Raw genomic sequence first — 56223 nt, forward strand, 5'->3', positions numbered from 1 at the left:
CGGCGCAGCTCGGTGCCGTCGGCCTCGATGGGGTTGTCGAAGTTCACGACCTTCGTCGCGTCCGAGTCGACGCCCCGCGCGTCCGGGTCGGCCACGAGGTAGACCAGGTCGTACCGGCCGAAGTCGACGCTGGGATCCGCCGCGGCCACGGCGTCCCTCAGGTAGGCGGTGCGCTGCCGCTCGTTCCAGTCGCGCTTTATCCCGTACGAGCTGGAACTGGAGGGCATCCGGATCCAGCGCTTGCCGAATGTGGTGTGGAGCCGGAACTTTCCGTAGGAGGCGCGTCTGTAGAAGTCGGACGTCGCCGGGAAGTGGTCGGCGGCAAGCTCCCGTGGTGTGGTCTGCGGCCGGGAGTCGGGGAACGACAAAAAGATCATGGCGGCGTCTATGCGATGCCGCGGACGCGGATAGGCCGGGTCCCAGCTGTCCACACCCAGGGAGTGGTGGGCATCGGTCCGCGGCAGGGCGCACGGGGCGGCGACGGCGACGGCGCTGATCGGCCCGGCGAAGAGACCCATTCCGATGAAGGCGGTCAGCGCGACGAGGACCGCTGCGGCGCGGCGCCATCCGCGCATCACGGAGGAAGGTCTCCGGAAGCCGTGCCTGGTCGAACGCGCCACGTGTGGACCTCACTGGGACGGGAGCAAGGACCCTTCAACCGTTGCCCGGAATGCCCGTTAAGTCCTGTTCCGTTAGACCATGCGCGTGAGCGGCAATATGGCTACTGTGTGTGATGCGCTGCCTTACGCGGACAACCCCGTTCCCGCACGCCTGCCGGAACGGTCACCCTCGCGTTCACACTTACGTCCCACGCGCACCAACGCCCCTGTGGGACGCCGTGGTTGCTGGCTCCGCTCACGCCCGAACCTCTATGATCGGCACATTTCCAGCGCGGATCGCCACACGGCATCCCGGGCCCGACCGCCCGGCCGGTCCGCACGCGACGAGCCCCCCGGCGGGAGCGATTGGTGAACGGACCCAGCGAAGGACCGGGCAGGAACTCCGGCGAAAGCACCGGGACTTCACCGCAGAAAATCACGCAACGTAGCCGCGCCCGGAGTGGATGGCACGCCAGGGCGGAATGGCGGAGCCGGAAGCGGGAGAGTGACTTCCGGGCCGCGTTCAACGCCGCGCGCCTCGCCATGGCCATCGTCGACCGCGACGGCAGAGTGGTCAGCGCCAACGACGCGCTCGGCACGCTGCTGGGCACCGCGCCCGATTCGCTCGTCTCCACGTCCATCACCGACCTGCCCTCGCTCGGCCTGGACGGGAACGTGGTCCGCGACGGGCTCGGAGTGGCCGCCCTTCCGCACCCCGTCGCTCCCCCCGCCGCCTCCGGCAACGCCGCACCGGCAGCCGGCGCCCCCCGCGAGGCGGCCGGCGTGAACTGCACGCGGCGCCTGAAGAACACGGACGGGCACACCTTCTGGGCGGAGATCTCGCTCCTGCCCACGGCGCACGACGGCGAGACGCTGCTGTCGGTGGCCGACGTGACCGAACAGCGAGAGCTGCGCGACCGGCTCCGCCACCTCCAGATGCACGACCCCGTGACGCGCCTTCCCAACCGCACCCTCTTCTTCGAACGCCTGGCGACGGCGCTGGCCGACACGGCCACCGGCCGCGTGGGCATCTGCTATCTCGACCTCGACGGGTTCAAGGCCGTCAACGACACGATGGGGCACCGGGTCGGCGACGAACTGCTCGACGCGGTGGCCCGGCGGCTCGTCCAGTGCGCCGAGAACGGAGGCCAACGGCACCTCGCGGCACGGCTCGGCGGCGACGAGTTCGCGCTGCTCGTGGACGGCTCGACCGGCACGGAACAGCTCACCGCCCTGGCCGGGGCCACTCTGAAGGCCCTTCAGCAGCCCTTCGACCTCCGCGGGCAGCGCCTCACCGTCTCCGCCAGCATCGGCGTCGTGGAACGCGAGGCCGACGGCACCGACCCGACACAGCTGATGCAGGACGCCGACACGACGCTGTACTGGGCGAAGGCCGACGGAAAGGCGCGCTGGACGCTCTTCGACCCGGAACGCAACGCCCACCGGATGACGCGTCAGGCACTCTCGTCCGCACTGCGCGGCGCCGTCGAGCGAGGCGAGTTCGTACTGGACTACCAGCCGATCGTGGGCCTCGACGACGACCGGCTCGTGGGCGTCGAGGCGCTGGTGCGCTGGCAGCATCCGCAGTTCGGCAAGCTCGGACCGAACCGTTTCATCGGGCTTGCCGAGGAGAACGGCGCGGTCGTACCGCTGGGCCGCTGGGTCCTTGAGGAATCGTGCCGCCAGGCGAGGAAGTGGATGCTCGGCCACCCCGGCCCGCCCGCGTACATCAGCGTGAACGTGGCCGTGCGGCAGGTGTGGGACTCCGACCTCGTCGCGGACGTGCGCCGCGTGCTGGAGGAGACCGGACTGCCATCCGGGCTGCTCCAGCTCGAACTGACGGAGTCCGCGGTGATGGGCTCCGCGGGGCGCCCCTTGCAGGCCCTTCAGGACCTGAGCGAGATGGGCGTCCGCATCGCCATCGACGACTTCGGCACCGGCTACTCGAACCTGGCGTATCTCAGCCGCCTGCCGGTACGGGCGCTGAAGCTCGACGGCAGCTTCGTACGGGGCTTCCGGGCGGCCCGGCACCCCAATCCGGCGGACGAGACCATCGTCACCGCGCTGGTGCAGCTCGCCCATGAGCTCGGCCTGACGGTGACCGCCGAGTGCGTCGAGAACCCGTCGCAGGCGGACCGGCTCCGCCGCATCGGCTGCGACACCGGGCAGGGCTGGCACTACGCCAAGCCCATGCCGGCCCACTGCATCTCGGCGCTGCTGCGCTGAGCGAGGAGCGGGGCCGCGCACGGCGACCGTACTTCTGCCGTCCGTGGTCCTCGCGTCACGTCGCGGCGACGGTGACTCCGAGGCCGATCATCGTGAGCCGCCCGCTCCGCCGGCCGTTGCGAGCCGCCCGGGAGTGCGCGCGACCAGCCCCGGGCGGTGGCGGCCACGAGACCCCGTACGCTGTCGCAGCCCACGGCGACGACGTCGAAGACGAGACCGAGCAGCAGCATCCGAAGGGGGACGTGCCCCCACCGGCTCCGCGGCGCCGTTCTCGCCGCGGGCCGGCCGTCCGCCGGCGGCCGGACCGCGTCCGGGCGGCCGATTGCCGCCCGCCCCCTCCCGCCCCTCAGGGCAACTCGTAGGCGTCCGCAATGAGTTCGTAGGAGCGGACTCGCGCCGAGGGGGTGTGGACGTTGGCCGTGAGCATCAGCTCGTCCGCGCCGGTGCGCTTGACGAGGGCGTCGAGCCCCTCGCGTACCGCATCGGGGGTGCCGTAGGTGACGTTGCCCAGCCAGCTCTCGACGAAGTCCCGCTCGGCCGCGCCGAACTCGTACGCCTCGGCCTCCTGCGGCGACGGGACCAGGCCGGGCCTGCCCGTGCGCAGCCGAAGCATGGCGAGGGCTCCGGTGAGCACCTGGCGGCGGGCCTCGGCCTCGTCGTCCGCGGCGAGTGCGGCGGCGCCGATGAGTGCGTACGGCTCGTCCAGCACTGCCGAAGGGCTGAAGGTCTCGCGGTAGAGCTCCAGCGCGGGCAGGGTGTTGCGGGCCGAGAAGTGGTGCGCGAATGCGAACGGCAGCCCGAGCCGGCCGGCCAGTTCGGCGCTGAACCCGGACGAGCCCAGCAGCCAGACCGGAGGACGCGCCACCTCGCCCTGCACCGGGCCGGGCACCGCGTGGATGCGGGAGTAGCGGTGCCCGTCGGGGAAGCCGTCGTCGAGGAAGCGGATCAACTCCGCGAGCTGCTGCGGGAATTCGTCCGCACCCTCGCGCAGATTGCTGGGGGCGCCTCCCACGCCCGAAGGGCTGTGGGGGAGGCGCAGCGCGGCGGCCGTCGCACCGTCGGTTCCGGGGGCACGTCCGAGGCCGAGGTCGATACGGCCGGGGGCGAGCGCCTCCAGGGTGCCGAACTGCTCGGCGATGACGAGCGGAGCGTGGTTGGGCAGCATCACGCCGCCCGAACCGAGCCGGATGCGTTCGGTGCGGGCGGCGAGGTGGGAGAGGATCACGGCCGGCGAGGAGCTGGCGACGCCGGGCATGGAGTGATGCTCGGCGACCCAGTACCGCGTGAAGCCGCGCCGCTCGGTGAGACGTGCGGTCTCGACGGTGGCCCGCAGGGCGTCGCGGGAGCTGAATCCGGTGCCGACGTTCACGAGGTCCAGGACCGACAGCGGTACGGGGGCGGTGCCCCTCGCCTCGCCGCGTATGCCGTCGCCCTCGCCGCGTATGCCGTCGCCGCCGCCTGCGCCGGGCCCGTTGCCGGTGCCTTTCGCGCTGCCTGTGGCGTTGCCCTCGTGCACGGGTGCCGCCCTCCGCTCGCTGGTGATACGTCCAGCTGTCGTCAACGGCGGGCGGCGCCCGTCTCTTCCCGGGCCCGCGTCTCTTCCCGGGCCCGCGGCGCGTGCGCGCAGGCCCGGCGCGCGCCTCAGGCCGCGAAGAGCGTGCCCAGCGCCGGGCAGCGCACGGAGAGGTCCAGCAGCCGCAGGCCCTCCCAGGCGGTGACCTGGTTCGCGGTGAGGACGGGCTTGCCCAGCGCGTCCTCGATGTCCTCGATCCATGCGGCGGTGTGCAGAGCGGTGTCGGGGAGCAGCACGGCCTGCGCCTCCGGGTGGTCGCCGCCGCGGGCGAGCGCCAGCACCTCTTCCTTGCCCCAGGTGCCGACCTCCGCGGCGGTGATGATGCCGCTGCCGCGCATGGAGACGACCTCGGTGCCCGCCGCCTTGAGGAACGCGGTGAAGAGCTCGCCGACGTCCTCCGGGTACGTCGCGCCGATGGCGACGCGCTCCGCGCCCACCGCCCGCACGGCGTGGGCGAACGCGAAGGAGGTGCTGGAGGCGGGCAGACCGGCGGTCGCCGAGAGCTCGCGCACCTGCCCGTGCGCCCCGTCCCAGCCGAAGACGAAGCTGGCGCTGGTGCACGCCCAGACGAGGGCCTGGATGCCGTGCTCCTTCACCTCTTCGACCTTCGCGGCGAGACGCTTCGCCGAGCCCATCTCCAGCAGGGCGTCGGCACGGTGCGCGTCCTCGCCGATGTCGGTGTGCACAAGCGGCAGCCGGACGTCGGTTCCGGCGTCCGAGAGGATTCGCTCGAGCCGCGGGTAGTCGTCCTCGGCCGAGAAGCCGGGGTAGAGGAATCCGACTGCCTGCGACTGTGCTGCCGCGTTTGCCATCTACGCCTCCTGAAGCGTCGCTGGATGATCGGGTGCCCGGCACCGGTGACGTGGGACGGCCCGGGGGTTCTGGGGGACTTGTCCGGCGTACGGACTGCTTCGTCCTGCATGTACTGGGGCACCTCCCAGCGGTGGCTGGGGGAGGCCGCCTCCCGGCCGTGGCCGGGGGAGCATGCTGCCGAGTGTCGCTCACCTCGCGCCCGTCCTGTCGTGTGCGCGCCCGCACGGGGACGCGCGCCCGGAAGGGACGGGGCACGGACCGGCGCCGGACTCCCTGTCCGGCGCCTGCTCTTGTGGGGTGCACCCCGCCCGGCGGCGGGGTGTCTCATCTCACACGGCCGGGGGTCACACCGGCGGCTGGTTGCCGCCGCCCCATTCGTCCGTGTAGCCGGAGGCGAAGCCCTGGTCGTATCCCTCGAGGGGTTCGCCGCTCTCGGTGCCCGCGCTCGCCAGCGCGGCCTCGGGCTCGACGGGCAGAACCGCGGGCTCGGCGACCGGCTCGACGGACTCGGTGACCGGCTCGGCCGGCTCCTCCCTGCTGACCGGAAGCGTCGGCGAGGGAGTCATCGCCGCGGGCCCACGCCGTGCCACCGGGTCGAGCAGCGCCTGGTACGGGCCCACCGCTTCCTTCCCGATGCGGCGCAGCGCCTCCCAGAGCGTGACCTGGTTCGCGGAGAGCACCGGCATGCGCAGTTCCGCCTCGAGCTGCGGGATGACGTCGTACGTCGGCAGGTTGGTACAGCTGATGAAGAGGGCGTCCGGGGCGTCACCGGCGACGGCGTCGCGCGCCATCTCCACGACGTCCCGGTAGGGGACGCGCCAGATCTCCCGGGTGAGCCCGAGATAGCTGCGGCCGGTGACGGCGATGCCGGCCTCGCCGAGGAAGTCCTCCAGCGAGTCGGTGACCGACTTCGTGTACGGGGTGACGACGGCCACGCGCCGTGCTCCGATCTCCTGGAGCGCGGCGAGCAGCGCGCCGGAAGTGGTCAGCGAGGGGACCTCGCCGGCCTCCTCCATTGCCGCGATCATGGACAGCTCGCCGGCGGCGCCGCCGACGAAGCTGCCGGATGTGCACGCGTAGGCCACCACTTCGGGAGCCACCGCGTACAGGGCCTGGACGCCTTCGCGCAGCGTCTCGTGCTCACTGACGAGGCGGGCCTGGTCGAGGCTCACCTCGACCGGCACAAAAGGGGTGCGTGTCAGGTGCAGTGACACATCGTCCGGCACCCAACGCCACAGTTCCCGATCGAGTGCGAAGTCGAAGGGGGCGACGATGCCGACACCGCGCTGTGGCCGCGGTCCGCCGAGGAAGGAGACATCCATGGGTGAGCCCCAAAGAACGGAGGGGTGGCCTATGGCCAGAAAGGAAAAAATGAAGCCGGTCATTAGCCGGAGAACGCCGGGACAGATGCCTTCATTGACGACGGTAGTTCGCGCTACCTACCGTGGTCAATCCTCACATGTGCCCGGGCTTCCCGCCGCCGAGTTGAGCCGTCCCGCCCAGTCAACCGCCCCCTCGTTTCGAAGTGGTTTCCTGCCGATGACCGAGCCTGTCCTCCTTGTCCTCGACGATGATCCATTGCCCCGGCTCGACCGGCTCGCCGGGCGCGCCCGCGTCGAGCACGCGGACGAGAAAAGCCTGGTGGAGAAGCTGCCGACAGCCGACGTGCTGCTCGTGTGGGACTTCCTCTCCGACGCGGTCCGGCACGCGTGGCCGGGCTCCGGCCGACGGCCCCGCTGGGTGCACACGCCGAGCGCCGGAGTCGACCGTCTGCTGCCGGAGCTGGCGGCCTCGCCGGACACCGTGATCACCAACGCCAGAGGTGTCTTCGACCAACCCATTGCCGAATACGTGGCGGGGCTGGTTCTAGCCATGGCCAAAGATTTCCGGGGCAGCTGGGAATTGCAGCGGCAACGGCGGTGGAAGCACCGGGAGACGAAAAGGGTCGGCGGAACCCGGGCCGTTGTGGTCGGGTCCGGACCAATTGGAAGAACTATCGGCCGGACACTGAAGGCGCTGGGCGTCTCCGTGGACCTCGTCGGCCGCACCGAGCGGAGCGACGACCCCGACTTCGGACGCGTCCACGGCAACGCGGCGCTGGCAGATCTGCTCGGCCGGGCCGACTGGGTCGTGTGCGTCGCACCGCTGACGGAGGGCACGCGGGGCCTCTTCGACGCGTCGGCCTTCGCCCGCATGAAGCCCGACGCGCACTTCATCAACGTCGGCCGCGGTCAGCACGTGATCGAGGACGACCTGGTGGAGGCGCTCACCGGACACCGGATCGCCGGGGCCGCCCTCGACGTCTTCGCGGAGGAACCGCTTCCCCGGGACAGCGGGCTGTGGGACGTGCCGGGGCTGCTGATCTCGCCGCACATGAGCGGTGACACGATCGGGTGGCGGGACGACCTCGCCGAACAGTTCCTCGACAACTTCGACCGCTGGGAGGCCGGGGAGCCCCTGCTGAACGTGGTCGACAAGGACCTCGGTTACGTCCCCTCGACCTGAGCCCGCCTGGGCCCGGCCCCGGTCCCGGTCCGCCGCGCGGGCCTGGGACCGGGCCGGGTGACGCTTCCTCCGTGCTCCTCCCCCCGTCCTCCCCCTTGGGCCTCCCCCGCCCCCATCCGTCCCTCGGCCATGGCCGGACTCGCTCGACTCGAAAGGCTCCCATGTCGGATCTCAGCAGCCTCACCGCCGGCCGGCTCCTCGCCGGATACAGCAACGGAGACTTCACGCCCGTCGAGGCGACACGCGCCGCGCTCGAACAGGCCGAGAAGGTGCAGCCCCACGTGAACGCCTTCGTCCGGATCGACGGTGAGGACGCCCTCGCGGAGGCGCACGAGTCGGCGGAGCGCTGGCGCCGCGGCGAGCCCTGCGGCCCGCTCGACGGCGTCCCGGTGACGGTGAAGGACATCCTGCTGCTGCGCGGCAAGCCGACCCTCCGCGGCTCCTGGTCCTCCTCCACCGACGGGCCGTGGGAGGAGGACGCACCGTCCGTGGCACGCATGCGCGAAGCCGGAGCGGTGTTCGTCGGCAAGACCACCACGCCCGAGTTCGGCTGGAAGGGCGTGACCGACAGCCCGCGCCACGGCATCACCAGGAACCCGTACGACACCTCACGCACGGCGGGCGGCTCCAGCGGCGGCGGCTCCGCCGCCGTGGCACTCGGCGCCGGGCCGCTGACCCTGGGCACCGACGCGGGCGGATCGGTCCGCATCCCGGCGTCCTTCTGCGGGATCTTCGCCCTCAAGCCGACCTACGGCAGGGTGCCGATCTATCCCGCCAGCGCCTTCGGAACGCTCGCGCACGTCGGTCCGATGACCCGCGACGCGGCGGACGCGGCGCTGCTGATGGACGTGATCTCGCAGCCCGACGCCCGCGACTGGTCCCAGCTGGCGCCGCCGCGGGACAGCTTCAGCGAGGCGGTCAAGAGCGGGGTGCGCGGGATGCGCGTCGCGTACTCGCCGGACTTCGGCGGACGGGTCGAGGTCGCCCCGGCCGTCGCCGCCGGGGTGCGCCGCGCCGTCGAGAAGCTGGAGGAGCTGGGCGCCCACGTCGAGGAGACCGACCCCGGATTCGAGGACCCCCTCGAAGCCTTCCACTCCCTCTGGTTCGCGGGCGCCGCACGTGTGACCCAGTACTTCACCGACGAGCAGCGCGAGGCGATGGACCCCGGCCTGCGGGAGGTCGCGGAGGACGGCGCGGCGCGCAGTGCCCTCGACTACCTTGCCGCCGTCGACGTGCGCATGGCACTCGGCAAGCGGATGGGCGTCTTCCACGAGACGTACGACCTGCTGGTCACGCCGACCATGCCCGGCACCGCCTTCGGCGCGGGCCTGGAGGTGCCCGAGGGGTCCGGGCTGCGGCGGTGGACGGAGTGGACGCCGTTCACCTACCCCTTCAACCTGACGCAGCAGCCCGCCGGTTCGGTGCCCTGCGGGCTGGACGGGGAGGGACTGCCGATGGGCGTGCAGATCGTGGCCGCACGCCACCGGGACGATCTGGTGCTGCGTGCCTCGCACGCGCTGTACGAGGCGGGGGCCGCGCATGTGCCGGCCCCCGCGCTGGCCGGGAACGCCTGAGCGGTCAGACCCGGCGGAAGTTGAGGGTCTCGCCGAGAGCGCCGGCCCGCCACAGGTCCTGGCAGGCCTCGGCCATCGCGTCGAGGCCCTCGACGACCGCCCCCCAGACGATGCCGGGCACCCAGCCGGCGTCGCCGTTGATGAGCAGATTGTTGCGCTCGTAGAAGAGCGCGAGGTCGACGACGGTGGTCCGGGTGGCGTGGGCGGCCTGGCCGCCCTGCTGCTCGGCCGCCGCCTCGTAGCCGTACGACGCGGTGCTCAACTGCGTGTTGGTGAAGGTGAAATAGCACAGGTCGCCCGGGATGGGCGTGATTGTCGGGTTCTCCAGCGGCGGCTCCTCCGGAGCGAACGGCGGGATCAGCGCGTAGATCTCGTTGCGGGCGTACTTCGCGTGGTAGACGTCGCCGCCGAGGGGCAGCGCGTTCCACACGGCCTCGCAGGTGATCGGGGCGCGGTCGTCGAGCAGCTTCGCTGTGCAGCTCACTCCCCGCTTGTCCAACGACACTTCAATGAACCGCTCGGCCATCGTGCCTCCGCGTCGCGCAGTGGTGATTCGTACGTGTCAATGGTGGCGCAGTGGTCAAGCCCACAACGAGCAGGTCAAGGGCTGAAAACGATCCGCATATCTTCCAGGTGCCTGGGTAGCTGCGCGCCCATGGCTCCACCACGAGGGAAAAACACCGGAAATGCCGCGAAAACCGGCAGAAGTCTGGGACGTCGATCGATGCTCGCAGGTGCGGCATCGGTGGCGGCGCTCGGAACGCTGGGCACCACCACGGCGTGCAGCCGTGTGTCCGGCGCGGAAGCCGGAGACGGGGGCGATCTGCTGGAGAGACTGAGGGCCCAGGGCACGGTCCGGCTGGGCATCGCGGGTGAACAGCCCTACAGCTACATCGACACCAACGGTGAGCTGACCGGCTCCTCCCCCGCCATCGCACGGGTCATCTTCGGACGGCTCGGCATCGACAACGTGCAGCCGCTGCCCACCGAGTTCAACTCGCTGATCCCGGGTCTCAACTCCCAGCAGTTCGACGTGGTCGCCGCCGGCATGTACATCAACCCGGACCGGTGCCAGCAAGTGATCTTCGCCGACCCGGAGTACGAGATGCGGGACGCCTTCATCGTCCGCAAGGGCAACCCGAAGGACCTGCACAACTACAAGGACATCGCAGAGAAGGGAGCCAAGCTCGCCACCGGCGTCGGCTACGCGGAGATCGACTACGCGAAGGAAGCCGGCATCAAGGAGAGCGAGATCAAGCTGCTCCCGGACCAGCTCGCGGGTCTGCTGGAGGTGCAGGGCGGCCGCGCCGACGTCTTCGCGGGCACGGCGATCACCGTCCGCAACGTGGTCAGGCAGTCCAAGAGCGGAAAGACCGAGTACACCGACGACTTCGTCCCGATCCTGGACGGCAAGCCCGACCTGGGCACCGGCGCCTTCGCCTTCCGCAAGAGCGAGAGCAATCTCCGCGACGCCTTCAACGAGGAGCTCCACAAGATGAAGAAGAGCGGTGAGCTCTTCCGCATCATGAAGCCCTTCGGGTTCGTCGAGCGGGAGATGACGACCAAGACCGCGAAGGAGCGCTGCAAATGACGGACCTTACCTGGGGTCTGTGGGAGCTGCTGCTGAAGGGCGTCTGGCTGACCGTCCAGCTGACCGTCCTCAGCGCCCTGCTCGGCGCCTTCGTGGCGTTCGTGGTCGGGGTCGCGCGGACCCACCGGCTGCGCTTCGTGCGGTTCCTCTCCGGCGCGTACATGGAAATATTCCGCGGTACGTCGGCCCTCGTCCTGATGTTCTGGATCTTCTTCGTGCTGCCGGTCGCCTTCGGCTGGCAGCTGGTGCCCATGTGGGCGGCGGTCCTGGCGCTGGGGCTCTCCTACGGCGCGTACGGATCGGAGATCGTGCGCGGCGCGGTCGCGGCCGTGCCGTCCGCGCAGCAGGAGGCCGGCATCGCGCTCAGCTTCAGCCCGTGGCAGCGGCTCACCAAGATCGTGCTGCCGCAGGCGTGGCCGGAGATGATCCCGCCCGCCAACAACCTGCTGATCGAGCTGCTGAAGGGCACCGCCCTGGTATCGATCATGGGGGTCGCGGACATCGCCTTCGGCGCCTCGCTGGTGCGCAACGCGACGGGGCAGAGCGCGCCCGTCTACACGATCATCCTGGTGATGTACTTCGTACTCGCCTTCGTCCTCACCCGTGGCATGCGTGTACTGGAACGCCATGCCAAGGCGGGTATCGGCCAGGCCCCGCCCGCGAAGTCCCCGGGCGTACGCCGCCAGGTCAGGGTGCCTCGTCAGGCCGACGCCTCCCGTGACGTTCCCACCGCTGGAGGTGCCTCATGAGCTGGGACTGGTCCGCAGTCGGTGACTTCATGCCGCGCCTGTGGGACGGTGTGCTGCTCACGCTCCAGGCGCTGGTGCTGGGATCGCTCATCGCCTTCGCACTCGGTCTGGTCTGGGCGCTCGCCCAGCGGTCGAGCCTGAAGATCGTGAGCTGGCCCGTGACCGCGGTCACGGAGTTCATCCGCAACACGCCGCTGCTGGTGCAGCTGTTCTTCCTCTACTTCGTGCTGCCCGAGTGGCACATCACCTTCTCGGCGCTCGTGACCGGCGTGGTCGGCCTCGGGCTGCACTACTCGACGTACACGGCGGAGGTGTACCGCGCCGGCATCGACGGCGTGCCCGTCGGGCAGTGGGAGGCGTGCACGGCTCTCAGCCTGCCGCGCAGCCGCACCTGGAGTGCGGTGATCCTCCCGCAGGCGATCCGGCGAGTGGTGCCCGCGCTGGGCAACTACGTCATCGCGATGCTGAAGGACTCACCGATGATCGCGACCATCGGTGCACTCGAAATGCTGGGCCAGGCACGTCAGTTCAGTGCCGAGACCTTCCAGCCGACCGAGCCGATCACGGTCATCGGCATCGTCTTCATCCTGATCGCCTACCCGGCATCCCTGCTTATGAGAGCTCTGGAGCGTCGCCTTGTCCACTGAGAGCAGCACTTCGAAGGAAACCAAGAACCCTGCCGTCGACGGCAGTGAACTGATCGAGTTCAAGGACGTCACCAAGCGCTTCGGCAGCAACGTCGTTCTCGACAACCTGTGCTTCAACGTCGCCTCCGGCAAGCACGTCACCCTCATCGGGCCCTCGGGATCGGGCAAGACCACGATCCTGCGGCTGCTCATGACCCTGGTGAAGCCGGAGGAGGGCACGATCAAGGTCGCCGGCGAATACCTCACCCACGAGCAGAAGAACGGGAAGCTGGTGCCCGCGAGCGAGCGCCACTCCCGCGAGGTGCGCAAGAACATCGGCATGGTGTTCCAGCAGTTCAACCTCTTCCCCAACATGAAGGTGCTGCGGAACATCACCGAGGCACCCGTCCACGTGCTCGGGCTCTCCAACGACGAGGCGGAGCAGCGCGCCCGCGAACTGCTCGAACTCGTCGGCCTGACCGACCACATCGACAAGTACCCGAGCCAGCTCTCCGGCGGCCAGCAACAGCGCGTGGCCATCGCCCGCGCGCTGGCGATGCGTCCGCAGGTGCTGCTGCTGGACGAGGTCACCTCGGCGCTCGACCCGGAGCTGGTGGCGGGTGTGCTGGACGTCCTGCGGGACATCGCGCACACCACGGACATCACCATGCTGTGCGTCACGCACGAGATGAACTTCGCCCGCGACATCTCCGACGACGTGCTGATGTTCGACGAGGGCCGCGTCATCGAGTCGGGTGCTCCGGAGAAGATCTTCAGCGAACCGGAGCACGAGCGCACCAGGGAGTTCCTGAGCGCCGTCCTGTAGCGGCAGGACCCCACGGCGCCCGTGCGGGGCCGCACCCGGTACGCCGGGTGCGGCCCCGCGCGCGTGCCCCCGTGTCCGGGAGGGCGTGACGGCGGGCACCGTACACGGCCTGCGGGCCCCCAGGACGCATATGCCAAATCGCGGCAACGGCCCCCTCCGGCCGACCTGTTGGCCGCTATCGTGAGAAGCGGACGTGACCGGACGCGACGGTCACGACGCAAACGGTCACATCTTCAGGGAGGCCCGTCGTGGGGCTGAAGCCGGAGCACAGCGCGCCGTTCCACTCAGTGCGGTACGCGCTGCGCGTGCTCGAGGCGATCGCCGCGCACCGCGACGGCGTCACGGAGGCCGGCCTCTCGCAGGAGACGGGGCTGCCGCCGGGCCATCTCGCGCACCTGCTGGCGATGCTCTGCCGGGAGAACTACGCGGAACGGCTCTCCGACGGCAGCTACGTCGTCGGTGAATCACTGGTGCTGCTCGGCTCGGGCGGAGACCGCGAACGCGCCCTGGACGAGCGCCTCCGGCGCACCCTCGCCGATCTGCGCGACACCGTCGGAGCGGCCGTCTACCTCAGCCGCTACAAGGACGGCGAACTGGAGGTCACCGGGTACGCGGACAGCCCGTCCACGCCCGCGGTGAACGAATGGGTCGACTTCCGTTCGGCTCTGCACGCGACGGCCATCGGCAAGTGCCTGCTGGGGCAGCTCGACCACAACGGCCGCAAGGATCACCTCTCCCGGCACAGGACCGCACGTCTGACATCCCGGACGATCACGGACGAGAAGCTCCTGCTGAACACGCTGGACCGGCAGCCCCCGACCGTCCCCGTGCTGGATCTTCAGGAGTACGCGGTCGGCACGGTGTGCGCGGCGGTGCCCGTCACCGCCGGCTCGTCCGTGGGATGTCTCGCGCTGTCCCTGCCGGTGGAGCACGCGCACCGGCTGCGCCATGCCGCGGAGACGCTCAGCAGCAAGGCGGCTCCCGTCATGCTGTCGCTCGCCATCTGATCATGGTCATGAGCACCCTTTCGAAGGGGGTAGTATTTCCCTGGTCGGTCCGCGAGGACCGACGGGCGCCGTTAGCTCAGTTGGTTAGAGCAGCTGACTCTTAATCAGCGGGTCCGGGGTTCGAGTCCCTGACGGCGTACCGAGCAAGACCGGAAGCCCTCCGCGTGAGCGGGGGGCTTCCGTCGTTCCCGTGCCCCGCGGCCCCGCGTCTGTGCGTTCTTGCGGCGTTTCCGCGCCTCCCAGTCCCGGCTTTCCGCCCAGGCCCCCTCGCCCTTCCGCCGTTCCGTCCTCCCGGCGGTGCGGCGTCCCGGTCACGCAAGGCCGTCGGCGATCATCCTCCGCCCCCGTCCCAGAATTGGTCTGGACATGACTGGACAGCCGCGCTACATTCACCGTCTGGTCTAGACCGTTGAACGTCATGTGCGCACTCCGAACCCCCCACGAACATCTGGAGAGACATGCGCAAGAAGATCACAACAGCCGTCGTAGGACTGGGACTTGGCGGTGCCGCCATGTTCTTCGCCGGCGGCCCGGCACAGGGGCACGGCTTCAGCACCGATCCCGCCAGCCGTCAGGCGAACTGCGCCGACGGCAAGGTCACCGGCTGCGGAGCCATCGAGAACGAGCCACAGAGCGTCGAGGGCCCAAAGGGCTTCCCCGAAGCGGGCCCCGAGGACGGCTCCATCTGTGCGGGCGGCAACGAGGGTTTCAAGGAACTCGACGACCCGCGGGGCGGCGACTGGCCCGCAACCGAACTGAAAGCGGGCGCGGACCACACCTTCAAGTGGTCCATGACGGCGATGCATTCGACGACGGACTTCAAATTCTACGTCACCAAGGACGGCTGGGACCCGGGCAAGAAGCTCACCCGGGCCGACCTGGAGCCGAAGCCCTTCCTCACCGTGGACATGAACGGTGAGAAGCCCCCCGCCGAATGGACCGGGAAGGGCAAGCTCCCGGAGGGCAAGTCGGGCCGGCACCTGATCCTCGGGGTGTGGACGATCGCCGACACCGCGAACGCCTTCTACTCCTGCTCCGACGTGAAGTTCTGACCGCGCCGGGTCCGCGGGCGCGGACGCGGCAGCACAGCGAGCCCCGTGAGCACCGCACGCCCCGTGAGCACCGCATGACCCGAGGACCTGCGGGGGTCCACGGGACCCGAATTCCCGGACGGCCCCCGAGGAGGGGTCCGGCCCGCGCGCCCACGCAGCACGGACCGGACCCCGCCGGGCCCGCCCGGCCCGGGTCTGCGCGACGAGCCAGCACGGCCCCGCCGCGTGGCGTGGCCGCGTCCCGTCCGCGAGACTCCCCTCATGCACCCCGCCACCCTCACCGCCAGAACGCTCGGCCGCGCCTACCTCATGCGTCAACTGCTGGCCGAGCGGGAGGCGATGACGGCCCTCGACGCGATCGGGCATCTGGTCGGCATGCAGTCGCAGGCGCCGAAGCCGCCCTACTACGGGCTCTGGTCACGGCTGGTGGACTTCCGCGCCGAGGAGCTCTCCGCTCTGCTGCGCGAACGGCACGCGGTACGCGTCAGCGTCATGCGCGGCACCGTGCATCTGGTCACCGCGGCGGACTGCCTGCAACTGCGCCCGCTGACGCGCGTCCTGTACGAGAACCTCCTGCGCAGCAACTACCGCACGCGGCTGGCGGGCCTGGACCCGTGGGACGTCGCGGCCGCCGGCCTCGAACTCGTGCGGGAGGAGCCGCGGACGGCCCGCGACCTGGCCCGGCTGCTCGCCGAGCGGTGGCCCGGCCACGACCCGAACGCGCTGGGACAGGCCGCCCGTTACCTGTGCGACGTGGTGCAGATCCCGCCCCGCGGGCTGTGGGGGCGCTCCGGACAGCCGACGTACGCCACCATCGAGTCCTGGGCCGGCCGGCCCGTCTCCTCCGATCCGTCCATCGATGCCGTGCTGCTGCGCTACCTGGGCGCCTTCGGGCCGGCGTCCGTCATGGACGCGCAGACCTGGTCCGGACTGACCCGGCTCGGCGAGGTCATGGAACGGCTCCGTCCGCAACTGCGCGTCTTCCGCAGCGAGAGCGGACGGGAGCTGTTCGACCTGCCCGACGCACCGCGTCCGGACCCGGATCTTCCGCTGCCTGCGCGCTTCGTCGCCGAGTACGACAACCTCGTCCTCTCCCACGCTGACCGCACCCGTGTGATCAGCGACGCCGCCCGCCGGATCATCGCCCGCCGCAACGGGCAGATCCCGGGGACCGTGCTGCTCGACGGGGAGGTGCGCGGCACCTGGAAGGTGGAACAGCCGCGGAAGTCGGCGGTCACGCTCACCGTCACGCCCTTCCACCGCAGGCTGACGGACGGGGAGGAGCGGGCGCTGACCGCCGAAGGCGAGGGCCTGATGGCCTTCACCCTGCACGGCGGCGCGGAGGGCGAAGCGGCTCCGGGAACGGAGGAGTTCACCGTCGTCTTCGCCGATCCGGCGGGCTGACCGGCCGGGCGCCCCGGCCGGCCACCCGACGGGCCTCGGGGGCCGAGAACTACTCACGGATCACACACAACGTGTCCAGTTCGGTGACACCTCCGTCACAGAGAACCCGGAAAACACTCCGCATCCGGGATCAACTGCCCTTTATCGCCCTTGCGTTCGGGCCTTGAGTCGGAGAACCTACCGACGTCTTCGACCGTCGTGAAGCCCAGCCGAACGGCGGCCGCCAGGGGGCACAAGCTCAGGCCACGGGCCGCGCCCGAAGCTCCGCCCGGACGGCTTCCGCGGTCCGCTCCACGGAACCGGGCACCGCCCACGCGCAGTCCCTGCACGAAGCAGCCGACGCCTGCCGCGCCGGGGGCCGCGGGAAAGGACGCGGGAAGTACGACCACACGCAGCCTGCTGCGTTCAGGGGGAATGACCCATGACCTCGACCTGGTCCGGCGACAGCGAGCCGGAACACGAGCAGGCCGCCGACGACGACCCGACGCGGACGACGCAGCTGCGCATCCCCGCACACATCAGGCAGAGAGCCAGAGGCACTCTCGGACGCGGACTGCGCTGGACACCCGCAGAGCTGCCCCGCTACGACTACGAGCACTACAGCCGCCTCGCCGGACCTCTCAGACAGCCCGCCCCCGGCAAGCCCTACCGCGTCGCCTACCGCAGCCTGCTCTCGGACGAGCCCCACCGGATACGCGCCGCCACACTGCTCTGCCTGGCGCCGCTGCTCTCCGCCGGCCTCCTGGTGTGGCTCATGCAGCCGCAGCACTGGACGCGCCGCGACGACGGCGCCGTCTCCGACCTGGTGCTCAAGCTCGACATCGTGATGCTGGTCTCCATCGGCCTCATCGAGCTCTTCCGCACGCTCAACGTCCTCTCCAACGCGCACGCCACGCTCGTGGCCAGGGACCCGGTGCCCGTCGTGCCGGAGTCCGGCACCCGCGTCGCCTTCCTCACCTCCTTCGTTCCCGGCAAGGAACCGATCGAGATGGTGACGAAGACCCTCGAGGCGGCCGTGAAGATACGCCACCGCGGCCTGCTGCACATCTGGCTCCTCGACGAGGGCGACGACCCGGAGGTGAAGGAGGTCTGCCGCCGCCTGGGCGTGCACCACTTCACCCGCAAGGGCGTCCCCCGCTGGAACAAGAAGAAGGGTCCGCACCGGGCGAAGACCAAGCACGGCAACTACAACGCCTGGCTCGCCGCGCACGGCGACAACTACGACTACTTCGCCTCCGTCGACACCGACCACGTGCCGCTGCCCAACTACCTGGAGCGGATGCTCGGATACTTCCGCGACCCGGACGTCGGGTTCGTCATCGGCCCGCAGGTCTACGGCAACTACGACAACTTCGTCACCAAGGCGGCGGAGAGCCAGCAGTTCCTCTTCCACGCCCTCATCCAGCGCGCCGGCAACCGTTACAGCGCCCCCATGTTCGTCGGCACCAGCAACGCCGTACGCATCAAGGCCATCAAGGCCATCGGCGGCCTGTACGACTCCATCACGGAGGACATGGCCACCGGATTCGAGATGCACCGGCACCGGAACCCGGAGACCGGCCGCAAGTGGCGCTCGGTCTACACCCCGGACGTGCTGGCCGTCGGTGAAGGGCCCAACGCCTGGACGGACTTCTTCACCCAGCAGCTGCGCTGGTCACGCGGCACGTACGAGACGATCCTCAAGCAGTACTGGCGCGGTCTGTTCACACTGCCGCCCGGCAAGCTGTTCAACTACACCATGCTGATGATCTTCTACCCGATCTCGGCGCTCAACTGGATCCTCGCGGCGCTGAGTTGCGCTCTCTTCCTGGGAATGGGCGCGTCCGGCGTGCAGATCGACCCGACCATATGGATGGCCCTGTACGGCAACGCGACAGCGCTTCAGATCGGCCTGTACATCTGGAACCGGCGGCACAACGTCTCCCCGCACGAACCCGAGGGGTCGGGCGGCCTCGCCGGGATGCTCATGTCCGCGCTCTCCGCACCGATCTACGCCCGTTCCCTCCTCGACACGGTGCTGCGCCGCAAGAGCAAGTTCGTCGTCACCCCCAAGGGCGACTCCGCCAGCCCGGACACCCTCTTCGGCACCTTCCGCATCCATCTGTTCTTCATCCTCGTCTTCGGCGGCTCGCTGGGCGGCTCCTTCTATCTGGGGCACGACCACCCGGCGATGCTCACGTGGGCCGCGCTCGCGCTGCTCATCACGGCCGCCCCGATCGTCGGCTGGCGCGTGACCGTACGCGCGGAGAAGAAGAAGCGGAAGCAGCGGCGCCACCGGCACCGGATGGGCGCCCCGCTGCCCCCGCCGGACGAATCCGCACACGGCGGCGGCCTGCCGCACGCGATGCAGCAGCAGCCCGTACCTCTGCAGACCGCCCCTGGGGGACGTGACAGATGAAGTTCCGACCGAGCCGGCGTACGCGCCGTACCGCGATAGGCGCGACCGTGGTGCTGGTGATCGCGGGGTTCAACGGCCCCGCGATATACGGCATAGCCTCGGAGAAGTACCACGACTACAAGATCAACCAGCCCGAGTACAAGGCCGAGAACGGCCACTGGAAGACCGTCGACGTTCCGGAGAAGTACCGGATCAACACCATCCACGCGGCGCTGCTGCACACCGGGAAGGTGCTGCTGGTGGCCGGTTCGGGCAACGACGCCAAGCAGTTCAAGGCCAAGACCTTCCGTACGGTCCTGTGGGACCCGGTGAAGAACACCTTCAAGAACATCCCCACGCCCAACGACCTCTTCTGCGCGGGGCACACCCAGCTGCCCGACGGGAAGCTGCTCGTGGCAGGCGGCACGCGGCGCTACGAGAAGCTCGGCGGCGACGTGAAGAAGGCCGGCGGCCTGATGATCGTCCACAACGAGAATCCCGACCGTGCCAAGACGCTCAAGGCCGGTACGCGCTTCACCGGCCGCCACAACGGCAAGACCTTCGAGGCCAAGGACAACGTCCTGGTGCCGCGCGCCAAGAAGAAGGTGAACCCGGTCACCGGCGAGGTCGAGACCGCTCCCAGCCTCGCCCGCGTCTATGTGGAGGCGGCCCGGCGCGGCAAGCAGTACCAGACCGGAACCGAGGACAACTACCGCGTCAGCGGGCTGCGCGGGGCCGAGCGCAGAAACATCTACGGCATCGCGCAGAAGCTCTCCTTCGACAAGAAGGACTTCCAAGGGATCAAGGACAGCTACGAGTTCGACCCCGTCGCCGAGCGCTACATCAAGGTCGACCCGATGCACGAGGCCCGCTGGTACCCGACGCTGACCACGCTCTCGGACGGCAAGGTCCTCTCCGTCTCCGGTCTCGACGACATCGGCCAGGTCGTCCCGGGCAAGAACGAGATCTACGACCCGCGGACGAAGAAGTGGGAGTTCCTGCCGCGCAAGCGGTTCTTCCCCACCTACCCGGCGCTGCACCTCACCGACGACAACAAGATCTTCTACTCCGGCGCCAACGCCGGCTACGGCCCCGCCGACGAGGGCCGCACGCCGGGGCTGTGGGACCTGGAGACCAACGGCTTCCGCAAGATCCCCGGCATGAGCGACCCGGACAAGCTGGAGACCGCGATGTCGGTGCCGCTGCCGCCCACGCAGAGCCGCAAGTTCATGGTCCTCGGGGGCGGCGGCGTAGGAGAGTCGAAGAAGGCCAGCGAGAAGACGCGCATCGTGGACCTGAACGACCCGGCCCCGCGCTTCCGGGACGGGCCCGATCTGTACGCGAAGTCGCGCTACCCCAGCAGCGTCATCCTGCCGGACGACAAGGTGCTGACCACGAACGGATCGGGCGACTACCGCGGCCGCAGCGACTCCAACATCCTCAAGGCCGAGATCTACGACCCCGCCGACAACACGAAGAAGCCCGCGGCCGACCCGCTCGTCGGACGCAACTACCACTCGGGCGCGCTTCTCCTGCCCGACGGGCGGGTGATGACGTTCGGCTCCGACTCGCTCTTCGCCGACAAGGACAACACCAAGCCCGGGACGTTCGAGCAGCAGATCGACATCTACACGCCGCCGTACCTCCACACGAAGGGCGAGCGGCCGGAACTGAGGAACACCGGAGGGGACGTGAAGACCGTGCGGCTGGGCGGGACGGCCGAGTTCCGCAGCAAGGACGCCGGTTCCATCGAGAAGATGCGGCTCATCCGGCCGAGTTCGTTCACGCACGTCACCAACGTCGAACAGTCCTCCGTCGCACTGAAGTTCAAGAAGACCCCGGACGGTGTGACGGTGAAGCTGCCCGACGACCCGTCGCTGGTTCCGCCCGGCTGGTGGATGGTGACGGCCGTCGACGGCAAGGGAAAACCCTCGAAGTCCGTGTGGCTGAAGGTACCCCGCTCGCTCGCCGCCGATTCGCCCACGACGACACCGCTCTCGCCGTAGGACCGCCGCTCCGGGAGGACGCAGATCTCCGCTCCCGCCGGCGGTGGTGCCGGCGGCAGCGGGCCTGCCGTCGGCGGGGAGGACGCTCCGGTCCGGGGGGCGGGACCGGCAGAATCCGCCGGCCCGGAGTGGCCGCTTCTTGTTACGGACGGTGACAGGACACGTGCCCTCGGCGGGGTACCGGTGAGGCCTCCACGACAACCAAAAGGTGCGTCGCAAGCACCCCCGAATCATGACAAGATACCCCTTGTCCCCCCGCTCAGATAAACCTCAAGCAGCGGTAACAGTCGCATCAACATCGCCTGGTGCACGCCCCCGAGTGATCTATGCCACTTGACTCGGTCGCCATACGTGATACGAACTGGCAATCCCGAAATTGCCCGGCCCTTGCTTCTGCACCGCGAGAAGGCCGCGCAACCGGGGACAACCTGCGCTCGGACCGCCGCAACCCTGAGGCGTGTCCGCAGCCGTACCCCGCCCGATCCGCCGAAGGTGGCACATGTCGCTCGACTCCATGACGAAATCCGTCGATGAGGCCGTGAACCGCCTCTTCGACCCGGTCGCCACCTGGCTGAGCGACCTCGTCTTCTACGCCGTACCCGTGGCCGGCACCGAACTCCCGCTCATCGTGGCGTGGCTCGTCGTCGGCGGGCTGGTCTTCACCGTGTGGTTCGGTGTGGTCCAGTTCCGCAAGTTCAAGCTCGCCATCGACGTGGTGCGCGGAAAGCACGACGACCACGACTCACCGGGAGAGGTCAACCACTTCCAGGCCCTGACAGCCGCCGTCTCCGGCACCGTCGGACTCGGCAACATCGCCGGTGTCGCGGTCGCCGTGAGCATCGGCGGCGCCGGCGCGACCTTCTGGATGATCCTCTGCGGGCTTCTCGGCATGGCCACGAAGTTCGTCGAGGTCACCCTCGGCGTGAAGTACCGCGAACAACACGCGGACGGCACCGTCTCCGGCGGCCCGATGCACTACCTGCCCAAGGGCCTGGCCGAACGCTTCGGCAGCGGGGGCAAGATCTTCGGCACGGTTCTCGCCGGGCTCTCCTCCGTCATGATCCTCTTCTTCGGTCTCTTCGGCGGCAACCTCTTCCAGATCAACCAGAGTTACGCGCAGCTCGCCGCCACCACCGGCGGCGACGACGGCCCGCTCGGCTCCTCCGCCGGTGCCCTCTCCTTCGGCGTGCTGATCGCCATCCTGGTCGGCGTCGTCCTGATCGGCGGGATCAAGTCCATCGCCTCGGTCACCAGCCGCCTCGTACCGGCCATGGCCATCATGTACATCCTGGCCTGCCTGACGGTCATCCTGTGGAACGCCGACCAGGTGCCGAGTGCGGTCGGCAGCATCATCGACGGAGCCTTCGATCCCGAAGGCGTCGCGGGCGGTGTCATCGGCGCCCTGATCATCGGCTTCCAGCGCGCTGCCTTCTCCAACGAGGCCGGTCTCGGCTCGGCCCCGATCGCACACTCCGCGGTGAAGACCAAGCACCCCGCCAGCGAGGGCCTCGTCGCCCTGCTCGAACCGTTCATCGACACGGTCATCGTCTGCACCATGACCGCGCTGACCATCGTCATCGCCAAGCCCGACAGCTGGAAGGTCGGCAAGGAGCCCGAGGGCGTCACCGTGACGTCCGACGCCTTCGGAACCGTACTGCCCTGGTTCCCGACCCTGCTGACGATCGCGGTACTGCTGTTCGCCTTCTCCACCGTGCTGACCTGGGGCTACTACGGCCTCAAGTCCTGGTGCTACCTCTTCGGGAAGAGCAGGACCAGCGAGACGATCTTCAAGGTCGTCTACAGCCTGTTCGCGGTGGCGGGTGCGGTGCTCTCCCTGGAGACCCTCATCAGCATGGCCGACGCGTTCCTCTTCATGCTGGCCGTCTTCAACATCATCGGCCTGTACCTGCTCGCCCCCGTCGTCAAGCGCGAACTCGGGTCCTTCGTCGCACACGTCCGCGGCGAGGCGCCCGAGAAGGCGGGCGAGCCGGCCGCGGAGGAATCCCCCGCCGCCCGCAACTGAGGCCTCACGGCGCACATGTCGGCCCGCACCGGTTCCGGCCGGTGCGGGCCGAGGTGTGTCCGTGCCTCTCGGGGCCGCTCGGGCCCCCGGGCGGGCGGGCGCCGACCGAACCGCTGCCCGGCCGGTCAGTTCCCGGCGTTGCGGGCGAGGGCCAGTGCGTACCGCGGCCACCACTGGCCCGCCTTCGGGCCGCCCTTGCACTCGCCGTCCGACTCACCGGGACGCTTGATCCACAGATAGCCGTCGACGATCCGGTCGCCCGTCTTCGTCGTCGGCGCCTCACCGAGCGCGCGGCCCTCCGGGTTGCACCACGCTTCCTCGTCGGCGCCCGCACCCTCGACCGGCCCGTTGCCGTTGCGGCTGGTGTCGATGACGAACGGCTTGTTCCCCACCATGGGCGAGAACCTCTTGCCGTAGGCCGTGTTCGACGCCGTCGTCTGATAGTTGGAGACGTTCAGCGAGAAGCCGTCCGCGGCCCCGATACCGGCGCGCTTCATCGGTTCGACGAGCGCACCCGGGTCGCGCACCCAGTCCGGGTTGCCCGCGTCCAGGTAGACCCGCACGTCCGGGAGGCTCTGCAGCTTGCCGACCGCCTCGTTGAGCAACTGGTACCGCTCGTCGACGTACTCGGCGGGGGTGCAGCCCTTCATCAGAACGTGCGGAATGGCGTCAGGCTCCACGATCACCGTCGCCGGGCGCTTGCCGATTCCCTTCATCACCGCGGCCAGCCAGGCGCGGTACGCCGCGGCGTCCGCGGCGCCGCCCTTGGAATACTGGCCGCAGTCGCGGTGGGGCAGGTTGTACAGGACGAGCAGCGCGTCACGGCCGGCCTTCTCCGCGGCCCTCGTCACCTTGCGCGCCTGCCCCTCCGGATCGTCGGTACCGATCCATTCAGCGACCGGCTGCGCCGCGATCCTCCGCATCAGCGACGCCTGCCGCTTCTTGCCGTCCTTGCGGTAACTCTCCGCCTGCCGGGCCGCGTTGCCGTTCGGGTCGACCCAGTACGGCGTGACGGACCCGGGCCGCTGGGCGACGCCGCCCGAACCCTCCGCGTCGCCGTCTTCGCCCGTGCCGGAGCCCGAGCCGGACGAGCATCCGCTCAGCAGCAGGCCGGCGAGCGCCGGCGCACAGATGGCGGCGGCGCCGGAACGGACGGGGCGGCGGCGCGGTCGTTCGCCGTGGCCGTCTGTTCCGCGCCGGAGAACATACCGGAGAACGCAACTGCCTCTGCCGTGCATCGACTTCCCCCTGGGTGGGCCTGCCCCTCGGCAGGCGCCCGGAACCGGAGAGCCATCGTGTCACAGCGGCCACACCGGCTGCCGGAGTCTCAACCGGCTGTTACAGCGCCGTTCTTCGCGTGGACGTGCAGGCGCACGTGGAGGCATGCGCCTCGCGCTCCGTGCGCGTCGTCTCGGCCCGTTGGCGCTGCGGGGACGCGTACGTCGGGGCCAGGGCGCGTCCGGGCGCCGGCGGGGACCGGTCGGTCACAGACCGGTCCGTCAGCTCAGATCCGGCCCGTCGGCTCGGGTCCGTCAGATCCGGTCGACGAGGTCCGCGATGGACTCGACGACGTTCGACGCCCGGTACGGGAAGACATCGACCTGGTCCGGCCTGGTCAGCCCCGTCAGTACGAGGAACGTCTCCAGACCGGCTTCCATCCCGGCCCGCACGTCCGTGTCCATCCTGTCGCCGATCATCGCGGTCGTCTCCGAGTGCGCCCCGATCGCGTTGAGACCCGCCCGCATCATCAGCGGGTTGGGCTTGCCCACGAAGTACGGCTCCCGCCCCGTCGCCCTGGTGATGAGCGCGGCGACCGAACCCGTCGCCGGCAGCGCGCCCTCGGCCGACGGTCCGGTCTCGTCCGGGTTGGTCGCGATGAAGCGGGCACCGTCGTTGATCAGCCGGATGGCCTTCGTCAGCGCCTCGAAGCTGTACGTGCGGGTCTCGCCGAGCACCACATAGTCCGGTTCGGAATCCGAGAGCACGTACCCGATGTCGTGCAGCGCCGTCGTCAGGCCGGCCTCGCCGATCGCGTACGCCGTGCCGCCGGGGCGCTGGTCGTCGAGGAACTGGGCGGTGGCCAGCGCCGACGTCCAGATGTTCTCGGTCGGGACGTCCAGTCCTATCCGAGCCAGACGGGCATGCAGATCGCGCGGCGTGTAGATCGAGTTGTTCGTCAGCACGAGGAAGGGGCGGCCGGACTCCTTCAGGCGCTTGATGAATGCGTCCGCACCCGGAACGGGGACGCCTTCGTGCATCAGCACACCGTCCATGTCGGTGAGCCACGACTCGATCGGCTTTCGCTCTGCCACGTGACGGCTCCTGCCAGGGTTCGGATCGGCCAGGTTTCGAATAGGCGTGCCCGCACTCCCGAGCGCCCCGCTTCACCCTAACCGCCGTTCGCCGGAGCCCCCGGGGCGCGGCCGAAGAGCGGAGCGAGGACGAGCTGCGCTGCACCGTCGGCGACGCTTCGGGTGCCCTCCGGGGCCAGCTCCACACGAACGGCGCGGCTGCCGCCACCGGCCACGTCCCGAGCGGCACCCGCCACGCCCGCGGCACCGCGCAACTGGGCCGCGACACCGTCGACGTAGGCGTCCGGTGCGGCCAGGACCGTACGTCCGCCGAGCAGCACACGGTCGACACCGAGGAGACTGACGAGGTTGGCGGCCCCCACGCCCAGCACGCGGGCCGCCTCGTCCGTCCTGCCGCGCCGCACGGCCTCCAGGCACAGCGCCTCCAGACAGCCGTTCCGGCCGCACCGGCACGGCGGCCCGTCCAGCTGGACCACCTGGTGCCCGAACTCCCCCGCCCCGTTCCGGCCCCCGCGGTGGATACGTCCGTCAAGCACCAGTCCGGCGCCCAGACCCGTGCCCAGATGCAGGTAGGCCAGCGACTCCTTGCCGCGCAACGCGAGCCCGAGCGCGGCGGCATCGGTGTCCTTGTCGACGACGACGGGCAGACCCAGGCGCCTGACCAGGGCGTCCCGCAGCGGGAAGCCTGCAAGCCGCGGAGCCCCCGTGACATCACGCAGTACGCCGCGGACGTGATCCAGCGGGCCGGGCACGGCCACGCCGACACCGACGACGCTCCCCCAGCGGCTGCCCGCGCCCGGCGGCAGGCCGGCAGAGTCCGGCGCCTCTGCGGCTTCCGCGGCCTCCGCTTCTGCCGCCGCTTCTTCCGCCGTCGCTTCTTCCGCGGCGTCTGCTTCCGCCGCGGCTCCCGTTTCCAGCCCGGCGGTGCGGTCACCACGCCGCCCGGGCTCCGGCACCCCCTCCCCTTCCTCTGCCGTCTTCCCGGCGGTCTCCGCGGCAGGCCCTGGCCCGGGTTCCGCAGTGGCCGTCCCGGTCTCCCCGTCGCTCCACAGCTCTCCCTCCTCCGCGACGGCACGCCTGGCCTCGTCCAGGGCGGCGCGCTCCGCGGCCGGCGCGGCCGCGGCGGGACCCTTCGCGCGGCGGCCCGTCCACTCCTCGCCTGCGGGAGCCCGCTGCCAAACCTCCCCGCCCGCGGCTCCTTCCGAGCCGATGCCGCTCGTACCGCCGGCTCCCAGGGCCGGAAGCCCCGAGCGGACCAGGTCGTGAACCGCCGACTCGACCGCTTCCAGCAGCGACTCCGTACCGGCGCCCAGGTCCAGCGGGGCGCTGTGGCCCGCCACGACACCGCCGGAGAGGTCGACGAGCACGGCGGTCAGCCGGTCGCGGTCGAGGTGTATCCCCACCGCGTGACGCGCACCCGGCGCCAGCCGAAGCACCGTGCTCGGCTTGCCGCCCGTCGAGGCCCGGCGGCCGGAATCGGTGACGAGGCCGTGGGAACGGAGCCGGGCCGTGATCTTGCTGACCGCCTGAGGGGTGAGGCCGGTGCGCCGGGCCAGCTCGCTGCGGTTCGCACCCTCCTGGCCGGCGAGGCGCAGCAGGCCGAGGACGCGGGCGGCGTTCCTGCCGTACGGGACGGCGAGTCCGTTGCCACTGCTCGGAGCGGGTTCGCTGCTCATGTCCCCATTGTCCGCCGGGCTTGCACTTACGCAACCGCGTTGCGAAAGTGTCCCCATGGACCGTACGGAATCAGCTGCCCCTCCTCCCCTGCGCGTCGGCCTCATCGGATACGGCCTGGCCGGCTCCGTCTTCCACGCGCCGCTCATCTCAGCCACGGAGGGCCTCACCCTGGACACCGTCGTGACCGCCGTCCGCGAGCGGCAGGCACAGGTGCAGGCGGAGTTCGGCAGCGACACCCGTACGCTCGCCACGACCGAAGAGCTCTTCGCCCGCGCGGACGCACTCGACCTCGTCGTCGTCGCGTCCCCCAACCGGACACACGTGGCGCTCGCCCGCCAGGCCCTCGAAGCAGGGCTCCCCGTCGTCGTCGACAAGCCGCTCGCCGGCACCGCCGAGGAGGCGCAGCAGCTTGCGTCGCTCGCCGCCGAACGCGGGCTGATGCTCTCCGCGTTCCACAACCGGCGCTGGGACAACGACTTCCTGACCGTCCGCTCGCTCCTCGCCGACGGAGCACTCGGCGACCGCGTCCACCGCTTCGAATCCCGCTACGAGCGCTGGCGTCCCCAACTCAAGGGCGGCTGGCGCGAATCCGGCGACCCGGACGAAGTCGGCGGGCTCCTCTACGACTTGGGCAGCCACCTCGTCGACCAGGCACTGACCCTCTTCGGTCCGGCCACGTCCGTCTACGCGGAGACCGACCTGCGACGCCCCGGCGCCCAAGTCGACGACGACGCCTTCATCGCCCTCACCCACGCCGACGGCGTCCGCTCACACCTGTGGATGAGCGCCGTCGCCGCCCGGCTCGGGCCTCGCTTCCGGGTGCTGGGCAGCGAAGCGGCATACGTGAAGGACGGACTCGATCCGCAGGAAGCCGCGCTGCGGGAGGGCTCCCGCCCCGCAAGCGGGGAACGGTGGGGCGTCGAACCCGAGGCCGACTGGGGCACGCTCGGCGACCTGCACGCGCACCGCCCCGTGCCGACCATGGACGGCGACTACCCCGCCTACTACACGGGGATCGCGGCCGCCCTCCGCGGGGGAACCCGGCCGCCGGTCACCGCGGACGAAGCCGTGGCCACCATCCGCGTGCTCGAAGCCGCCCGCACCTCGGCGCTCGAATCCCGCGTGGTCACACCGGACTTCGACTGACGCGCGCCCTGCAGACCCGGCGGACCCGGCCCACCCGACAAGCCAAGCGGACCCGGCAGACCCCGGGCCGGACCGGGGCACGGCCCGGCAGGTCAGGCAGGTCAGGCAGGTCAGGCAGGTCAGGCAGACCCGACGGCCCGCGGCCGCCGGGCCGTTCACCTCACGCGTCCTTCAACTCCTGGCGCTGCCTGCCCAGTCCGTCGATCTCCAGCTCCATCACGTCACCGGCACGCAGATACGGCTTCGGCTCCGCGGCACCCATGGCCACACCCGCCGGAGTGCCCGTATTGATGACGTCTCCCGGGCGCAGCGTCATGAACCGGCTGAGATAGCGCACCACTTCAGCCACCGGAAAGATCTGCTCCGCCGTCGTGCCGTCCTGCTTCAACTCGCCGTTCACCCACAGCCGCAGACCCAGCGCCTGAGGATCACCCGCCTCGTCCGCCGTGACCAGCCACGGACCCAGCGGATTGAACGTCTCGCAGTTCTTCCCCTTGTCCCACTGACCACCGCGCTCCAACTGGAAGGCACGCTCCGAGACATCGTTGGAGACCGCGTAGCCGGCGATGGCCGCGAGAGCCTCCTCGCCCGAGGAGAGGTACCGGGCGGTCCGGCCGATCACCACCGCCAGCTCCACCTCCCAGTCCGTCTTCACACTGCCCCGCGGCACCAGCACCGTGTCGTACGGACCGACCACCGTGTCCGGAGCCTTCATGAACAGGATCGGCTCCTCCGGAACCGCGCCGCCCGTCTCCCGCGCGTGATCGTGGTAGTTGAGACCGATGCAGACCACCTTGCCGATGCCGGCAAGAGGCGGCCCCGTCCGCAGCCCCTCCGCTTCCAAAGCGGGCAGCTCACCGGGCGCGGCAGCGGCGTCACGCACACGAGCCATCGCCACCTCGTCGGCGAGGAGAGCACCGTCGACGTCCGGGACGACACCCGACAGATCCCGCAGGACACCCGCCTCATCCAGCAGAGCCGGACGCTCCGCCCCAACCGGTCCCACGCGCAGCAACTTCACGTCCCACTCAACTCCCGAGGTCGTGCTCGGCCGGCCCCGCCCCGGGACCGGCCACCGGAATGTCCCGATGTCCCGATCTGAACGGCCGATCCTCCAAGAGGCAGTTCAGCCGCACAACCCCGTGTTCATGTAGTGGACCGCCGTCGCCGCGACGCCGCTCCCGCAGCGGGTACTCCCGACGCTTCCGCGGCCCCTCCCGCACGCAGAACAGCACGCTCCACCGCCGTCCACGTCGTACTCGCCACGACGTACAGAGCGGCGGCGAGCGGCACGAACGCCACCGTGAGCAGCGTCCCGAACGAAAGCAACGGCAGCATCCGCACCACCGCCGCACCCCCGGCCACCCCAGGAGCTGCTCCGGACGCCGCAGCGGCTCCCGCGGTCCCGGCGATCCCGGCAGCCCCGGGAGTTGCGGGAGCACCGGGACCAGCCGCGGGCCCGCCGGCCATGAGCCTCCGGGTACGCACATACGTCCACGTCGCCACAGCACCCACGAGCACGAACAGCGCCACGTAAACCAGCCCCGGCCCGCCGAACACACCACCCGCCTGCAAGGCACCGAACCAGCGCCCTCCGAGCGGAGCGCCCAGCAACGTGTGGCCCAGCAAGGCCTCGTCGGTCGTGAACAAGTGGTACATCGCGAAGAACACCGGCAGTTGCAGCAGCATCGGCAGGCAGCCCGCCACCGGGGACGCCCCCTCCTGGGAGCGCAGCCTCTCCAACTCCCGCCGCAGCCGCACCGGATCGGAGCCGTAGCGACGGTTCAGCTCCGCCATGCGCGGAGCCAGCGCGGCCCGCACACGCTCACCCCGCACAGCGGCTCGCGCCAGCGGATGCAGCGCCAGCCGCACGCACAATGTGAACGCCACGATCGCCGCGGCCGTCGCCGAGGCTCCGAATACAGGAGCGAGAACGCCGGACAACCGCGCCACGAGTTCGGCGAATACATCGAAAACAGACATGGTTCGAGCCCTCCACGGGTCTCGTCGAGCCGGATCGGGAAACACCGGTCACCACCGGTGCGAAGAAAACCGACGCGACGAGCCGAGGCACACACCCACGCTCGGGCCCGAGAACTCGAAGGCCCTCCCCGGCCGCTCAACAGCAGTTCGCGAGAAGGGAGTTCGAAAAAGACCGAAGGAACCAGACGGGACCCGAAGGGACCCGAAGGGACCCGAAGGAGCCAGACGGCACCCGAGGGGAGCCGAATTCTCTCCAGCGAACTCGAAGGGGCCCGGAGAAACCTGACGAACCCGGAGAACCAGAGAACCGAAGAACCCGGAGAAGGCAGACGGAGCGGAGTGAGCGCTACACGGCCGTCGCAGCGCAACGGCCCGGCGCTCGCGGACGCGGCCGCCCCGCGGCGTCCGGGTCACGCTGAGGCAGAAAAGCCGTACGCAGCTCACGGTCCCTGATCGCCGTACGGACACGGGCCCGGAGCACCTGCGGCACAGCCGCACCCACAGCCGCACCGGCCAGCGCGTCGCACACCAGCACCACGGCGGCCGACGTCGCGGCAGCCGTCAACGCGGTGGTCAGCCCCGCACCGGCCAGGAAGAACGAGACGAGGCAGAACAGCGCACCGGAGAGACGCACACCCAGGGCACGCGCCGCCATACTCGCGCCGGAGTCGATCACGCCCCCTGCCACCTCCCCGCCGTCACTCGCAACTCGGCCTGCCCGTACGAGAATAGACCCTCAGCGAACACCACGCCTCTCAGTCCCGGCGCGGCCCTCACCCGTACCCGTACCCACACCCGGGACCGTACCCCCGTACCCACACCCGGGACCGTCCGACACAGCACGCAGCGCACGGGCGGCACCGCACGCACCCCACGGACGGCGGGCGAGACGAGCGGCACCGCCCGGCGGCCGTCGAAACCGCCGGTGGATAATCGGACCCATGAGCAGCAGCGCCCAACACCAGCCCGGCCGCCTCGTTCTCGCCACCCGCAACGCACACAAGGTCACCGAGCTCCAGGCCATCCTCACCGACGCCGGCACGGACCTCGAACTCCTCGGCGCCGACGCCTACCCCGACATCCCCGACGTCAAAGAGACCGGCGTGACCTTCGCCGAGAACGCCCTCCTCAAGGCCCGCACCCTCGCACAGGGCACAGGACTCCCCGCCGTCGCCGACGACTCCGGCCTGTGCGTCGACGTCCTCGGCGGAGCCCCCGGCATCTTCTCCGCCCGCTGGGCCGGACGGCACGGCGACGACAAGGCCAACCTCGACCTGCTGCTCGCCCAGCTCGCCGACATCGACGCCGCACACCGCTCGGCCCACTTCGCCTGCGCGGCGGCGCTCGCCCTCCCCGACGGCACGGAACGCGTCACCGAGGGCCGGCTCCGCGGCACCCTCCGGCACGCACCCTCCGGCACGGGCGGCTTCGGCTACGACCCGATCCTCCAGCCCGACGGCGAAACCCGTACCTGCGCGGAACTCACCCCCGAGGAGAAGAACGCGATCAGCCACCGCGGCCGCGCGTTCCGCGCCCTGGCCCGGGAGATCAGGGAACTGGTGCGCTGAGCGAGCGGTACCGGGAAGACGAACGGGCCCCACTCGGAATGCCGAGTGGGGCCCGGTTGTGCGCGAGGAGGGACTCGAACCCTCACGCCCGCAGGCACCGGGACCTAAACCCGGCTCGTCTGCCAATTCCGACACTCGCGCTCGCCAGCGCAGTCTACTGCCGCGGAGGACCGGCCGATCTCGCTCCCCGCCCGCGGTTGCGTCCGCACCAGGTGTCGGTCACCGCGTGACAGTTCGGGCACAGACAGCGCAGATTCTCCGGTCTGTTGTCACGCCAGTCTCCGTTGACGTGGTCGATCTGCAGCGTCATCGGCCGCCCGTTCCAGGAGTCCGGGTTGGCGCAGCCGACACATGCGTACGGCACCCCGGTCTCGTCCAGTGCTCTGCGCAGCCGCGCATGGTTGACGCGCGGCATGCCCTCGGGGCGGACCCGGAGGACGTCCTGGGCGTTCCGCTTCGCCGGCACGGACCGCCGAGCAGTCGCCACCGGCCGGCGGAAATGGGACGTGTCCAGGCCGAGCCGGGTCGCACGCCGCTGGATCTTCGTGCGGTTCGACTCGTTCACCTGCATGCGCAGTTCGGGCAGCACTCCGGCATGGGAATCGCTCCGCGCCACGGCTTCACGAAGCGCCGCTTCGGGGACGGCGACGCGGGCGTGGGAGAAATGCGAGACGTCCGCCCCTGCTTCATGCAGCATCCTGCGCAATGCGGCGCGGGAGCGGCCGTCGTCCGGCAGACCGAGGTCCCGTGCAAGGGCGCGAAGACTGCGCACGGACTGGGCCGCCCTCCGCAGCTCCTCGCCGGAGAAGGGCAACTCGGCCCCGTGCCGGTTCAAGCCCGGGAAGTGGCCCGCATCCACACCTGATGCGGCTATGCGCCGGCGGATGTGGGAGAGGGTCCCCGTCGACGGCGCGACGCCCAGTGCGGCGGCCACTTCCCGGAGCCTGGTGGAAGAGGCCACTGCCTGCGCGATCTGCTCGTCCGAATACTTGCTCCAGGGGCTGCGGCCTGTGAAATGACCTGTGTCCAGGCCGTGTTCGGCCACAGCTTTCTGCAGCGAGCGGCGGCGGCTCCGCTGGCACGCACGCCCAGAGTGCGCATCAACTGCGACCAGTTCGAGGAGGCGCCCACCGCCTCCGCCAGTTGCTCGCGTGTGTACTTGGTCCCCCGCAACGCTTCCGCCTCTCCCGCGTCCCCGCCGGGAGTGCCGTCGGCACCGGCCGCGTTCCCGGACATCCGTAGTGGTCTCGCACAGATCAACGACCGGGACGGGCCACGGTTACGCCGTTCGGGGCGGGGGAGGCAGTCCGGACCCGCCTCCTCAGGCAGGTCCCGACGACGCCGAGCGGGCCGCCGGTCAGGAACGGAACGCGCCATCCCCACGGGACGAGGTCGCCCTCGCTGAGGGCGTGCTGGAGGACTGCCGCGATGGCTGGCGCGCACGAGTATCCGGCGTGCACGCACACCGGCGCCCTGTGCACTTCCTGCCGCGACCGCGGAAATCGCACAGGGCGGTTCTCTGTCTCTGCTCCGGTTCTGTCCCCCTGCCGGCTTCCGGCCGCCGGCTCCGGATCCGGCTCGTGACTCCGGTCCTGGCCGTGCTCCGAATCCGGCTCCTGACTCAGGTCCCGGCCATGCTCCGGGTCCGCCTCCTGCTCCGGCTTGTCCGGCAGGGGCGGGGCCGCCCGGCCTACTTCTCCAGTTCGAGGTCCTTGATCAGCTTGGCGACGTGTCCCGTCGCCTTCACGTTGTACAGGGCGCGCTCCACCTGGCCGTCGGCGTCGACGATCACGGTCGAGCGGATCACACCGGTCACGGTCTTGCCGTACAGCTTCTTCTCGCCGAAGGCGCCGTACGCCTGCATGACCTCCTTGGACGGGTCGCCGACGAGCGTGACCCCGAGGTTCTCCTTCTCCCGGAACTTCGCGAGCTTTTCGGGCTTGTCCGGGGAGACGCCGATGACGTCGTAGCCGGCGCCGCCGAGCAGGTCGAGGTTGTCGGTGAAGTCGCAGGCCTGCTTGGTGCAGCCCGGAGTCATCGCCGCGGGGTAGAAGTAGACGATGACCTTGCGGCCCTTGTGGCCGGCGAGCGAGACCTGCTTGCCGTCCGCATCCGGCAGGGAGAAGTCGGGGGCGGTGTCGCCGGGCTGCAGTCGCTCACTCATCTGTGCTCCTCGGTGTCGCTGTCGTCGGTCCCGAGAGTAGCCGCACCGTTCCGCGCCGGGGGTGCCGCGGGCCACCACGTGCGGTGAGCTGAGAGACTGTACGGCAGGCTCGTCCGACGGCCCGCGGCGCTCGCACCTTCCGGTGTCACCGTTCCGTGGGGGGCGAGTTCGCGCGGCCGGTCCGGGGAACGCGGAGAGGCAGCGGAAGCGACGAGCGTGACCGTGCCGCCCACCGGGGCGGCCGACTGGCCGGAACCGGGCCTTGGTTGGCCGGTGAACGGCGTATGACGACGTATGAGCGACGGATCGATCGACGGAGGCGGCGCGGTGCCACAGGGCAGGACTCCCGCGGACATCGAGGCGGACATCATCAGCAGGCGGCGTGAACTCGCCGCGACGCTCGACGAGATCGCTGTCCGCGTGCACCCCAGGACGATCGCGGGGGACGCGAAGGCCAAGGCTGCCGCGGCCGTGGACCGTACGGCGGGGCGCGCCTATGTGGCGGCCAATCGCGCGGTAGCGGACGTGCGGTCGCAGTTCGTCGACGAGAAGGGCTCGCCCCGTCTGGAGCGGCTGGTGCCGGTGGCCGTGGTCGCCGTGGTCGTCGTGGGCGGGCTGTTCGCGCTCTCGTCTCGCCGCCGTCAGCGCTGAGCCCCTGGGATACGGTCTAGCCGTGAGTTCCGAAACGTCTACCGGCCGTGCGGCCCCCGGCGCGAAGGCCGGCGCGGGCTCGGGCATGGCGCACCACGACAAGCTGCCCATCCGGATGCTGCACGACAGGGTGCTGGTCCGTACGGACATCGAGGAGGGCGAGCGGCGTTCGTCGGGCGGGATCGTGATTCCCGCGACGGCGGCGGTGGGTCGCCGGCTGGCGTGGGCCGAGGTCGTTGCGGTCGGGCAGAACGTCCGTACGGTCGAGCCGGGTGACCGTGTGCTCTACGACCCGGAGGACAGGGCCGAGGTCGAGGTGCGGGGTGTCGCGTACGTGCTGATGCGGGAGCGCGATCTGCACGCGGTGGCCTCCGAGCGGCTTCAGGGCTCGGAGGATTCGACGGGGCTCTATCTGTGAGGCGGGGGGTCGCGGAGCCGTCGCCGTCCCGCGCCCTCGGCCTGCGTCCGTGAGGTCTCGCCTCCCGTTCGCGCCTCCCGTTCGCGGATCCCGTTCGTGGGCCCCGTTCGGAGCGCTTGAGGCTTCGCGGGGCTTGAGTCTTCGCGGGGCTTGAGTCTTCGCGGGGCTTGAGTCTTCGCGGGGCTTGAGTCTTCGCGGGAGTTGAGGCCTCACCCCGCTTCGGCCGCCCGCCCCTCCCTTCGGCTGCCGGGCGAACCCGCGCCCGTCAACGGCCCGCCCGGTCCTCGCCCGTCAGCCGCCCTCCCATTCGTCGCCCGACGCCGTGATGCGGGCGGCAGTGGCCGGCTGTCCCGTCGTGTTGCCGCCCTGCCAGCCGCCCCCGTCACCGGGACCGCCCGAGGTGCCCTCGGTGTCGCCGCCGTTCTGCCCGTCCGTGTTGCCGCCTTCGAGGCCGCCTGTCGGCGGGGTTCCGGGGTCCGTGGGCTCGGTCGGCGGGGTGCTGGGTGTGCCGGGGTCGGTGGGCGGCGTCGTGGGGCCGGTGGTCGGCGGCTCCGAGGTGGGGCCGCCGTCGCTGGGCGGGATGCTGGGGCCCTCGCTGCCCGGGGGCTTCGTGCCGGGGATGTCGGCGTCGCCTCCGGTCTTCAGGTCGAAGTCGCGTACGGGCTCCCCTTTGAGGGCGGCTTTCGTGTAGTCGCCCCAGATCTCGGCGGGGAAGCCGCCGCCGTTGATGCGTTTGAGCCCGGCAGCTCCATAGAGGGGCTTCTGCACACCGGTCTCGGAGTTCTGACCCATCACGCTGATGACGGTGGCAAGTTCGGGCGTGTATCCCGCGAACCAGGCCGCCTTGTCCTCCTCGGCGGTGCCGGTCTTCCCGGCCGCGGGGCGCCCCGCGCTCTGTGCCGCGGTTCCGGTGCCACCCTGAACGACCTTGCGCAGTACGGCGGTTGTGGCGTCGGCGGCGCTGCGCTCGACCTGTTCGGAGACGTCGCGCTCGGGCAGGTCGATGACTTCCCCACCGTGCGTGGCCTTCTCCACGAGGCTGTAGTGGCCGCGTTTGCCGTGGTTGGCGAGCGTGGCGTAGGCCTCTGCCATGTCGGTGGTGGAGGCGGTGGCGACGCCGAGGGCGATCGAGCCGTCCTCGGGCATGTTGGGGGTCTTCTCGGGGAGGCCGAGGTCGATGGCGGTGCGCTTGACCTTCTTGGGGCCGACGTCGACGCCCATCTGCGCGAAGACGGAGTTGACGGACTTGTTCATGGCCTGGGAGACGGGGATGTCGCCGTAGGACTTCTCGTCCTCGTTCTCGGGGGCGTAGTCGGTGCCCTGGCCGTCGCTGACGACTTCGCGCTTGTTGGTGCCGTCGTAGATGGTGCCGGCGGTGATGCGGCGTCCGTCCTGGGTCTCGGCGTCGTTCTGCAGTGCCGAGGTGAAGATGAACGGCTTGAAGGTGGAGCCGACCTGGTAGTCGCGGCGGGTGGCGTTGTTGACGTACTGCTCGGTGTAGTCGATGCCGCCGTACATGGCGACGATCTTCCCGGACTCGGGGTCGACGGAAGTGCCGCCGGCGCGCACGTACTTGTCGACTTTCCGGTCCTTGTCGAGCTTGGACATCAGCCGCTTCTCGACCGCTTTGCCCATGGCTTTCTGCCGCTTCGGGTCGAGCGTGGTCGTGATGCGGAACCCGCCGGCCGCCAGGCGGCGTTCGTCGATGATGTCGTTGCTTATCAGGTAGTTCTTGACGGCTTCCACGAGATAGCCGCGCTGGCCGGACAAGCCGGTCGCGGGCTTGTCGCGGCCGGGTTCGGGGAACTTGAACGCTTCCCGCTCGGAACGGCTGATCCAGTTCTTCTTGAGCATGCCGTCGAGTACGTAGTGCCAGCGGGCGACGGCCCGTTTGCGGTTCTCGGGGTGCGCCTGGGTGTCGTAGGCGTTGGGCGAGTTGACGAGGGCGGCGAGGTAGGCGCCCTCGGCGGTGCTGAGTTCGTCGACGTCCTTGCCGTAGTAGGCCTGGGCCGCGGCCTGTATGCCGTAGGCGTTGCGCCCGAAGTAGCTGGTGTTGAGGTAGCCCTCGAGGATGTCTGCCTTGCTGACCTCGTTGTCCAGCTTCAGGGCGATGAAGAACTCCTTGGCCTTGCGCGTGAGGGTCTGGTCCTGGCTGAGGTAGTAGTTCTTGACGTACTGCTGCGTGATCGTCGAGCCGGACTGCTTTCCGCCGCCGGTGACCATGTTCCAGCCCGCGCGGAGCATCGCCTTCGGGTCGACGGCCGATTCCTGGTAGAACTCGCGGTCCTCGGCGGCCAGGACGGCTTCCTGCACGCTCTTGGGGACTTGGGCGAGCTTGATGTTCTCCCTGTTGATCTCGCCGTCGCGGGCGATCTGCGAGCCGTCGGAGTAGAGGAAGACGTTGGTCTGGGCGGCGGCGGCCTTGTTCGCCGGGGGGATGCTCACCAGGAGGTAGCCGGCCACAAGGACGCCGCAGGCGAGGACCAGCAGCAGCATCGTCCCGCCCAGGGCCCACCGCCAGGTGGGCACCAGCCGGCGGAGGCCGGTCCTGCTGCGGGCGCTCCCCGTTGCTTTCGCCTCGTCGCTCATCTCTTCTGGGACCCCTCGTCCGAATTCGGGCGATCCGGTCATAACGCCCATCGTCGTAAGCGCGCCTGCTCGATCGTCCAGCTCACCGGGGTCAGTCGTACACGAGCGCGGCCCCGTCACTGTACGTGCCACGGATCGGTGACCGTGCACGTGAATAATCGTTGGCTGCCCGCTTCCCGCGTGAGCTAGGCTCCTTCGTTTCCCAATCGTGAGAAAGCCACGAGGAACCTCTACTGGGATAGACGGAGAAAGGCTTCAAAAGGATGCGCCTGCGAGGCGTCTATTTCGCGGTGGCGGCCGGCAGCTTCCACCGTTACTCCACGTACCGGGTCGCCACGGCGGCCGGAGTGTTCACCAACACCGTCTTCGGCTTCATCCTCGCCTTCACCTTCAGCGCCCTGTGGAGCGAGCGCCCGCACCTGGGCGGCTACGACGAGTCACAGGCGCTGACCTTCGTGTGGATGGGCCAGGCGATGCTCGCCGCCGCGGCGCTGATCGGCGGGGGCTTCCAGGAGGAGCTGCAGGAGCGCATCCGCACGGGGGACGTCGCCGTCGACCTCTACCGGCCCGCCGACCTTCAGCTGTGGTGGCTGGCCGCCGACCTCGGCCGGGCCGGCTTCCACCTGCTGGCCCGTGGCGCCGCACCCGTGGCCTTCGGCGCGTTCTTCTTCGAACTGGCCCTGCCCGCATCGCCGTTGGTGTGGCTGGCCTTTCTCGCGTCGGTCACGCTCGGCATCGTCACGGGCTTCGCACTGCGTTACCTGTTCGCACTGAGCGCCTTCTGGCTGCTGGACGGCACGGGCTTGAACATGCTGAGCACGCTGCTGAGCATGTTCTTCTCGGGGATGCTGCTCCCGCTGACCGTCTTCCCCGGCGCCTTCGGCGAGGTGGTGCGTCTGCTGCCGTGGGCGGCGACCATGCAGGTCCCGGTGGACGTGCTGCTGGGCCGGTACGAGGGGGCAGGGGTGCTCTCGGCCTTCGGGTTCCAGTCGCTGTGGGCGCTGCTGCTGCTCGCGGCGGGCAGGGGGCTGCAGTCGCTGGCCACGCGGAAGGTGGTGGTCCAGGGTGGCTGAGCCGGCTCTGAGCGGTGGTGTGCGCACGGATGGCGCGGGGCCGGACGAGACGGCCGCGTATGGCGCCCGTGATCCCGGGGGGTCAGCCGTCGACCTGGACGGCGCGGCGGCCGATGGCCTCCTGGCCCGGCTGGGCTGGGGCCTGCGGGCGTACTGCTTCATCGCGGCGATGTGGGTGCGCTCCACGATGGTCTACCGGGCGTCGTTCGCGATGCTCGCTCTTGGCAGCTTCGCCACCTCGGCGCTCGACTTCGTCGCCATCATGATCATGTTCTCGCATGTGGAGGTCCTCGCGGGGTTCACCTTGCACGAGGTCGCCCTGCTGTACGGCACATGCGCGGCGTCCCTGGGCCTGGCGGACCTGCTGCTGGGCTCCTTCGACCGCGTGGGCACGCGGGTGCGGGACGGCACGATGGACGTGATCCTGGTGCGGCCCGTGCCCGCGCTGGCGCAGGTCGCCGCGGACCGGTTCGCGCTGCGGCGGCTGGGCCGCCTCGGCCAGAGCGTCCTGGTCCTGGGGTGGGCGCTGAGCGGTGTGCGGCTGGAGGGCGGCCCGTGGGCGCCCCTGCTGCTGGCGGTCACGGTGCTCAGCGGCACGGCGATCTTCGGCGCGGTCTTCGTCCTGGGCGGCGCCTTCCAGTTCGTCGCGCAGGACGCCGCGGAGGTGCAGAACTCCTTCACCTACGGCGGCGCGACGATGCTCCAGTACCCGCCGACGGTCTTCGCGAAGGACATGGTGCGCGGGGTGACGTTCGTGATCCCGCTGGCCTTCGTCAACTGGCTGCCCGTGCTGCGGCTGCTGGGCCGCGACGATCCACTGCGCCTGCCGGGGTGGGTGGACTTCGCGGGCCCTGCGGTGGCGGCGGGCTGCTGCGTCCTGGCCGGGCTGGCCTGGCGGGCGGGACTGCGGGCGTACCGCAGCACGGGCAGCTGAAGCATCACTGAACGGAACAGACGGAACGCAAAGCAACGGAACCGGCCGGAGGGTCCGGTTCGAGCACGGACGAGCAGCGCTGAGCGGTGACGAGCGGGAGGGGAACCCGAGGAGATGGACGGCGACTTCATCGTGCTGAAGGACCTGGAGAAGGTCTTCCACGTGCGCAGGAGAAGCGGCAGGCTGCGGCGCGAGCGGCGCGAAGTTCGTGCCGTCGACGGGATCTCCTTCGGCGTCGCGCGCGGCGAGATGGTCGGCTACATCGGCCCGAACGGCGCGGGGAAGTCGACGACGATCAAGATGCTCACCGGCATCCTCACGCCCAGCGGCGGGCGGCTGCGCGTCGCCGGTATCGACCCGGCCCGTGATCGCACCAGGCTGGCGCGGCGCATCGGTGTCGTCTTCGGGCAGCGCACGACCCTGTGGTGGGACCTGCCGCTGCGGGACTCCTACTCGCTCGTGCGCCGCATGTACCGCATCCCCGAGGCCCGGTACCGCCAGAACCTCGAGCGGTGCGTGGAACTGCTGGAGCTGGGAGACCTCCTCGAAGTCCCGGTGCGGCAGCTGTCGTTGGGGCAGCGCATGCGCGGCGACATCACGGCGGCGCTGCTGCACGACCCGGACGTGCTGTATCTGGACGAGCCGACGATCGGACTCGACGTCGTCAGCAAGGCGACGGTGCGCCGCTTCCTGAGCGACCTCAACGCGTCGCAAGGCACGACCGTCCTGCTGACCACCCACGACCTCACCGACATCGAGCAGCTGTGCAGGCGCGTGATGGTCATCGACCACGGACGCCTGATGTACGACGGTGCCCTGGCGGGGCTGCACGAGGTCGGTGAGAGCGAACGGACGCTCGTGGTGGACCTGGAGCGTGAACTGCCCCCGATCGAGGGGATCGAGGGCGCGCGCACCGTGCGGACGGAGGGCCCGCGCCAGTGGCTCGCCTTCCCCGCGTCGGCGAGCGCCGCACCGATCGTCTCGCGGATCGCCGAAGGCTATCCGCTCGTGGACCTGTCCGTGCGGGAGCCGGAGATCGAGGACGTCATCGCCCGCATGTACGGGGCGGGTTGACCGGCCTCTACGTCGTGGCGGGCGAGGAGCCCTTCAGCATCTTCAGGTCCAGCGCTTCGGCCATCGCCCTGTACCCGTTGTCGCTGGGGTGCAGGTGGTCGCCGGAGTCGTAGGCCGGGCGCAGGCGGTTGGGGTTGGCCGGGTCCCGCAGCGCGGCGTCGAAGTCGACGACGTCGTCGAAGACCTTGCCCGAGCGGATCTCCTCGTTGACCCGCTGGCGGATCGTGTCCAACTGCTGTTCGTAGCCCCGGTGTCCGCCGAAGGGGGTGAGGGTGCCGCCGACGACGCGCAGATTGCGCGCGTGCGCGTACTTCACCAACTGCCGCAGCCCGTCGACGATTCGTTCGGGGTCGCGCTGCCGGGGCTGCTTGATGATGTCGTTGAGGCCCATCTCGATGACGACGGCCTTGACCCCGGCCTGCGAGAGCACGTCGCGCTGCATCCGTGTCAGGCCGCTGGGGCCGTTGTTGGGCGAGTAGCGGGGCCCGTCGACGAGGACGCGGTTACCGCTGATGCCGCCGTTGAGGACGCTGTACCGGGGCGCTCCCCGCTCCGTGCGCAGACGTTCGGCGAGGAAGTCCGTCCAGCGGCGGTTGGCGCCCGGGCTGGAGGTGATGCCGTCGGTGATGGAGTCGCCGAGCACGGCTACCGCGCCGCGCGTCTGACTGGTCCACACATCGACGGCGGTGAGATGACGCCAGTACGGGCTCTGCTGGGTGAAAGCCGTGCCCGAGGTCTCCTCGGCCTTGTCGCCCTGTGCCACGTAGCTGGTCTGACGCGCGTAGGGGTGGTACGTGACGGGCCCGGACGGCTTCGGGGAGTAGGTGGTGACGAGGAGGTCGGCGGCGTGCGGGACGTTGAGTCTCACCGAGTCGCTGACCGCCTTGCGGCCCGGAGGGATGGTCACCGAGCGGGAGTTGCCGAAGGTCAGCCGGCGCATCGTGCCTGTGGCCGCCGTGGGGTTGCTGGGTGCGGCGGCGAGGGCGAGCGTCGCGTGCGTGATCGTGAGGGGCTTGGTGCCGTAGAGGTTGGAGAGGGTGATGCGGGCGCCCGATCCGCCCACCGAGGTGTGGACGACGTTGCGTATCGACATCTTGGCGTAGCCGTCAGCGGTGTTGGGCTCGGCCGCGACGGCGGGGGCCGACCAGGTTCCCACCCAGTTGCCCGAGGAGGCGGGCGCGGCGGAGTCACGGGTGCCCTGCGTGATGCCGTCCAGACTGCCGTCGTCGCCGCCCACACCGATGAAGACGGCGGTGGACACCAGCACGACGATGGCCGCCAGACCGGCCAGCAAGGCATAACCCATGTTTCTGGTCACGCGCGGTGTGTCTCCTCGGGCAGGCGGAGCCCGAGGCTCCGAGTGGTCGCGGTGGAATGATCCCACGATCGCGGCGAGGCCCTCTCCCCGGGGGGCGGCCAGGCCGGGGCGACCCGGGTGGTCGTCCGCAATGACAGACGCCGTATGCCCGAGCTTCGTTCCACCTGTCAGGCACCTTGGGACACTGTAGGGGGGACAGGCCGAACGGTGGAGTGGATGGATCAGGTAAAAGCGGGCGACGTGGCCGCCGCAGGCGCGGGCGGAGTGAGGGCAATCACAGACGGGAAGGCCGGGCGGTCCGCGGGCCCTGGCTCGAACGGCCGTACGGACAGCGGCAGTTCGGGCCGTGGCGCGGCATCGGGTTCCGGCGCCGCATCTGGTTCCGGCGCCGCATCGGCTTCCGGCGGGCGGCCCCCGAACCCGGGCCCCCTGGGCACCTTCACCGCGGCGGACGAGGAGCGGCGCCGCGGCGTGCGCAGGATGAAGACCATCGCGACAGGCGCATTGCTGCTGATGGCCGCGGTGTTCGTGCTGGCGAAGTGGGCGCAGCACGAGGGTGCGGGAGTCTGGAGCGGATATGTCGCGGCTGCCGCCGAGGCGGGGATGGTGGGCGCGCTGGCGGACTGGTTCGCGGTGACGGCGCTCTTCCGGCATCCGCTCGGGCTGCCGATCCCCCACACCGCCATCATTCCCACCAAGAAGGATCAACTCGGACACACGCTCGGGGAGTTCGTCGGCGAGAACTTCCTCTCCGGTGACGTCGTACGGTCGCGGCTGCGGGCGGTGGGCATCGCCGGCCGCCTCGGTTCGTGGCTCGCGCAGCCGGAGCACGCGGACCGGGTGACCTCGGAGCTGTCGACGGCGCTGCGCGGCGCGCTGGCCGTCCTGCGGGACTCGGATGTGCAGGCGGTGGTGGGCGAGGCCATCACGCGCCGCGCCGACGCGCAGGAGATCGCACCGGCGCTGGGGTCGATGCTGGAGCGCGTCGTGGCCGACCAGGGCCACAGGCGCGTGGTGGATCTGGTGTGCGGGCGGGCGGCGCAGTGGCTGGAGCAGCACAGCGACTCCGTGGTCGAGGCGGTCACCGGCGGTGCGCCGGGCTGGACGCCCCGCTTCATCGACCGGCGCGTGGGCGACCGCGTCTACCGGGAGTTGCTGCGGTTCGTGACGGAGATGCGGGACATGCCGGAGCACCCGGCTCGCGGGGCGATCGACCGCTTCCTGACGGACTTCGCGGCGGACCTGCGGTCGGATCCGCAGACGCGGGCGCGGGTGGAACGGCTCAAGAGCGACGTACTCGGCCGCAGCGAGGTGCAGGACCTGATCTCCTCGGCCTGGAACTCGGTGCGTTCGATGATCGTCGCGGCGGCGGAGGACGAGAGCAGCCAACTGCGCGTGCGGGCAAGGGCGTCGCTGCTGTCGCTGGGACAGCGGATGGTCTCGGACGGCCGTCTGCGGGGCAAGGTCGACGGCTGGATCGAGGATGCCGCGGTGTACGTCGTCACCACGTACCGGAACGAGATCACGTCACTGATCACAGAGACGGTCGCGGGCTGGGACGCCGAACACACGTCGAAGAAGATCGAGGCGCACATCGGCCGTGATCTTCAGTTCATCCGTCTCAACGGCACAGTCGTCGGCTCGATGGCGGGACTTGCGATCTATGCGCTGGTGAACCTGGTCACCCACTGAGCCCGCACCGTGGCGGGGGGGTGCCTCTATGTCTTTCGTCAAGCGGTGGCTGGGGTGCGGGGTTCGTAGAAGGTGCTGTCGCGGAGCATGGCGAAGATGACGCTGGTGCGGTGGCGGGCGAGGCGGAGGAGGGCTTGGGTGTGGGTTTTGCCCCGGGCTCGGCATCTGTCGTAGTAGCTGCGGGAGGCCGGGTCGTGGAGGGCGGCGAACGCGGAGAGGAACATGGCGCGCTTCAGCTGCCGGTTGCCGGCTCTGGGGGCGTGTTCGCCGTGGATCGAGGTCCCCGACGACTTTGTCGCCGGTGCGAGACCGGCGTAGGAAGCCAGGTGGGCGGCGGTGGGAAACGAGCTGCCGTCGCCGATGGTGACCAGGAGAACTGCGGCGGTCCTGACGCCGACGCCGGGCATCGACGTCAGGACCGTGGAAAGAGGGTGGGCCTCCAGCAGGGCCTCGATCTGGGCTTCCAGGGCCCCGCGTTGCTCGTGGACGGCTGCGAGGGACTTGGCCAGCGAGGGCACGATCACATCCAGGGTGCCGGTCCCGGGGACGACGACGGTCTGTTCGTCGAGTGCGGCGAAGACGTCGTCGATGAGCCGTTCGGCCATGCGCGGAGCTCTGGGTCGGATGACCTCAATGAGCCTGCGGCGGCCCGCCTTTCGCAGGGCTGCCGGGGAGCCGTAGCGCTCCAGGAGCCAGGTGACCGCTGGGTGGTCCAGGCGTGGGCCCAGGACCCGTTCCAGGCTGGGGTGGAACTGGGTGAGCAGGCCGCGGATGCGGTTGGAGGTGCGGGTGGCCTCGGCGGCCAGGTCCTGGTCGAAGCCGACGAGCACGGTCAGCTCGGCAGTGATCTCGTCCGTCAGCTCCAGGGTGCGGAGGGTGTGGGGCATGGTGCGGGCGGCATCGGCGATGACCGTGGCGTCTTTCGCGTCGGTTTTGGCCTCGCCCGGGTAGAGGTCGGCGATCCGGCGCATCGCCAGTCCGGGCAAGTAGGCAACTTCGCAGCCGGCGTCCCGGGCGACTGCCAAGGGCAGGGCGCCGATCGAGGCGGGCTGGTCCACGACTACCAAGACGGTGCCGAACTTCTCGCGGAGTTTGTCGAAGACGGCCCGCAGTTTCGGTTCGCTGTTCGGAAGCAGTTTGTCGAAGACCTTCTTCCCGGTCGGGGTCAGCCCGTGGCCGTGGTGGGCGCTCTTGCCGACGTCCAGGCCGAGGAAGACGTCCACGTTGCTGATGTCGGTCACTGTGCCCCCACGTGTGTCGATGGCATGCCGGCCTCGGCGTTGGGGCCGCACGCGCGCATCCACGTTATGCAGACCTGCCGCCCGAAGGTTGGCCGGGCATTGCGCTCGGCCGGGCGGTGGTCGGACCTCTTATCAGCGTCTCCGACGGCACCCCTCGGGCCCGGTGACACCACCCCCCAGGTCATGGAATCGACAGGGGGCAACAGTCATGCCGGGCCCGGAGGCCAACGGCCCTCTTGCAGGACCGCGAAGAAGATAACGGGGCGGCCGTGACGCGGCCGCCCCGCCGAAACCACGCGTCAGCCCGTGCAGACCTTGGTCAGCTCGTCGGCCGCCTCGCCGACCGGACGCACATCGGGCTCGCGCCCGGCGTCGACGGCCTTCTGCGCGTCCTCGACTGCGCTGTTCATGTGGCCGACGGCCTTGTCGACGTCGGCGTCGCCCGTGCTGTCGTCGATCTTCTCGAGGTTCTTGTCGATGCGGTCTATCGACTCCTTCGCCTGCGCCGGGTCCTCGGAGGCGCCGGAGACGGCCTTCTGGAGATCGTCGGCCGCTTCGGCGACCGTGACTGCGGTGTTGGCGCAGCTGACCGCCTTGTCCACCGCGCTGCACCCGGTCAGAACGGTGGCGGCGAACGCTGCGGCGCCGAGAACGGGGAGCACGGGAGAACGACGCACAGGGACCTCTTCCTTGGCGATGGACGGGCCGCGCGGTTTGACCCGCGCGGCCCGTACCTCTTCAGACGTGTAAAGCATACGCAAAGTTCCCGGATCCGAACCGCCCTGATTAAGCTGCGAATTCGCCTCTCGGAACGGCCCCGGCTCCAGCGGCCGGGACGGTCTCAGCCGGCGAGCGCCTTGCGCTGCGCACCGTCGAGCTGCGCGCACCCCTTGACGGAGAGGTCGAGCAGTCCGTCGAGCTGCTCACGAGCGAACGGCTCGCCCTCGGCGGTCCCTTGGACCTCGACGAACTTCCCGTCCCCGGTGCAGACGACGTTCATGTCGGTCTCCGCGCGCACGTCTTCCTCGTAGCACAGGTCGAGCAGCTGGTTCCCGTCGACGATGCCGACGCTGACGGCGGCGACGGTACCCGTGAGCGGCTGGGACTTGCTCTTGACGAGCCTCTTCTCCTGGGCCCAGGAGACGGCGTCGGCCAGTGCGACGTAGGCGCCCGTGATCGCGGCGGTGCGGGTGCCGCCGTCGGCCTGGAGAACGTCGCAGTCGAGGACCACGGTGTTCTCCCCGAGCGCCTTGTAGTCCACGACCGCGCGCAGCGAGCGCCCGATCAGGCGGGAGATCTCATGTGTGCGGCCGCCGATCTTGCCGCGTACGGACTCGCGGTCGCCGCGGGTGTTCGTGGAGCGCGGCAGCATCGCGTACTCGGCCGTGACCCAGCCCTGTCCGCTTCCCTTGCGCCAGCGCGGCACCCCCTCGGTGACGCTGGCGGTGCACAGCACCCGGGTGTCGCCGAAGCAGATCAGAACGGAACCCTCGGCGTGCTTGCTCCAGCCGCGGTCGATGGTGATGGGGCGCAACTGGTCAGCCGTGCGGCCGTCGATACGAGTCATGGTGCGAGCCTAAGCCCTCGCGCCTGAAGGCCCGTTCAGCCCTTTGCCCGTTCGCACTTCCCCGGGCCGGCGGCTCCGGCGGGCCGGAGAACCCGCGGCCCGCCGGTGCGGAGGCGGTGCGTCACATCATGTCCTCGATCTCGACGGCGATCGGATCGGCGTCGGTGCCGATGACGATCTGTATGGCCGACCCCATCTTCACGACTCCGTGCGCACCCGCGGCCCGCAGCGCCGCTTCGTCGACGAGCGCGGCGTCCGCGACCTCGGTGCGAAGACGAGTGATGCAGCCCTCGATCTCGGAGATGTTGTCGAGTCCGCCGAGCCCGGCGACGATCTTTTCGGCCTTGCTGCTCATGTCTTTCTCCTGCTCTCCGGCGCCGAGTCACGTGCCGAGCACGCACCCCGGCCGACCGAGGTCTACACCAGTATGGGCCAATCGTCGGCTCTCGCCTCCTGCGTCCGGGATGCCGGTGACACTCCCCGATTCCCCGGGTACATATGCGCCCTTAACGGAACAAGTTGCGCTTTCCGCGCTGCTGCACCCGTGCTACAAGAGGTCTACACCATTCACGGGGTCTGCTCCGCACGGTCCGACCTCCCGCAGACCACTGGAGGACGTTGATGACCACGGCTACCGAAGCCCGGACGACGGGCCGGGGCTCGGGTGCGATGGCTGTAGCCCAGCGCATCGGCCGCAGCCTCATGCTTCCGATCGCCACCCTGCCTGCCGCCGCACTGATGGTCCGGCTGGGCCAGCCCGACATGCTCGGCCGTCCGGGATTCCCGGACTCCCTCAACCGCATCGCCCAGTTCCTCGCCAGGGGCGGCGGCGCACTGATCGACAACATGCCGCTGCTGTTCGCCGTCGGCATCGCCGTGGGATTCGCCCGCAAGTCGGACGGGTCGACGGCTCTGGCGGCAGTCGTCGGCTACCTGGTCTTCAAGAACGTGCTGGGTGCCTTCAAGGACGGGAATCTGCCTCCGGTCGAGAAGGTCATCGACGGCAAGGTCGGCACGGCCGCACCGCCGGTGGACGCCGGTGTGCTGGGCGGCGTGGTCATGGGCATCGTCGTCGCCCTGCTCTACCAGCGCTACTACCGCAAGAAGCTCCCCGACTGGCTGGGCTTCTTCGGCGGCCGCCGTCTCGTGCCGATCCTCTCGGCCTTCGCCGGCCTCTTCATCGGCGTGATCTTCGGCTACATCTGGCCGGTGCTGGGCACGGGGCTGCACGACTTCGGCGCCTGGCTCGTCGGCTCGGGAGCCGCGGGAGCCGGTGTCTACGGCGTGGCCAACCGGGCCCTCATCCCGATCGGCATGCACCACCTGCTCAACTCCTTCCCGTGGTTCCAGGCCGGCTCGTACAAGGGGCAGCACGGTGACATCGCGCGCTTCCTCGCGGGCGACCCCAGCGCCGGCCAGTTCATGACGGGGTTCTTCCCGATCATGATGTTCGCCCTGCCCGCCGCGTGCCTCGCGATGTACCACTGCGCACGGCCCGAGCGGCGCAAGGTGATCGGCGGCCTGATGATCTCCCTCGCGCTTACCGCCTTCATCACAGGCGTGACGGAGCCCATCGAGTTCTCGTTCATGTTCATCGCGCCCGTGCTGTACGCGATCCACGCGGTACTGACCGGCATCTCCATGGCCCTGGTGTGGGCCCTGGGCATGAAGGACGGCTTCGGCTTCTCGGCCGGCGCGATCGACTTCATGCTGAACCTGGGCATCGCCACGAACCCGTGGGGCCTGGTGATCGTGGGCCTGGGCTTCGCGGTGGTCTACTACACCGTATTCCGCTTCGCGATCATCAAGTTCGACCTGCCCACGCCCGGCCGCGAGGCGCCCGAGCCGGAGGAGCAGGAGCGGCGGCAGGAGCCCGAGCCGGCGACGAACGAGGGCCGGATCCGCGGCGACGTACCGGTCGCGGTCGCGGAGACGACCACCGACAAGGCCATCGACAAACAGGAGCATCCCGTCTCCCTGGGCAAGGTCTCCCGGAACACGCTCGACGTCCCGGCCGCTCAGCCCGCCCGGCCCGCTCAGTCCCAGGAGGCCCGGCACGGCCGCGACGACGGGGACGAGGACCAGGACAGGAGCCGCGCCGAGATCTGACGCCGGAGGGCCAACCGGCCACTGACCACCGGTGACCGGCGAACGACAACCGAGCCGCACCCGCTGCCGACAGGCGGCGGGTGCGGTGCCGCGTGTGCCCGGCCGCGTATGCCCGGAGTCCGCAGGGCACGCGCCCCGTGCGGCGCCGCTACAGCTCGTAGACCGCGCCCGGCCTGGCCAGCTCGACGGGGCCGCCGAAGGCGTCCTTGGCGTCCCGGAGGTTGACCTTCGCGTCGGTCCACGGCGGTACGTGGGTGAGGACCAGTCGCTCCACGCCCGCGGACTGTGCGCACTCCCCCGCCTCGCGGCCGTTGAGATGCAGGTCGGGGATGGCCTCCTTGCCGTGCGTGAAGGACGCCTCACACAGGAAGATGTCCGCGCCGCGTGCCAGTTCCCGGAGCGGGCCGCAGGTCCCCGTGTCACCCGAGTAGACGAGCACCTTGCCGCTTTCCCGGTGGGTCACCCGGAACGCGTAGGACTCCACGGGGTGCCGGACCTCCTCCGTGCGGACGGTGAGGGGACCGAGGTCGAAGGAGCCTCCAGGCGTCAGCGTGCGGAAGTCGAATACCTCGCTCATGGCGGAGTCCGACGGTGTGTCACCGTACGCGACGGTCAGGCGCCGCTCGGTGTCCCGTGGACCGTAGACGGGGAGCGGCTCGCAACGTCCGCCCTCGTGACGGTAGTAACGCGCCACGAAGTAGCCGCACATGTCGATGCAGTGATCGGGGTGGAGGTGGCTCAGCGCGATGGCGTCCAGGTCGTAGAGACCGCTGTAGCGCTGGAGCTCGCCGAGCGCGCCGTTCCCCATGTCGAGAAGCAGCCGGTATCCCTCGGCCTCGACCAGATAACTCGAACAGGCCGACTCCGCTGAAGGGAACGACCCGGAGCAGCCGACGACGGTGAGCTTCATGAAAGCAGTGACCTCCGTTGGCGGCTGTGGGGTTTCCGAGCGTAAGCCGCACGGTGCCGCCTTTGGACTCAAGAGCGCGCTGGTGTGGGCGGAATCACCAGCGCGGGGTACGGTCGGCAATCTGTGCGGTGCTGGCGTGCGCGGTCCGGGAGGCGAGGCGGGCGTGGACACTTGGTGGTGGCTGGCGCTGGGTGCCGTCGTGGCCCTGTCACTTGTGGCGGCGCTGGTCGACGGCGGCGCGCGGCTCGCCCGTCCCGTCAGCCGTCTCCGCGGCGGCCGGAACCGGCGGAACGTCTCGCTGCCCGACAGGGGACCGCGTCCCGGGGAGATCTGGTGGACGCGCGAGCCGCTCCTCGTCCTGGTCCTTGCGGTACGCATCGACAGCGCCCGGGTCGCACGGATCAGTGCGGAACGGCCGTCCCGCGAGGGCGAGTACCGGCTGCCGGAGTCGTCCGGGGCGAAGCTGGCCCTGCCGCCGGGGACGGTCGCGGACGCCCCCGGCCGCGTGACCGCGCTGTGTACGGACGCCGACGCGGCATGGGACGTCGAGCTGAGCGAGTTCGGACGGCGTGCGGGTGAGGTCGACCAGGACACCTGGGTGCAGGTGCGTCACCTCGCCGGTGAGGGCTGACGCCCACGGCCGGAGCGGAACGGGCGCGGGTAGGGCCCCGAGGGCCGGAACCGCGCGAACACACGAGGCGTGCGGACCGCGCGGCGCGGCGGCCGCGGGCGGCCTCGCATCCGCGCGCCCGAGCGAATTCACCCCTCCCCCGCGGGAGTTGACCCGCGGTGAGGCCCGGCGACCGGCCTGCGCACGGGCCGCCCCAGGGGCCGCGAACAGCGCCGTCCTCCCTGGGCCTCCGGCCCGGGTGGTGCCCCACTCTCCGCCTTGCTCCCCCGGAGGCAGCCGGGGGAGAGGTGCTGTGCCGGGCGTCGCGAGCCGGTGAACCTTCCCGGCCGCGGCACTAGGCCCAGAGCTGGCCCTGGAGCGCCTCGACCGCCGCTTCGGTGGACTCCGCCGTGTAGATGCCCGTGGAGAGGTACTTCCAGCCTCCGTCGGCGACGACGAAAGCGATGTCGGCGCTCTCGCCCGCCCGTTGGGCCTTGCGCGCGACCCCGGCGGCGGCGTGCAGAGCGGCGCCCGAGGAGACACCCGCGAAGATGCCCTCCTCGGCGAGGAGTTCGCGCGTGCGCCGCACCGCGTCCTCGGAGCCGACGGAGAACCGCCCGGTGAGCACGGACTCGTCGTACAGCTCGGGCACGAAGCCCTCGTCCAGGTTGCGCAGGCCGTAGACCAGGTCGTCGTAGCGCGGTTCGGCGGCGATGATCTCCACGCCGGGGCGCTGTTCGCGCAGATAGCGGCCGGCGCCCATCAGCGTGCCGGTGGTGCCCAGGCCCGCCACGAAGTGGGTGATGGAGGGCAGGTCGGCGAGGATCTCGGGGCCGGTGGAGGCGTAGTGGGCCGCGGAGTTGGCGGGGTTGCCGTACTGGTAGAGCATCACCCAGTCCGGGTTCTGCTCAGCGAGTTCCTTGGCCACACGCACGGCGGTGTTCGAACCGCCTGCCGCCGGCGAGGAGATGATCTCGGCACCCCACATGCCGAGCAACTGGCGCCGCTCCTCACTGGTGTTCTCCGGCATCACGCACACGATGCGGTAGCCCTTGAGGCGAGCCGCCATCGCGAGCGAGATGCCGGTGTTGCCGGAGGTGGGCTCCAGGATGGTGCAGCCGGGCGTCAACCGGCCTTCCTTCTCGGCCTGTTCGACCATGTAGAGCGCCGGCCGGTCCTTCACGGAGCCCGTCGGGTTGCGGTCCTCCAGCTTCGCCCAGATGCGCACGTCCTCCGACGGCGAGAGCCGCGGGAGCCGTACGAGCGGGGTGTCGCCGACCGCGTCGACGGGGGAGTCGTAGCGCATCAGCGGGTTCCCATGCGCACGGGAGCACCCGATCCGCCCGCCACGGCGGGGAGGATCGTCACGTTGTCGCCGTTGCTGAGCTTCGTGCTGATGCCGTCGAGGAAGCGCACGTCCTCGTCGTTGAGGTAGACGTTCACGAAGCGGCGCAGTTCACCGCCGTCGACGAGGCGGCCCTGGATGCCCGCGTGGCGGCTCTCCAGGTCGTCGAAGAGCTCCTTGAGCGTGTCGCCCTCCCCCGTGACCGACTTCTCGCCGTCGGTGTAGGTACGGAGGATCGTCGGGATGCGGACCTCGATGGCCATGGAAGCTCCTGTGGATGGAGGGTGGGCAGAGCGGTCTGTGCGGGCGGTGCGGGAGCACCTCGGAGTACGGGAGGTGCGGCGGTGCCGGTCGCTGTCGTCCGTGCACGGCGGCCCGCTGCGGGCCGGGGGCCGGATCAGACGCGGACGTGCGCGCGGCGCCGGGTCGCCCCCAGCGCGCTGGCGAGACGGCACAGATCGACGTGCAGGCGCCCGACGAGCAGCGTGCTCCGGAGCGTCGAGGAAGCTCTCACGTCGTGGACAACCATGGGCTCATCGTAACGATTCCCGGTGCGGTGACCCGATCCCGGTTCCGTCATGTGGACGGAACCGTCTCATATGACGGCGATTTGCCCGTGACCTGCGGGAATCCACCTGCCCGGGGCGCCCTCACGGACTTCACTCGCGCCGCGCCCGCCCGTCCACGATCTCGACTTCCTCCTCGGTGACCTCGCCCTCCACGATGCGGAACGACCGGAAGGAGAAGGGGCCTTCGTCGTTGCCGCACTCGGCGGTGGAGACGAGAACGTAGTGGGCGCCGGGCTCGTTGGCGTAGCTGATGTCCGTGCGTGAGGGATACGCCTCGGTGGCGGTGTGCGAGTGGTAGATGACGACCGGCTCCTCGTCCCTGTCGTCCATCTCACGGTAGAGGCGCAGCACGTCGCCCGAGTCGAACTCGTAGAACGTCGGCGAACGGGCCGCGTTCAGCATCGGGATGAAGCGCTCCGGGCGGCCCTCCCCCGCGGGGCCCGCGATGACCCCGCACGCCTCGTCCGGGTGGTCCTTGCGGGCGTGAGCGACGATCTTGTCGTGCAGCTCCTGGGTGATGGTCAGCATGCCCGGAAGGATATGCGGGAGCCTCTCGCGCCCGGCCGGGGGCGTCGCACCGGGGACTTCGCGGGCCGTGCGCGGGGCCGATGCGAGGTCGTCCCGGGTCGCTTCGGGGGGTGCGGGGCCCGCGCGGGGCCGGTGTGGCCCGTACGAACGCCGGCCGGGCCCCGTGAACGACGCCGCGGCCGGCCGTCGTCCTTCCGAGAAGTCCGGCCGGACAGTCCCTACGGGAGCAGCGTCTCGACGAGCGTCTCCTGCAGCCCGCCCAGCCACAGATAGGCCATCACCATGGGCTTGCGGGGGTCCTCGTCGGGCAGCGTGTACAGCTCGTTGCCGTCCTCGTCGTCAGTGACCTCCAGGCGCGAGCCGATGGTCAGCCGCAGGTCGTTCAGAGTGCCCAGCCACTGCTTCGACTCCTCGGGCTTGAGCGTGAGCACCGCGCCCGCGCTGCCCTCCGAGCCCTGGGAGGACCTCCCAGGGGGAGGGTCGGGAGTGAGGGAGTCCAGGGCCCGCACCACGGCGAGCCCGTCCTCGCGCTTGCGGGCACGCAGGTCGTTCTCGGTGAAGCGGCGGAACTCGGCGGAGGCCCGGCGCTCCTCCGCGTCCTCCTCGCCGGGGGCCGAATCCGGACCGTCGCCGTACGCGTCGGGGAAGAGCCTGGCCAGTGCCGGATCGGAGGGCGGCTCGCTCGGCCCGTCGGCGAGGAGGGCGCTCAGCGGGTCGTCGGCACCGTCGGCGGGCTCCTCGCCCGGGCCGATCAGCTCCAGCAACTGGACGGCGAGGCTGCGCAGAATCGAGATCTCGACCTCGTCGAGGGCGATGGCGGCGCCTCCGTCACCGGTCGCCTCGAAGTGGCCCGCCATCAGCGGTCCTGCTGGAGGGTCGCCCAGAGTCCGTAGCCGTGCATCGCCTGCACGTCGCGCTCCATCTCCTCGCGGCTGCCGGTCGAGACCACAGCCCGGCCCTTGTGGTGGACGTCCATCATCAGCTTCTTCGCCTTGTCCTTGGGATAGCCGAAGTAGCTCTGGAAGACGTAGGTCACGTAGCTCATGAGGTTGACCGGGTCGTTGTGCACGATCGTCGCCCACGGCACGTCGGGTTCGGGCACCTCGAGGGGCGCCTCGGCCGACTCGGGGCGTTCGATCTCGGTGGGGGCAACACTCACGGGTCCCATGCTGCCACTCAGAGGTGCCGGGTGACCAAACGGCCAAACCGATATCGTCAGACTGACGAAATGTGTTGTACGCTCAGTTCTTGCCCCGCCCCTCCCCCAGGGGCTCGCCGAAGCGAGGAGTCAGGAGCAGTGAACATGGCAGACAGGGGACTGCCGGTGGCCGTGCCGTCGACGGCGCTCTTCACCGATCAGTACGAACTCACCATGCTCCAGGCCGCGCTGCGCGCCGGAACGGCCGAACGGCGTTGCGTCTTCGAGGTGTTCGCGCGGCGGCTGCCCGAGGGCCGCAGGTACGGCGTCGTCGCAGGAACCGGCCGCGTGCTGGACGCCGTCGAGAACTTCCGCTTCGACGACCAGGTTCTCGGCTACCTGCGCGAGTGCCGCACAGTCGACGAACCCACCCTCGAATGGCTGGCCGGATACCGCTTCAGCGGGGACATCCTCGGATACCCCGAGGGCGAGGTGTACTTCCCCGGCTCACCCGTGATGCGGGTCGAGGGCAGCTTCGCGGAGAGCGTGCTGCTGGAGACGGTGATCCTCTCGATCCTCAACCACGACTCGGCGGTCGCCGCCGCCGCCTCCCGCATGGCCGTCGCCGCAGGCGGGCGTCCGTTGATGGAGATGGGCGCACGGCGCACCCACGAGCTGTCGGCCGTGGCCGCCTCCCGCGCCGCCTACCTCGGCGGCTTCGCCTCCACCTCGAACCTCGCGGCGGGCTTCCGCTATGCCATCCCCACCGTCGGGACGAGCGCACACTCCTTCACGCTCCTGCACGACAGCGAGCGCGACGCCTTCACCGCGCAGGTCGACTCGCTCGGCAGCGGCACGACCCTGCTCGTCGACACCTACGACGTCGCGGAAGCCGTGCGCAGCGCCGTCGAGATCGCCGGGCCCGGGCTGGGCGCGGTCAGGATCGACTCCGGCGACCTGCTGCTGCTCGCCCACCGGGTGCGCCACCAGCTGGACGAGCTGGGCGCGACGGGCACCAGGATCGTGGTCACCAGCGACCTGGACGAGTACGCCATCGCCTCGCTCGCCGCGGCACCGGTAGACGCCTACGGGGTCGGCACCCAGCTGGTGACCGGCAGCGGTCACCCGACCTGCGCGATGGTCTACAAACTGGTCGCGCGCGCCGCGTCCGACGAACCGGACGCGCCGATGCTCCCCGTGGCGAAGAAGTCGATGGGCGGCAAGAGTTCGGCGGGGGGAGCGAAATGGGCGGCGCGCCGGCCCGACGAGAACGGCGTCGCGGCGGCGGAGGTCGTCGGCACCGGCCCGGTCCCCGGGGATCTGCGGGAGCATCAGCTCCAGGTGCGGCTCGTACGCGGCGGCACGACCGTCGCCCGCGAACCGCTGGACAACGCACGGGAGCGGCACACCCGTGCTCTCGCCGGCCTGCCGATGTCCGCCATGCAACTCTCACGCGGCGAGCCGGTGTTGCCGACAGAGGCCGTGTGACAGGTCTGCGTGGGACCTCCCACGGAGGCGGCGGATTCTCTAGGGTCGTGCCGACGCCCCGCCCCCCATTCCCCGAAAGGCATCTCCAATGCACCGGGCACTGATCGTCGTAGACGTGCAGAACGACTTCTGTGAAGGGGGAAGCCTCGGGGTCAACGGCGGGTCGGACGTCGCCGCCGCCATCACCGACCTCGTGGGCGACGCCTCCGCCGGATACAGCCATGTGGTCGCCACCCGTGATCACCACATCGAGCCGGGCGGCCACTTCGCCGACAACCCCGACTTCGAGCACTCCTGGCCGCCGCACTGCGTCGCCGGCACCGAAGGCATCGGATTCCATCCGAACTTCGCACCCGCCGTCGCCGCCGGCGCGATCGAGGCGGTCTTCAGCAAGGGCTCGTACTCGGCCGCCTACAGCGGCTTCGAGGGCGCCGACGAGAACGGCACGCCGCTGAAGGAGTGGCTCCAAAGGCGGAACGTGGACCAGGTCGACGTGGTCGGCATCGCCACCGACCACTGTGTCCGCGCGACCGCGCTCGACGCGGCCTCCGCCGGCTTCCGCACCCAGGTCCTGCTGAACCTCACCGCCGGCGTCGCGCCCGCCACCACGCAGAACGCGCTCGACGAGATGCGCGACGCGGGGATCCGGCTGTCGGGCACACCGGTCCTGCGGGAGGCCTGAGCGCCGCTCCGCGGAGCGGAGGCCCCCAGGGCCTGTCCGGCGGCCTACCCCGTGCGCACCCGGTCCGAGGGCCGCAGCAGGGACTCGATCGGGTGCCACGACTCACGGTCGTCGCCCGGCGTCGTGCGCCACACCAGCCCGTCGGGGTGGTGCAGCACGGCCGTGATCTCGTCGGCTGTCGGCGGCTCCGCGTTGCCCCGCAGGTAGACCGCCCGCATGCCCAGGTTCCGCAGCCTGGTCAGGGCGCGGGCGCGGTTGACGGAGTGGACGAGGACGCGCACGCGCGGCTCGTCGCCGTGCCGCCCGGCCGAGACGGCACGCACCGTGTGCGCCTCGTCGGCATGGGCGGACCAGCGCCGCCGCTCCGGCATGAGGCCGTCGTACGGGCCGCCGCCGCGGCCCTGCCGCTCGGGACCCGGCTGCCGGCCTACTGCCGCCGCCTCCGGGCCCGCGTCGGAGTCTGCCCCCGTGGTCGGCTCCGCGTGC

51 protein-coding genes, 2 tRNA genes and 2 pseudogenes (1 of these 55 cut by a window edge) are annotated in these 56223 nt (G+C 70.3%); 26 read left to right on the plus strand and 29 right to left on the minus strand.

All coding sequences use genetic code 11. The features are described 5' to 3' along the window. A protein-coding gene (locus tag EV375_RS09125; protein WP_130299005.1) for a M6 family metalloprotease domain-containing protein crosses the window boundary here: on the minus strand, positions 1-575 show its 5' portion. Its footprint begins 646 nt before the window's first position; the window shows 575 of its 1221 coding nt (coding positions 1-575); its start codon is at positions 573-575; its stop codon lies off the left edge, out of view. Positions 576-1142: 567 nt separating this feature from the next. On the opposite strand from EV375_RS09125, the gene EV375_RS09130 reads away from it, so the two are divergent. Beyond that, complete coding sequence (locus tag EV375_RS09130) at positions 1143-2825, plus strand: putative bifunctional diguanylate cyclase/phosphodiesterase (protein WP_486588374.1); 1683 nt, start codon at positions 1143-1145, stop codon at positions 2823-2825. 346 nt (positions 2826-3171) lie between these two features. Here EV375_RS09130 and EV375_RS09135 read toward each other — a convergent pair whose 3' ends face one another. The 3 genes from EV375_RS09135 to EV375_RS09145 all read right to left on the minus strand — a co-directional run bounded on the left by EV375_RS09135 (position 3172) and on the right by EV375_RS09145 (position 6533). After that, positions 3172-4269, minus strand: coding sequence for an LLM class flavin-dependent oxidoreductase (locus EV375_RS09135; protein ID WP_130301716.1), 1098 nt, complete (start codon positions 4267-4269; stop codon positions 3172-3174). Positions 4270-4466: 197 nt separating this feature from the next. Next, positions 4467-5210 (minus strand): aspartate racemase/maleate isomerase family protein, encoded by a 744-nt coding sequence (locus EV375_RS09140; protein WP_130299007.1) that lies wholly within the window; start codon positions 5208-5210, stop codon positions 4467-4469. Between the two features lie 345 nt (positions 5211-5555). After that, positions 5556-6533 (minus strand): aspartate racemase/maleate isomerase family protein, encoded by a 978-nt coding sequence (locus EV375_RS09145; RefSeq protein WP_130299008.1) that lies wholly within the window; start codon positions 6531-6533, stop codon positions 5556-5558. A gap of 217 nt (positions 6534-6750) precedes the next feature. On the opposite strand from EV375_RS09145, the gene EV375_RS09150 reads away from it, so the two are divergent. Both EV375_RS09150 and EV375_RS09155 read left to right on the plus strand, forming a co-directional pair. After that, the gene (locus EV375_RS09150; protein WP_130299009.1) at positions 6751-7716 is read left to right on the plus strand and encodes a D-2-hydroxyacid dehydrogenase; all 966 of its coding nucleotides are present in this window, start codon (positions 6751-6753) and stop codon (positions 7714-7716) included. A 161-nt stretch (positions 7717-7877) separates the two neighbouring features. Continuing rightward, positions 7878-9290 carry an amidase gene (locus EV375_RS09155; protein ID WP_130299010.1) on the plus strand — a complete coding sequence of 471 codons (1413 nt, stop codon included), beginning with the start codon at positions 7878-7880 and terminating at the stop codon, positions 9288-9290. A gap of 4 nt (positions 9291-9294) precedes the next feature. Here the strand turns inward: EV375_RS09155 and EV375_RS09160 are convergent, their stop codons facing one another. Beyond that, positions 9295-9816, minus strand: a complete 522-nt coding sequence (locus EV375_RS09160) for a DUF3830 family protein (RefSeq protein ID WP_130299011.1) — start codon at positions 9814-9816, stop codon at positions 9295-9297. Positions 9817-9945: 129 nt separating this feature from the next. Here EV375_RS09160 and ehuB point away from each other — a divergent pair, with 129 nt between their 5' ends. From ehuB to EV375_RS09215, 11 genes are all read left to right on the plus strand, one after another. Then, positions 9946-10881: an ectoine/hydroxyectoine ABC transporter substrate-binding protein EhuB gene (ehuB, locus tag EV375_RS09165; RefSeq protein ID WP_130299012.1), complete on the plus strand. Its 936-nt coding sequence runs from the start codon at positions 9946-9948 to the stop codon at positions 10879-10881. Beyond that, positions 10878-11630, plus strand: a complete 753-nt coding sequence (gene ehuC, locus EV375_RS09170) for an ectoine/hydroxyectoine ABC transporter permease subunit EhuC (protein WP_130299013.1) — start codon at positions 10878-10880, stop codon at positions 11628-11630. Before ehuB ends, ehuC begins: the two co-directional genes overlap by 4 nt. After that, positions 11627-12277 carry an ectoine/hydroxyectoine ABC transporter permease subunit EhuD gene (gene ehuD, locus EV375_RS09175; RefSeq protein WP_130299014.1) on the plus strand — a complete coding sequence of 217 codons (651 nt, stop codon included), beginning with the start codon at positions 11627-11629 and terminating at the stop codon, positions 12275-12277. Before ehuC ends, ehuD begins: the two co-directional genes overlap by 4 nt. After that, a complete protein-coding gene (gene ehuA, locus EV375_RS09180) occupies positions 12267-13082 on the plus strand; it encodes an ectoine/hydroxyectoine ABC transporter ATP-binding protein EhuA (RefSeq protein ID WP_130299015.1) in 816 nt (271 codons plus the stop codon). Before ehuD ends, ehuA begins: the two co-directional genes overlap by 11 nt. A gap of 248 nt (positions 13083-13330) precedes the next feature. After that, positions 13331-14089: an IclR family transcriptional regulator domain-containing protein gene (locus EV375_RS09185; protein WP_130299016.1), complete on the plus strand. Its 759-nt coding sequence runs from the start codon at positions 13331-13333 to the stop codon at positions 14087-14089. Between the two features lie 65 nt (positions 14090-14154). Further along, positions 14155-14228, plus strand: a tRNA-Lys gene (locus EV375_RS09190). 319 nt (positions 14229-14547) lie between these two features. After that, positions 14548-15141 (plus strand): lytic polysaccharide monooxygenase, encoded by a 594-nt coding sequence (locus EV375_RS09195; protein WP_130299017.1) that lies wholly within the window; start codon positions 14548-14550, stop codon positions 15139-15141. A gap of 261 nt (positions 15142-15402) precedes the next feature. Further along, the gene (locus tag EV375_RS09200) at positions 15403-16545 is read left to right on the plus strand and encodes a winged helix DNA-binding domain-containing protein (protein WP_130299018.1); all 1143 of its coding nucleotides are present in this window, start codon (positions 15403-15405) and stop codon (positions 16543-16545) included. Positions 16546-16966: 421 nt separating this feature from the next. Continuing rightward, the gene (locus EV375_RS09205) at positions 16967-18943 is read left to right on the plus strand and encodes a glycosyltransferase family 2 protein (protein ID WP_486588375.1); all 1977 of its coding nucleotides are present in this window, start codon (positions 16967-16969) and stop codon (positions 18941-18943) included. Further along, positions 18940-20928 carry a radical copper oxidase GlxA gene (gene glxA, locus EV375_RS09210; protein WP_130299019.1) on the plus strand — a complete coding sequence of 663 codons (1989 nt, stop codon included), beginning with the start codon at positions 18940-18942 and terminating at the stop codon, positions 20926-20928. The genes EV375_RS09205 and glxA overlap by 4 nt, the downstream gene beginning before the upstream one ends. 499 nt (positions 20929-21427) lie before the next feature. After that, positions 21428-22951 carry an alanine/glycine:cation symporter family protein gene (locus EV375_RS09215; protein WP_130299020.1) on the plus strand — a complete coding sequence of 508 codons (1524 nt, stop codon included), beginning with the start codon at positions 21428-21430 and terminating at the stop codon, positions 22949-22951. Positions 22952-23076: 125 nt separating this feature from the next. Here the strand turns inward: EV375_RS09215 and EV375_RS09220 are convergent, their stop codons facing one another. The 4 genes and pseudogenes from EV375_RS09220 to EV375_RS29650 all read right to left on the minus strand — a co-directional run. Further along, on the minus strand, positions 23077-24189 hold the full coding sequence (locus EV375_RS09220) for a glycoside hydrolase family 6 protein (RefSeq protein WP_130299021.1): 1113 nt from the start codon (positions 24187-24189) through the stop codon (positions 23077-23079). A 294-nt stretch (positions 24190-24483) separates the two neighbouring features. Beyond that, entirely contained in the window at positions 24484-25263 is a 780-nt protein-coding gene (locus EV375_RS09225; RefSeq protein ID WP_055485148.1) for an HAD-IIA family hydrolase, read from the minus strand. Positions 25264-25340: 77 nt separating this feature from the next. Continuing rightward, a complete protein-coding gene (locus EV375_RS09230; protein ID WP_486588716.1) occupies positions 25341-26522 on the minus strand; it encodes an ROK family protein in 1182 nt (393 codons plus the stop codon). A gap of 279 nt (positions 26523-26801) precedes the next feature. Beyond that, a pseudogene (locus EV375_RS29650) lies at positions 26802-27086 on the minus strand (hypothetical protein); the annotation flags it as partial. Between EV375_RS29650 and EV375_RS09235 the strand changes: the two are divergent. Continuing rightward, positions 26995-28086, plus strand: a complete 1092-nt coding sequence (locus EV375_RS09235; protein WP_130299023.1) for a Gfo/Idh/MocA family protein — start codon at positions 26995-26997, stop codon at positions 28084-28086. The pseudogene EV375_RS29650 and the gene EV375_RS09235 sit on opposite strands and share 92 nt — an antisense overlap. 160 nt (positions 28087-28246) lie before the next feature. On the opposite strand, the gene EV375_RS09240 is transcribed toward EV375_RS09235, so the two are convergent. The 3 genes from EV375_RS09240 to EV375_RS09250 form a co-directional block, all read right to left on the minus strand. Continuing rightward, the gene (locus EV375_RS09240) at positions 28247-29107 is read right to left on the minus strand and encodes a fumarylacetoacetate hydrolase family protein (RefSeq protein WP_130299024.1); all 861 of its coding nucleotides are present in this window, start codon (positions 29105-29107) and stop codon (positions 28247-28249) included. Positions 29108-29232: 125 nt separating this feature from the next. Further along, on the minus strand, positions 29233-30069 hold the full coding sequence (locus EV375_RS09245) for a membrane protein insertase YidC (protein WP_130299025.1): 837 nt from the start codon (positions 30067-30069) through the stop codon (positions 29233-29235). Positions 30070-30415: 346 nt separating this feature from the next. Beyond that, entirely contained in the window at positions 30416-30724 is a 309-nt protein-coding gene (locus EV375_RS09250; RefSeq protein WP_130301717.1) for a DUF6412 domain-containing protein, read from the minus strand. 286 nt (positions 30725-31010) lie between these two features. Between EV375_RS09250 and rdgB the strand changes: the two genes are divergently transcribed. Next, complete coding sequence (gene rdgB / locus EV375_RS09255; protein ID WP_130299026.1) at positions 31011-31637, plus strand: RdgB/HAM1 family non-canonical purine NTP pyrophosphatase; 627 nt, start codon at positions 31011-31013, stop codon at positions 31635-31637. A gap of 59 nt (positions 31638-31696) precedes the next feature. On the opposite strand, the gene EV375_RS09260 is transcribed toward rdgB, so the two are convergent. From EV375_RS09260 to bcp, 3 genes are all read right to left on the minus strand, one after another. Continuing rightward, positions 31697-31778: transfer RNA gene (locus EV375_RS09260), tRNA-Leu, on the minus strand. A 13-nt stretch (positions 31779-31791) separates the two neighbouring features. Next, the gene (locus tag EV375_RS09265) at positions 31792-32682 is read right to left on the minus strand and encodes an HNH endonuclease signature motif containing protein (RefSeq protein WP_486588376.1); all 891 of its coding nucleotides are present in this window, start codon (positions 32680-32682) and stop codon (positions 31792-31794) included. A gap of 645 nt (positions 32683-33327) precedes the next feature. Then, positions 33328-33801 carry a thioredoxin-dependent thiol peroxidase gene (gene bcp, locus EV375_RS09270; RefSeq protein WP_130299027.1) on the minus strand — a complete coding sequence of 158 codons (474 nt, stop codon included), beginning with the start codon at positions 33799-33801 and terminating at the stop codon, positions 33328-33330. 327 nt (positions 33802-34128) lie between these two features. On the opposite strand from bcp, the gene EV375_RS09275 reads away from it, so the two are divergent. Beyond that, a complete protein-coding gene (locus EV375_RS09275; RefSeq protein ID WP_130301718.1) occupies positions 34129-34452 on the plus strand; it encodes a DUF3618 domain-containing protein in 324 nt (107 codons plus the stop codon). Positions 34453-34537: 85 nt separating this feature from the next. Continuing rightward, the gene (locus EV375_RS09280) at positions 34538-34870 is read left to right on the plus strand and encodes a GroES family chaperonin (RefSeq protein ID WP_130301719.1); all 333 of its coding nucleotides are present in this window, start codon (positions 34538-34540) and stop codon (positions 34868-34870) included. A 291-nt stretch (positions 34871-35161) separates the two neighbouring features. Here the strand turns inward: EV375_RS09280 and EV375_RS09285 are convergent, their stop codons facing one another. Beyond that, positions 35162-37501 (minus strand): transglycosylase domain-containing protein, encoded by a 2340-nt coding sequence (locus EV375_RS09285; RefSeq protein ID WP_486588377.1) that lies wholly within the window; start codon positions 37499-37501, stop codon positions 35162-35164. 221 nt (positions 37502-37722) lie between these two features. On the opposite strand from EV375_RS09285, the gene EV375_RS09290 reads away from it, so the two are divergent. The 3 genes from EV375_RS09290 (at position 37723) to EV375_RS09300 (ending at position 40540) form a co-directional block, all read left to right on the plus strand. Continuing rightward, the gene (locus tag EV375_RS09290; protein WP_130299029.1) at positions 37723-38532 is read left to right on the plus strand and encodes an ABC-2 family transporter protein; all 810 of its coding nucleotides are present in this window, start codon (positions 37723-37725) and stop codon (positions 38530-38532) included. A gap of 169 nt (positions 38533-38701) precedes the next feature. Continuing rightward, on the plus strand, positions 38702-39466 hold the full coding sequence (locus EV375_RS09295) for an ABC transporter permease (RefSeq protein WP_130301720.1): 765 nt from the start codon (positions 38702-38704) through the stop codon (positions 39464-39466). A 114-nt stretch (positions 39467-39580) separates the two neighbouring features. Then, positions 39581-40540 carry an ATP-binding cassette domain-containing protein gene (locus EV375_RS09300; RefSeq protein ID WP_130299030.1) on the plus strand — a complete coding sequence of 320 codons (960 nt, stop codon included), beginning with the start codon at positions 39581-39583 and terminating at the stop codon, positions 40538-40540. 7 nt (positions 40541-40547) lie between these two features. Here the strand turns inward: EV375_RS09300 and EV375_RS09305 are convergent, their stop codons facing one another. Beyond that, the gene (locus EV375_RS09305) at positions 40548-41846 is read right to left on the minus strand and encodes an SGNH/GDSL hydrolase family protein (protein ID WP_130301721.1); all 1299 of its coding nucleotides are present in this window, start codon (positions 41844-41846) and stop codon (positions 40548-40550) included. Positions 41847-42074: 228 nt separating this feature from the next. Here EV375_RS09305 and EV375_RS09310 point away from each other — a divergent pair, with 228 nt between their 5' ends. Next, a complete protein-coding gene (locus EV375_RS09310; protein ID WP_130299031.1) occupies positions 42075-43550 on the plus strand; it encodes a DUF445 family protein in 1476 nt (491 codons plus the stop codon). Positions 43551-43588: 38 nt separating this feature from the next. Here the strand turns inward: EV375_RS09310 and EV375_RS09315 are convergent, their stop codons facing one another. The 4 genes from EV375_RS09315 to EV375_RS09330 all read right to left on the minus strand — a co-directional run bounded on the left by EV375_RS09315 (position 43589) and on the right by EV375_RS09330 (position 46713). After that, positions 43589-44791: an IS110 family RNA-guided transposase gene (locus tag EV375_RS09315; protein WP_130298721.1), complete on the minus strand. Its 1203-nt coding sequence runs from the start codon at positions 44789-44791 to the stop codon at positions 43589-43591. Between the two features lie 299 nt (positions 44792-45090). Beyond that, positions 45091-45546: a syntaxin family protein gene (locus EV375_RS09320; protein WP_486588378.1), complete on the minus strand. Its 456-nt coding sequence runs from the start codon at positions 45544-45546 to the stop codon at positions 45091-45093. Positions 45547-45632: 86 nt separating this feature from the next. After that, complete coding sequence (gene rph, locus EV375_RS09325) at positions 45633-46358, minus strand: ribonuclease PH (RefSeq protein ID WP_130299032.1); 726 nt, start codon at positions 46356-46358, stop codon at positions 45633-45635. 121 nt (positions 46359-46479) lie between these two features. Next, positions 46480-46713, minus strand: coding sequence for a PTS sugar transporter subunit IIB (locus EV375_RS09330; RefSeq protein ID WP_055485160.1), 234 nt, complete (start codon positions 46711-46713; stop codon positions 46480-46482). Positions 46714-46979: 266 nt separating this feature from the next. Between EV375_RS09330 and EV375_RS09335 the strand changes: the two are divergent. Further along, positions 46980-48230: pseudogene (locus EV375_RS09335) on the plus strand (PTS transporter subunit EIIC); the annotation flags it as partial. Between the two features lie 385 nt (positions 48231-48615). Here EV375_RS09335 and EV375_RS09340 read toward each other — a convergent pair. Beyond that, complete coding sequence (locus EV375_RS09340) at positions 48616-49377, minus strand: MBL fold metallo-hydrolase (RefSeq protein ID WP_130299033.1); 762 nt, start codon at positions 49375-49377, stop codon at positions 48616-48618. 163 nt (positions 49378-49540) lie between these two features. On the opposite strand from EV375_RS09340, the gene EV375_RS09345 reads away from it, so the two are divergent. Beyond that, positions 49541-50008: a type II toxin-antitoxin system PemK/MazF family toxin gene (locus EV375_RS09345; protein ID WP_130299034.1), complete on the plus strand. Its 468-nt coding sequence runs from the start codon at positions 49541-49543 to the stop codon at positions 50006-50008. Positions 50009-50342: 334 nt separating this feature from the next. Here the strand turns inward: EV375_RS09345 and EV375_RS09350 are convergent, their stop codons facing one another. The 6 genes from EV375_RS09350 to clpS all read right to left on the minus strand — a co-directional run bounded on the left by EV375_RS09350 (position 50343) and on the right by clpS (position 53597). Beyond that, entirely contained in the window at positions 50343-51293 is a 951-nt protein-coding gene (locus EV375_RS09350) for a PLP-dependent cysteine synthase family protein (protein WP_055485163.1), read from the minus strand. Next, positions 51293-51595, minus strand: a complete 303-nt coding sequence (locus EV375_RS09355) for a MoaD/ThiS family protein (RefSeq protein WP_130299035.1) — start codon at positions 51593-51595, stop codon at positions 51293-51295. The genes EV375_RS09350 and EV375_RS09355 overlap by 1 nt, the downstream gene beginning before the upstream one ends. Before the next feature lie 134 nt (positions 51596-51729). Further along, a complete protein-coding gene (locus EV375_RS09360) occupies positions 51730-51861 on the minus strand; it encodes a putative leader peptide (protein WP_343070883.1) in 132 nt (43 codons plus the stop codon). Positions 51862-51991: 130 nt separating this feature from the next. Continuing rightward, positions 51992-52429, minus strand: a complete 438-nt coding sequence (locus EV375_RS09365) for a M67 family metallopeptidase (RefSeq protein WP_130299037.1) — start codon at positions 52427-52429, stop codon at positions 51992-51994. Positions 52430-52647: 218 nt separating this feature from the next. After that, entirely contained in the window at positions 52648-53286 is a 639-nt protein-coding gene (locus EV375_RS09370; RefSeq protein WP_130299038.1) for a DUF2017 domain-containing protein, read from the minus strand. Then, complete coding sequence (gene clpS, locus EV375_RS09375; protein WP_055485168.1) at positions 53286-53597, minus strand: ATP-dependent Clp protease adapter ClpS; 312 nt, start codon at positions 53595-53597, stop codon at positions 53286-53288. Before clpS ends, EV375_RS09370 begins: the two co-directional genes overlap by 1 nt. Positions 53598-53726: 129 nt before the next feature. Here clpS and EV375_RS09380 point away from each other — a divergent pair, with 129 nt between their 5' ends. Together EV375_RS09380 and EV375_RS09385 are read left to right on the plus strand one after the other, a co-directional pair. Further along, positions 53727-55055 (plus strand): nicotinate phosphoribosyltransferase, encoded by a 1329-nt coding sequence (locus EV375_RS09380; RefSeq protein WP_130299039.1) that lies wholly within the window; start codon positions 53727-53729, stop codon positions 55053-55055. Positions 55056-55143: 88 nt separating this feature from the next. After that, positions 55144-55737, plus strand: coding sequence for a nicotinamidase (locus EV375_RS09385; RefSeq protein ID WP_130299040.1), 594 nt, complete (start codon positions 55144-55146; stop codon positions 55735-55737). 44 nt (positions 55738-55781) lie between these two features. Here the strand turns inward: EV375_RS09385 and EV375_RS09390 are convergent, their stop codons facing one another. Further along, entirely contained in the window at positions 55782-56108 is a 327-nt protein-coding gene (locus tag EV375_RS09390; RefSeq protein ID WP_130301723.1) for a hypothetical protein, read from the minus strand. Between the last annotated feature and the right edge of the window lie 115 nt (positions 56109-56223).

This window comes from Streptomyces sp. CNZ301 (assembly GCF_004217425.1).

Coding starts and splice junctions, on each gene's coding strand:
- EV375_RS09300 (WP_130299030.1), top strand. CDS start 39,581: ATGGACGGCGACTTCATCGTGCTGAAGGACCTGGAGAAGGTCTTCCAC.
- EV375_RS09365 (WP_130299037.1), bottom strand. CDS start 52,429: ATGCTGACCATCACCCAGGAGCTGCACGACAAGATCGTCGCTCACGCC.
- EV375_RS09350 (WP_055485163.1), bottom strand. CDS start 51,293: ATGCGCTACGACTCCCCCGTCGACGCGGTCGGCGACACCCCGCTCGTA.
- ehuB (WP_130299012.1), top strand. CDS start 9,946: ATGGCTCCACCACGAGGGAAAAACACCGGAAATGCCGCGAAAACCGGC.
- EV375_RS09150 (WP_130299009.1), top strand. CDS start 6,751: ATGACCGAGCCTGTCCTCCTTGTCCTCGACGATGATCCATTGCCCCGG.
- EV375_RS09280 (WP_130301719.1), top strand. CDS start 34,538: ATGGCGCACCACGACAAGCTGCCCATCCGGATGCTGCACGACAGGGTG.
- EV375_RS09160 (WP_130299011.1), bottom strand. CDS start 9,816: ATGGCCGAGCGGTTCATTGAAGTGTCGTTGGACAAGCGGGGAGTGAGC.
- rph (WP_130299032.1), bottom strand. CDS start 46,358: ATGACTCGTATCGACGGCCGCACGGCTGACCAGTTGCGCCCCATCACC.
- EV375_RS09330 (WP_055485160.1), bottom strand. CDS start 46,713: ATGAGCAGCAAGGCCGAAAAGATCGTCGCCGGGCTCGGCGGACTCGAC.
- EV375_RS09340 (WP_130299033.1), bottom strand. CDS start 49,377: ATGAAGCTCACCGTCGTCGGCTGCTCCGGGTCGTTCCCTTCAGCGGAG.
- clpS (WP_055485168.1), bottom strand. CDS start 53,597: ATGGGACCCGTGAGTGTTGCCCCCACCGAGATCGAACGCCCCGAGTCG.
- EV375_RS09245 (WP_130299025.1), bottom strand. CDS start 30,069: ATGTCTGTTTTCGATGTATTCGCCGAACTCGTGGCGCGGTTGTCCGGC.
- EV375_RS09200 (WP_130299018.1), top strand. CDS start 15,403: ATGCACCCCGCCACCCTCACCGCCAGAACGCTCGGCCGCGCCTACCTC.
- EV375_RS09215 (WP_130299020.1), top strand. CDS start 21,428: ATGTCGCTCGACTCCATGACGAAATCCGTCGATGAGGCCGTGAACCGC.
- rdgB (WP_130299026.1), top strand. CDS start 31,011: ATGAGCAGCAGCGCCCAACACCAGCCCGGCCGCCTCGTTCTCGCCACC.
- EV375_RS09155 (WP_130299010.1), top strand. CDS start 7,878: ATGTCGGATCTCAGCAGCCTCACCGCCGGCCGGCTCCTCGCCGGATAC.
- EV375_RS09290 (WP_130299029.1), top strand. CDS start 37,723: ATGCGCCTGCGAGGCGTCTATTTCGCGGTGGCGGCCGGCAGCTTCCAC.
- ehuC (WP_130299013.1), top strand. CDS start 10,878: ATGACGGACCTTACCTGGGGTCTGTGGGAGCTGCTGCTGAAGGGCGTC.
- EV375_RS09250 (WP_130301717.1), bottom strand. CDS start 30,724: ATGGCGGCGCGTGCCCTGGGTGTGCGTCTCTCCGGTGCGCTGTTCTGC.
- EV375_RS09130 (WP_486588374.1), top strand. CDS start 1,143: ATGGCCATCGTCGACCGCGACGGCAGAGTGGTCAGCGCCAACGACGCG.
- EV375_RS09205 (WP_486588375.1), top strand. CDS start 16,967: ATGACCTCGACCTGGTCCGGCGACAGCGAGCCGGAACACGAGCAGGCC.
- EV375_RS09235 (WP_130299023.1), top strand. CDS start 26,995: ATGGACCGTACGGAATCAGCTGCCCCTCCTCCCCTGCGCGTCGGCCTC.
- EV375_RS09285 (WP_486588377.1), bottom strand. CDS start 37,501: ATGACCGGATCGCCCGAATTCGGACGAGGGGTCCCAGAAGAGATGAGC.
- bcp (WP_130299027.1), bottom strand. CDS start 33,801: ATGAGTGAGCGACTGCAGCCCGGCGACACCGCCCCCGACTTCTCCCTG.
- EV375_RS09295 (WP_130301720.1), top strand. CDS start 38,702: ATGTGGGTGCGCTCCACGATGGTCTACCGGGCGTCGTTCGCGATGCTC.
- glxA (WP_130299019.1), top strand. CDS start 18,940: ATGAAGTTCCGACCGAGCCGGCGTACGCGCCGTACCGCGATAGGCGCG.
- EV375_RS09360 (WP_343070883.1), bottom strand. CDS start 51,861: ATGGTTGTCCACGACGTGAGAGCTTCCTCGACGCTCCGGAGCACGCTG.
- EV375_RS09220 (WP_130299021.1), bottom strand. CDS start 24,189: ATGCACGGCAGAGGCAGTTGCGTTCTCCGGTATGTTCTCCGGCGCGGA.
- ehuD (WP_130299014.1), top strand. CDS start 11,627: ATGAGCTGGGACTGGTCCGCAGTCGGTGACTTCATGCCGCGCCTGTGG.
- EV375_RS09390 (WP_130301723.1), bottom strand. CDS start 56,108: ATGCCGGAGCGGCGGCGCTGGTCCGCCCATGCCGACGAGGCGCACACG.
- EV375_RS09355 (WP_130299035.1), bottom strand. CDS start 51,595: ATGGCCATCGAGGTCCGCATCCCGACGATCCTCCGTACCTACACCGAC.
- EV375_RS09320 (WP_486588378.1), bottom strand. CDS start 45,546: ATGCTTTACACGTCTGAAGAGGTACGGGCCGCGCGGGTCAAACCGCGC.
- EV375_RS09385 (WP_130299040.1), top strand. CDS start 55,144: ATGCACCGGGCACTGATCGTCGTAGACGTGCAGAACGACTTCTGTGAA.
- EV375_RS09145 (WP_130299008.1), bottom strand. CDS start 6,533: ATGGATGTCTCCTTCCTCGGCGGACCGCGGCCACAGCGCGGTGTCGGC.
- EV375_RS09310 (WP_130299031.1), top strand. CDS start 42,075: ATGGATCAGGTAAAAGCGGGCGACGTGGCCGCCGCAGGCGCGGGCGGA.
- EV375_RS09370 (WP_130299038.1), bottom strand. CDS start 53,286: ATGGCGGGCCACTTCGAGGCGACCGGTGACGGAGGCGCCGCCATCGCC.
- EV375_RS09195 (WP_130299017.1), top strand. CDS start 14,548: ATGCGCAAGAAGATCACAACAGCCGTCGTAGGACTGGGACTTGGCGGT.
- EV375_RS09305 (WP_130301721.1), bottom strand. CDS start 41,846: ATGGGTTATGCCTTGCTGGCCGGTCTGGCGGCCATCGTCGTGCTGGTG.
- EV375_RS09140 (WP_130299007.1), bottom strand. CDS start 5,210: ATGGCAAACGCGGCAGCACAGTCGCAGGCAGTCGGATTCCTCTACCCC.